Annotated in this window: 54 protein-coding genes and 2 pseudogenes (1 of these 56 cut by a window edge); 35 read left to right on the top strand and 21 right to left on the bottom strand. The window is 39.4% G+C overall.

All coding sequences use genetic code 11. The features are described 5' to 3' along the window. A protein-coding gene (locus MAE_RS17780; RefSeq protein ID WP_231859647.1) for a tetratricopeptide repeat protein crosses the window boundary here: on the bottom strand, positions 1-1,124 show its 5' portion. The gene continues 283 nt to the left of window position 1, outside the view; 1,124 of the gene's 1,407 nt are visible here — the first part of the coding sequence; the start codon lies at positions 1,122-1,124; the stop codon falls past the left edge of the window. A 206-nt stretch (positions 1,125-1,330) separates the two neighbouring features. On the opposite strand from MAE_RS17780, the gene MAE_RS17775 reads away from it, so the two are divergent. Beyond that, positions 1,331-4,114, top strand: a complete 2,784-nt coding sequence (locus MAE_RS17775; RefSeq protein WP_012266805.1) for a filamentous hemagglutinin N-terminal domain-containing protein — start codon at positions 1,331-1,333, stop codon at positions 4,112-4,114. Between the two features lie 6 nt (positions 4,115-4,120). Here MAE_RS17775 and MAE_RS17770 read toward each other — a convergent pair whose 3' ends face one another. The 3 genes from MAE_RS17770 to MAE_RS17760 all read right to left on the bottom strand — a co-directional run bounded on the left by MAE_RS17770 (position 4,121) and on the right by MAE_RS17760 (position 7,688). Continuing rightward, the gene (locus MAE_RS17770) at positions 4,121-4,768 is read right to left on the bottom strand and encodes a Uma2 family endonuclease (protein WP_012266804.1); all 648 of its coding nucleotides are present in this window, start codon (positions 4,766-4,768) and stop codon (positions 4,121-4,123) included. Positions 4,769-4,840: 72 nt separating this feature from the next. Then, positions 4,841-5,590, bottom strand: coding sequence for a DUF928 domain-containing protein (locus MAE_RS17765; protein ID WP_012266803.1), 750 nt, complete (start codon positions 5,588-5,590; stop codon positions 4,841-4,843). A gap of 124 nt (positions 5,591-5,714) precedes the next feature. Continuing rightward, positions 5,715-7,688: a CHASE2 domain-containing protein gene (locus tag MAE_RS17760; protein WP_231859646.1), complete on the bottom strand. Its 1,974-nt coding sequence runs from the start codon at positions 7,686-7,688 to the stop codon at positions 5,715-5,717. Positions 7,689-7,858: 170 nt separating this feature from the next. Here MAE_RS17760 and MAE_RS35815 point away from each other — a divergent pair, with 170 nt between their 5' ends. The 8 genes from MAE_RS35815 (at position 7,859) to MAE_RS17720 (ending at position 13,107) form a co-directional block, all read left to right on the top strand. After that, on the top strand, positions 7,859-8,368 hold the full coding sequence (locus tag MAE_RS35815) for a hypothetical protein (RefSeq protein WP_041804191.1): 510 nt from the start codon (positions 7,859-7,861) through the stop codon (positions 8,366-8,368). A 219-nt stretch (positions 8,369-8,587) separates the two neighbouring features. Continuing rightward, positions 8,588-8,947 (top strand): hypothetical protein, encoded by a 360-nt coding sequence (locus MAE_RS17750; protein WP_041804190.1) that lies wholly within the window; start codon positions 8,588-8,590, stop codon positions 8,945-8,947. A 190-nt stretch (positions 8,948-9,137) separates the two neighbouring features. Further along, a complete protein-coding gene (locus MAE_RS17745) occupies positions 9,138-9,317 on the top strand; it encodes a UPF0175 family protein (RefSeq protein WP_197533179.1) in 180 nt (59 codons plus the stop codon). A 64-nt stretch (positions 9,318-9,381) separates the two neighbouring features. After that, a complete protein-coding gene (locus tag MAE_RS17740; RefSeq protein WP_012266798.1) occupies positions 9,382-9,675 on the top strand; it encodes a DUF3368 domain-containing protein in 294 nt (97 codons plus the stop codon). Between the two features lie 232 nt (positions 9,676-9,907). After that, a complete protein-coding gene (locus tag MAE_RS17735) occupies positions 9,908-10,549 on the top strand; it encodes a response regulator (protein ID WP_002795777.1) in 642 nt (213 codons plus the stop codon). Further along, positions 10,542-11,057: a POTRA domain-containing protein gene (locus tag MAE_RS17730; RefSeq protein ID WP_223210629.1), complete on the top strand. Its 516-nt coding sequence runs from the start codon at positions 10,542-10,544 to the stop codon at positions 11,055-11,057. Before MAE_RS17735 ends, MAE_RS17730 begins: the two co-directional genes overlap by 8 nt. A gap of 36 nt (positions 11,058-11,093) precedes the next feature. After that, a complete protein-coding gene (locus tag MAE_RS17725; protein ID WP_002795779.1) occupies positions 11,094-12,344 on the top strand; it encodes a ShlB/FhaC/HecB family hemolysin secretion/activation protein in 1,251 nt (416 codons plus the stop codon). A 481-nt stretch (positions 12,345-12,825) separates the two neighbouring features. After that, a complete protein-coding gene (locus MAE_RS17720) occupies positions 12,826-13,107 on the top strand; it encodes a hypothetical protein (protein WP_002795780.1) in 282 nt (93 codons plus the stop codon). 23 nt (positions 13,108-13,130) lie between these two features. Here the strand turns inward: MAE_RS17720 and MAE_RS17715 are convergent, their stop codons facing one another. After that, a complete protein-coding gene (locus tag MAE_RS17715; protein WP_002795782.1) occupies positions 13,131-14,111 on the bottom strand; it encodes an aspartate carbamoyltransferase catalytic subunit in 981 nt (326 codons plus the stop codon). Positions 14,112-14,194: 83 nt separating this feature from the next. Between MAE_RS17715 and MAE_RS17710 the strand changes: the two genes are divergently transcribed. The 12 genes from MAE_RS17710 (at position 14,195) to MAE_RS17655 (ending at position 31,335) form a co-directional block, all read left to right on the top strand. Continuing rightward, a complete protein-coding gene (locus MAE_RS17710; RefSeq protein WP_002795784.1) occupies positions 14,195-14,797 on the top strand; it encodes a GUN4 domain-containing protein in 603 nt (200 codons plus the stop codon). A gap of 294 nt (positions 14,798-15,091) precedes the next feature. Beyond that, positions 15,092-16,549 carry an efflux RND transporter periplasmic adaptor subunit gene (locus MAE_RS17705; RefSeq protein WP_012266795.1) on the top strand — a complete coding sequence of 486 codons (1,458 nt, stop codon included), beginning with the start codon at positions 15,092-15,094 and terminating at the stop codon, positions 16,547-16,549. A 5-nt stretch (positions 16,550-16,554) separates the two neighbouring features. Next, the gene (locus MAE_RS17700) at positions 16,555-17,049 is read left to right on the top strand and encodes an ureidoglycolate lyase (protein WP_012266794.1); all 495 of its coding nucleotides are present in this window, start codon (positions 16,555-16,557) and stop codon (positions 17,047-17,049) included. An 849-nt stretch (positions 17,050-17,898) separates the two neighbouring features. After that, complete coding sequence (locus MAE_RS17695) at positions 17,899-20,091, top strand: dynamin family protein (RefSeq protein WP_231859645.1); 2,193 nt, start codon at positions 17,899-17,901, stop codon at positions 20,089-20,091. 105 nt (positions 20,092-20,196) lie between these two features. Further along, a complete protein-coding gene (locus tag MAE_RS27760; RefSeq protein ID WP_012266791.1) occupies positions 20,197-22,371 on the top strand; it encodes a VWA domain-containing protein in 2,175 nt (724 codons plus the stop codon). A gap of 19 nt (positions 22,372-22,390) precedes the next feature. Further along, complete coding sequence (locus tag MAE_RS17685) at positions 22,391-22,783, top strand: hypothetical protein (protein WP_012266790.1); 393 nt, start codon at positions 22,391-22,393, stop codon at positions 22,781-22,783. 23 nt (positions 22,784-22,806) lie between these two features. Continuing rightward, entirely contained in the window at positions 22,807-24,189 is a 1,383-nt protein-coding gene (locus MAE_RS17680; RefSeq protein WP_012266789.1) for a vWA domain-containing protein, read from the top strand. Between the two features lie 88 nt (positions 24,190-24,277). Beyond that, positions 24,278-24,841, top strand: a complete 564-nt coding sequence (locus MAE_RS17675) for an FHA domain-containing protein (RefSeq protein ID WP_012266788.1) — start codon at positions 24,278-24,280, stop codon at positions 24,839-24,841. A gap of 64 nt (positions 24,842-24,905) precedes the next feature. Beyond that, positions 24,906-26,729, top strand: coding sequence for a protein phosphatase 2C domain-containing protein (locus MAE_RS17670; RefSeq protein ID WP_012266787.1), 1,824 nt, complete (start codon positions 24,906-24,908; stop codon positions 26,727-26,729). Between the two features lie 111 nt (positions 26,730-26,840). Further along, positions 26,841-28,958 carry a serine/threonine-protein kinase gene (locus MAE_RS17665; protein WP_012266786.1) on the top strand — a complete coding sequence of 706 codons (2,118 nt, stop codon included), beginning with the start codon at positions 26,841-26,843 and terminating at the stop codon, positions 28,956-28,958. A gap of 334 nt (positions 28,959-29,292) precedes the next feature. Then, a complete protein-coding gene (locus MAE_RS17660; protein WP_012266785.1) occupies positions 29,293-29,646 on the top strand; it encodes a hypothetical protein in 354 nt (117 codons plus the stop codon). Between the two features lie 39 nt (positions 29,647-29,685). Then, on the top strand, positions 29,686-31,335 hold the full coding sequence (locus MAE_RS17655) for a hypothetical protein (protein WP_041804189.1): 1,650 nt from the start codon (positions 29,686-29,688) through the stop codon (positions 31,333-31,335). 5 nt (positions 31,336-31,340) lie between these two features. On the opposite strand, the gene MAE_RS17650 is transcribed toward MAE_RS17655, so the two are convergent. The 5 genes from MAE_RS17650 to MAE_RS17630 form a co-directional block, all read right to left on the bottom strand. Next, the gene (locus MAE_RS17650) at positions 31,341-31,817 is read right to left on the bottom strand and encodes a hypothetical protein (protein WP_012266783.1); all 477 of its coding nucleotides are present in this window, start codon (positions 31,815-31,817) and stop codon (positions 31,341-31,343) included. Further along, positions 31,808-32,269 carry a DUF6932 family protein gene (locus MAE_RS17645; protein WP_012266782.1) on the bottom strand — a complete coding sequence of 154 codons (462 nt, stop codon included), beginning with the start codon at positions 32,267-32,269 and terminating at the stop codon, positions 31,808-31,810. Before MAE_RS17645 ends, MAE_RS17650 begins: the two co-directional genes overlap by 10 nt. A 51-nt stretch (positions 32,270-32,320) precedes the next feature. Further along, a complete protein-coding gene (locus MAE_RS17640; protein ID WP_041804188.1) occupies positions 32,321-33,187 on the bottom strand; it encodes a hypothetical protein in 867 nt (288 codons plus the stop codon). Between the two features lie 93 nt (positions 33,188-33,280). Beyond that, on the bottom strand, positions 33,281-34,195 hold the full coding sequence (locus MAE_RS27755) for a DUF1822 family protein (RefSeq protein ID WP_080507016.1): 915 nt from the start codon (positions 34,193-34,195) through the stop codon (positions 33,281-33,283). Positions 34,196-34,213: 18 nt separating this feature from the next. Beyond that, the gene (locus MAE_RS17630) at positions 34,214-34,921 is read right to left on the bottom strand and encodes a sigma factor (protein ID WP_012266779.1); all 708 of its coding nucleotides are present in this window, start codon (positions 34,919-34,921) and stop codon (positions 34,214-34,216) included. A gap of 327 nt (positions 34,922-35,248) precedes the next feature. Between MAE_RS17630 and MAE_RS17625 the strand changes: the two genes are divergently transcribed. From MAE_RS17625 to MAE_RS35205, 9 genes are all read left to right on the top strand, one after another. Continuing rightward, positions 35,249-36,022, top strand: a complete 774-nt coding sequence (locus tag MAE_RS17625) for a hypothetical protein (RefSeq protein ID WP_012266778.1) — start codon at positions 35,249-35,251, stop codon at positions 36,020-36,022. Positions 36,023-36,041: 19 nt separating this feature from the next. Continuing rightward, positions 36,042-36,887, top strand: a complete 846-nt coding sequence (locus MAE_RS17620) for a hypothetical protein (protein WP_012266777.1) — start codon at positions 36,042-36,044, stop codon at positions 36,885-36,887. Further along, positions 36,874-37,788: a hypothetical protein gene (locus MAE_RS35210; protein ID WP_012266776.1), complete on the top strand. Its 915-nt coding sequence runs from the start codon at positions 36,874-36,876 to the stop codon at positions 37,786-37,788. The genes MAE_RS17620 and MAE_RS35210 overlap by 14 nt, the downstream gene beginning before the upstream one ends. A gap of 4 nt (positions 37,789-37,792) precedes the next feature. Continuing rightward, positions 37,793-40,393 (top strand): hypothetical protein, encoded by a 2,601-nt coding sequence (locus MAE_RS34385; protein WP_012266775.1) that lies wholly within the window; start codon positions 37,793-37,795, stop codon positions 40,391-40,393. A gap of 80 nt (positions 40,394-40,473) precedes the next feature. Continuing rightward, on the top strand, positions 40,474-42,783 hold the full coding sequence (locus MAE_RS17605; RefSeq protein ID WP_012266774.1) for a hypothetical protein: 2,310 nt from the start codon (positions 40,474-40,476) through the stop codon (positions 42,781-42,783). A gap of 11 nt (positions 42,784-42,794) precedes the next feature. Beyond that, on the top strand, positions 42,795-43,901 hold the full coding sequence (locus tag MAE_RS17600) for a hypothetical protein (RefSeq protein WP_012266773.1): 1,107 nt from the start codon (positions 42,795-42,797) through the stop codon (positions 43,899-43,901). Between the two features lie 13 nt (positions 43,902-43,914). Beyond that, positions 43,915-45,189 (top strand): vWA domain-containing protein, encoded by a 1,275-nt coding sequence (locus MAE_RS17595; RefSeq protein ID WP_041804872.1) that lies wholly within the window; start codon positions 43,915-43,917, stop codon positions 45,187-45,189. Next, a complete protein-coding gene (locus tag MAE_RS17590) occupies positions 45,165-46,073 on the top strand; it encodes an ARC6/PARC6 family protein (RefSeq protein WP_148204763.1) in 909 nt (302 codons plus the stop codon). Before MAE_RS17595 ends, MAE_RS17590 begins: the two co-directional genes overlap by 25 nt. A 173-nt stretch (positions 46,074-46,246) precedes the next feature. Continuing rightward, a complete protein-coding gene (locus tag MAE_RS35205; protein ID WP_158303540.1) occupies positions 46,247-47,545 on the top strand; it encodes a serine hydrolase in 1,299 nt (432 codons plus the stop codon). A 204-nt stretch (positions 47,546-47,749) separates the two neighbouring features. On the opposite strand, the gene MAE_RS34165 is transcribed toward MAE_RS35205, so the two are convergent. The 5 genes from MAE_RS34165 to MAE_RS17565 all read right to left on the bottom strand — a co-directional run bounded on the left by MAE_RS34165 (position 47,750) and on the right by MAE_RS17565 (position 51,096). Then, entirely contained in the window at positions 47,750-47,902 is a 153-nt protein-coding gene (locus MAE_RS34165; RefSeq protein WP_172970502.1) for a hypothetical protein, read from the bottom strand. Beyond that, entirely contained in the window at positions 47,889-48,767 is an 879-nt protein-coding gene (locus tag MAE_RS17580) for an SDR family oxidoreductase (RefSeq protein WP_012266769.1), read from the bottom strand. Before MAE_RS17580 ends, MAE_RS34165 begins: the two co-directional genes overlap by 14 nt. A 3-nt stretch (positions 48,768-48,770) precedes the next feature. Beyond that, positions 48,771-49,079 (bottom strand): hypothetical protein, encoded by a 309-nt coding sequence (locus tag MAE_RS17575; protein ID WP_002737657.1) that lies wholly within the window; start codon positions 49,077-49,079, stop codon positions 48,771-48,773. Between the two features lie 278 nt (positions 49,080-49,357). Further along, the gene (locus tag MAE_RS17570) at positions 49,358-50,419 is read right to left on the bottom strand and encodes an ABC transporter permease (protein WP_012266768.1); all 1,062 of its coding nucleotides are present in this window, start codon (positions 50,417-50,419) and stop codon (positions 49,358-49,360) included. A gap of 158 nt (positions 50,420-50,577) precedes the next feature. Then, positions 50,578-51,096 (bottom strand): adenine phosphoribosyltransferase, encoded by a 519-nt coding sequence (locus tag MAE_RS17565; RefSeq protein WP_012266767.1) that lies wholly within the window; start codon positions 51,094-51,096, stop codon positions 50,578-50,580. Between the two features lie 216 nt (positions 51,097-51,312). On the opposite strand from MAE_RS17565, the gene MAE_RS17560 reads away from it, so the two are divergent. Both MAE_RS17560 and MAE_RS17555 read left to right on the top strand, forming a co-directional pair. Further along, positions 51,313-51,939, top strand: coding sequence for a DUF3038 domain-containing protein (locus MAE_RS17560; RefSeq protein ID WP_002799452.1), 627 nt, complete (start codon positions 51,313-51,315; stop codon positions 51,937-51,939). Between the two features lie 2 nt (positions 51,940-51,941). Then, the gene (locus MAE_RS17555; protein ID WP_012266766.1) at positions 51,942-52,595 is read left to right on the top strand and encodes a DUF4335 domain-containing protein; all 654 of its coding nucleotides are present in this window, start codon (positions 51,942-51,944) and stop codon (positions 52,593-52,595) included. A 10-nt stretch (positions 52,596-52,605) separates the two neighbouring features. On the opposite strand, the gene MAE_RS17550 is transcribed toward MAE_RS17555, so the two are convergent. Beyond that, the gene (locus tag MAE_RS17550; RefSeq protein ID WP_012266765.1) at positions 52,606-52,959 is read right to left on the bottom strand and encodes a HigA family addiction module antitoxin; all 354 of its coding nucleotides are present in this window, start codon (positions 52,957-52,959) and stop codon (positions 52,606-52,608) included. A gap of 15 nt (positions 52,960-52,974) precedes the next feature. Then, positions 52,975-53,259 (bottom strand): type II toxin-antitoxin system RelE/ParE family toxin, encoded by a 285-nt coding sequence (locus MAE_RS17545; RefSeq protein WP_012266764.1) that lies wholly within the window; start codon positions 53,257-53,259, stop codon positions 52,975-52,977. Between the two features lie 238 nt (positions 53,260-53,497). Between MAE_RS17545 and speD the strand changes: the two genes are divergently transcribed. The 3 genes from speD to MAE_RS17530 all read left to right on the top strand — a co-directional run bounded on the left by speD (position 53,498) and on the right by MAE_RS17530 (position 54,861). Then, positions 53,498-53,905 carry an adenosylmethionine decarboxylase gene (gene speD, locus MAE_RS17540; protein WP_002795793.1) on the top strand — a complete coding sequence of 136 codons (408 nt, stop codon included), beginning with the start codon at positions 53,498-53,500 and terminating at the stop codon, positions 53,903-53,905. 59 nt (positions 53,906-53,964) lie between these two features. Further along, complete coding sequence (locus MAE_RS17535; RefSeq protein WP_012266763.1) at positions 53,965-54,270, top strand: DUF6464 family protein; 306 nt, start codon at positions 53,965-53,967, stop codon at positions 54,268-54,270. Between the two features lie 78 nt (positions 54,271-54,348). Then, a complete protein-coding gene (locus MAE_RS17530; protein WP_002735789.1) occupies positions 54,349-54,861 on the top strand; it encodes a L,D-transpeptidase in 513 nt (170 codons plus the stop codon). On the opposite strand, the gene MAE_RS17525 is transcribed toward MAE_RS17530, so the two are convergent. The 4 genes and pseudogenes from MAE_RS17525 to MAE_RS36510 form a co-directional block, all read right to left on the bottom strand. Beyond that, a complete protein-coding gene (locus MAE_RS17525) occupies positions 54,823-55,473 on the bottom strand; it encodes a TIGR04282 family arsenosugar biosynthesis glycosyltransferase (protein WP_012266760.1) in 651 nt (216 codons plus the stop codon). The genes MAE_RS17530 and MAE_RS17525 overlap by 39 nt on opposite strands. 236 nt (positions 55,474-55,709) lie before the next feature. Then, a pseudogene (locus MAE_RS17520) lies at positions 55,710-56,133 on the bottom strand (IS1 family transposase); the annotation flags it as partial. Positions 56,134-56,568: 435 nt separating this feature from the next. Continuing rightward, positions 56,569-56,775, bottom strand: a pseudogene (locus MAE_RS33475) (IS1 family transposase); the annotation flags it as partial. Positions 56,776-56,940: 165 nt separating this feature from the next. Beyond that, on the bottom strand, positions 56,941-57,045 hold the full coding sequence (locus MAE_RS36510) for a hypothetical protein (protein ID WP_422730600.1): 105 nt from the start codon (positions 57,043-57,045) through the stop codon (positions 56,941-56,943). Positions 57,046-57,671 lie beyond the last annotated feature (626 nt).

The raw sequence follows: 57,671 nt of genomic DNA, 5'->3' as shown, positions 1-57,671 counted from the left end.
AAGCCATCTTTTGTGTTTAAATCTTGATTAGCCACTAAAATCGCTTTCTGTGTTAGGGTTAAGGCTTCTTTTGTTCTGCCAAGACATTCATAAAAATGACCGATTGCGCCTAATGCAAAAGACTCTACACGAGGATTATTAAGATTTTTAGCAATTGTTAAAGCATTATCGAGAATGGATAATCTTTGATAGTCAGATAGTTGCCATTGCGTCGGACATTGGGTTAAAGGGGTACTTAAGGCTAAAGAAAAGGCGGGTAGACTCGCTAAGTCAATACTAGCGTAAACCGTTGTTACATTTTGAGGGACCATAGGGAGCAAGATTAACGCCTGTTGTAAATCATTTTGCCGTTGTTGGGGAGAAATTATCTGAAAATTTTGAGAATAATAGGATAAACGAATTAAATTTAATAAATTCTCTAGTTTTGTTAAAGGATCTTCTGATCCATTTAAGTTAGCATGGAAATTTTTGGTAGCTTGTTGATAGTCGGAGATCGCTTGTTTTTGAAAAGTATTGGAGCGGTTATGATCTTGTTTTTCAGCAGATTTTGCCCGTAATTGGGATAATTGACCTCTAGCTGTATAAGAATTGCCTAAGCTTTGTTTTAAGGATGTTTGAGCTTCTGTAGAGGGTAAAGATAGAGCGGTTTCTAGGGTTTGAATACTTTGGTCATATTTTCCGCTAAAACGGTAAGCTTCTGCTAAAATTCCTAATGCTGAACGTTCTATGCTTGTATCCTCTATCTGACGACTGATAGCTAAGGCGGTATTAGGTTGACAGGTTTTTTCATCGGTTGAAGCACATAAAAGAGCGATCGCTGTTTGTGGTTGACCAATATTAAGATAAATTTGCGCTTTTTGGGTTAATAATTGACTTAATTTCCCTTTATTTCCTGTTTCAATGGCATATTTTTCTAACTTTTCTAAGGTTTCAAAGACTTGCTCATTTTGATTTAATTTTTGATAAGCTGTTGCTAAGTTTTCAAGGATAATTTGCTTTTCTTGGGGTTCTGAGGAAGCAGATAAAGCTTTTTTCCAGATTTTTACCGCTTCTTGATAGTTTCCTGCTTGATAAGCGTCAATTCCCTCTTGTACCCATTGACGAGGACTCATCGATTGAGCCATCAAAGGAGCATGAAATAAGATAAAGTGAGAGGGTGTTATTTTGCCTAATCCTGAAAAAAAGACTAAGCTGGCGACAAATAGCCAGATCAAAAGACGCGAATAGGAGAAAAAGCGATGAAACACGGTTTACTCAGTCGATCATTGAATCAATGCTGTAATCCTACTATAAAAAGTTGAGGAGTGATGTAACAATGTTCAGGATAAAAATGTTAAAATTTCGTAACCTTGTCAGCTTATTAGTCTCCTTGAGTCTATTTTCAGTTAAAAGTCCAGCTATTGCTCAAATTATTCCAGATACTAGCTTAGGAATCGAAAGTGCTTTCGTTATCACTTTTAATCAACTGCTACAACTGATTCAAGGTGGTGCAAGAAGAGGTGAAAATCTGTTTCAAAGTTTTCAGGATTTTAACATTCGTGAAGGGCAGACGATTATTTTAACCAATCCCAATGGCGTGAATAATATTTTAATTCGGGTAACAGGGAATAATCCTTCGGATATCTTAGGCAATTTATCGCTTATTAAAGCAGAAACGATTAATAATTTACTGATTAATCTACGGAGTTTGTCCCTTTTACCGAATACTAACTTATCAAGTTTAATTCAACCCCAAGACTTAGGAACAGCAAGCTTATTTTTTCTCAACCCGAATGGGATTTTATTTGGACCCGATGCGAGGTTAAACTTAGGGGGGTCATTTATCGCCACAACCGCTAATCAGATAAAATTTGCAGATGGGACGGTTTTTAGTGCAAATTTAACCCAATCTTCCCCTATTTTAACCATTAGTACCCCTATTGGTTTAGGTTTCACCTCATCTTCTCCTAAACCGATTACCCTACAAGGCCCCGAACAATCCCTTACAGGTGTTCTTCAAAGTATCCCTAAAGTGACAGGAGGTCCGAATGAAGTTTTAGAAGGGACAAAAACCCTAATTGAGAATATTTTAACTCGCCCTGTCGGTTTACAGGTTTTTCCTAACCAAACCATTGCCCTAGTCGGGGGGGATGTGACTTTAAATAGTGGAAGTTTAACCGCTTTGGGGGGAAGAATAGAAGTCGGAAGCGTCAGAAATATGGGTAATGTCAGCTTAACTCCTGTTCCTAAGGGATGGAGGCTAGGATATGAAGGGATAGATAGTCAATCCCAAGGTCAAATTACCTTATCTCAACTGGCCTTGCTAAATAGTAGCGGGTTAGGAGGGGGCGAGATCAAGTTAACCGCTCAAAAGGTCGCTTTAATCAATGAATCTGCCATTTTATCAGTAACACTTTCTGACCAAGATGGGGGAGATATTTCAATTCAAGCGCAGGATATTCGTTTGAGCAATGGTTCGATTATTGGTACTGGAACGTTTATTGATACTCTTGGTGATAGTGGGAGTGTCATTATTAAAACCAATAATTTAACGGTACAGGGAGCATCTCTTATTGAAACCACTACCCTTGGACAAGGAAAGGGGGGAAATTTAATTATTAATGCCCAAAATGGCGTTAATGTGATTGATGATGGTTTTATTGCAGCGGGTTCTTTGGGTGCAAGTCAAGATCAAACTGGTTCAGCAGGAAACTTAATCATTGAAACACAAATTTTAAATATTAATGAAGGGGGAGAAATTCTCAATGCAACCAGTTCTGGTCAAGGGGGAAATTTAATCATTAATGCTTCAGAAAGCATTAATATAGATGATTTTGATAGTGCTATCTACACAGATACTTTCGGAAGAGGGAATGCAGGAAATCTTGAGATTAACACAAAAACTTTAAGAATAAGTAACGGGGCGCAAATTTCTGCGGCCACGTTTGATCAAGGAAAAGGGGGAGATATTCTGCTCAGAGCGAGCGATAGCCTTTACATTACAGGAATATCCTCTGATCTGAGATTTCCTAGTGGGATTTTTACCTCAACAGGGATCATTGGGTTTGATTTTCAATCTCAAGGAGAAGGGGGAAACCTTTTGATAGAAACAAGACGCTTAACCCTCACAGATGGCGCGGTGATTTCTACATCTACCATTAGTCCCAAAAATGCGGGAAACGCTGTGCTAAATATTAGCGATACCTTATCCTTAGAACGAAATGCTCGAATTACTGCTAGTACAAGTGCTGATGGCAATGCAGGTAATATTCGCTTGAATGTGGGGAATGAGCTATTAATGAATCAAAATAGTCAAATATCTACCGCAGTAACTAGAAATTCATTAGCTAGGGGTGGATTGATCGAAATCAACGCCAATTCTCTTAATCTACAAAATCAATCAGAAATTAGCGTTCGTTCAGAAGGAGAAGGCAACGCAGGTAATATTAATATTAATCTGACGGGTTTATTCAGTGCCACTAATAGTGATATTACCGCAAATGCCAATCAAGGCGCAGGGGGAGAAATTACCCTCACCGCAGATAACATCAGATTACAAGGAGATAGCGATATTCGGACGAATGTAAATAATGGAGCAGGAGGTGGCGGAAATATTACGGTAACAGCTAATTCTATCCTATTATTCAATGATAGCGATATTTTAGCTTTTTCTCGTGATGGACGAGGTGGCAACATTCAATTTAATACGCCTGTATTTTTTGGTAATGGTTATCAACGGATTTCGAGTGAAAGTGATCCTAATACCCTAGATGGTAACGATAGAGTCGATATTAACGCCAGTGGTGCAGTCTCAGGTGCAATTATTATTCCAGACTTGACCTTTATTCAAAATAGTATCGTTCAGTTGCCAGAATTCTTGATTAACCCTGAAAAACTCTTAGCTAATAGCTGTATTTCACCTAATCAGAACCGCGGGGGTAGTTTTATCATAAAAGGCTCAGGAGGTGTCCAAAATCGGCCAGGAGATATGAATACTCCCTCTTATTTCCCTGAAATCATTCAACCTATTCCTGAAACACCCGCTCAACCTTGGAAAAAGGGTGATCATATCATTGAACCGCAAGGGGTTTATACAACTCTCGACGGACGACTTTATCTTAGTCGAAAATGTTAGAATTTTTCAACTATTATCTATATTTTCCGTCAGCCAATTTTTAAAGTTTCTGATGGCTTTACTTCTCCCCAGTTGTTGACTTTGTTTAACAAATTGATTAATTAATTCAATAATCGGTATCTGAGGAAAATTGGGACTGCTTAAAGACTCAATATATTCTCCTTCTTGTAATAAATTAATCTGTAGGCCACTTTGAGTATAACGCCACAGTTCGGGAACACCTAACTGTCGATAATTATCTAAATAGGTACGGGAAGTAATATCAATTTCTAGGACTAAATCAGGGGGGGGATCACTTTCTAAATTAAGTCTATTTTTGCCAATAACGGCTTGATAGTTTTTAATATAAAAACAGGCATCAGGTTCAACCGCTTGATTCATCCGCTCGTTTTTAAATGTTGTTGATCCTAACGGTTCAAAATCAATATTGAGTACTTCTAACAAAAACTGAACCATATAACTAATGATTTCTTTATCTTTTTCATGTTCGGGTAAAGGTACCATAATTTCTAATATTCCGTTACTGTAGGATAACCGAGAAGCACGACTTTCTCCTAATTCTGATAATATTGTCTCAAATTTTTGCCAGTTAATATCTTTTAAAAGTAACTGTTGACCGGGATTGACGATAATTTGTTCTAAGGCTAATTGCATGGCTTTAGCTGAAAATGTTGATTTCTTAGTTTAATTATAGCCTTAATCATAGGATTTCCACAAAAATTAAGCCTATTTGTAATACTCTGCCAGTTTTATTAAAGTGTTATTTCGTCGAGTAATAATTTTGGCATCAACCCCTTCAGATGGCTCTAAATGTTCAGATTCTACGAGAGATTTAATAAAATTAGCAACTTGAGGGTTTAATTCTCCTTGATGGGTTGAAGATAAGCTCGTCATTAAAGCATCATACCATAACCCATTTTCGGCATAGCGTTCTGCTTGTTCAGTTTTTTGAAGTGAATTAGCCACTTGTTGACTTAAAAAAATGGGCATTTCAACCACTCTAAATTCTGCTCGTTGAATCATCCAAACGTCAGGACTTTGACGAATAGCGACTTGCCAAAGATACTTTTTACCCACTTCTAAAGGGGTTTGATTACTGGGAAAAGAAAAGTTATGAATTCCTCCTTTTTGTTGAAATCGTAACGTTTCTCCCCTTTGTTGAATTTTTCCTTGCTCATTAAATTCAAATAAGCGAAAATCTACCTCATAATCCGTATTTTGATTACCCACTATCCAGACAAAAGAAGGGGTAACAGATGCCGTTTGACCGACATAAACTTGCGGTGCAATAATCGTTAAAGGGTAATCCTCTTCGGTTAAATTAGAGCCTGTCCTTACTCCCATTGATTTAGAATGATCTCCTGCTCTTTCTTGTTGAGGTGGGGGAGAATATCCTGCATCAGCTATTAAAGGAAAAAGGGTTAATCCTAACGTGAGTAAAGAAAGAGTAATGGATTTTTTGTAAGTTTTAATCATAGCATTTCTCACTAAGTACAGGACAAAAAGCTTGAAAAGTAGGCGGGAGTAGGGTTTTATGAGAAATAGCACTAATCTCGAAACCCATATATAGCAATTCTTGGAGCTATACAGATAAAAAAGATTAATTTTTAAGATTGAGTTTAGAGTGAATTAATTTAAGCCATTGCGATAACTTAGATGTTTTTTGGGTAACAATTTGCCAACGTAATTCGCATAATACCCCTTTTGGGTGCAGTTTTTCTCGTCTGAACTGTCCTCCAAGTTTTTTAGCCAGTGCTTGCGCCTGTTTTGTGCCTAAATTTTCGGCAATTAAGTCTTTTCCTTGTCCATTATCTTTAATACTTAATATATACCATCCATCCGTATTAATGCCAACCGCATTAATACGGATGACCCCTTGAGCGTGTTTTCCAATATTACATAATGCTTCTTCAAGAAACTGGCAAAGTTCCCGTTTTTTGTCTAAAGATAAGGGAAGAGAAATCGGCGCAAAAGAGCGACTTTTAACCTTTAAAGTAGAAAAATAGGGTAAATCCCGATTTAAGGTACTATTATAAACTTGGTAAAATAGATCGTCAAGGGGTTGTTTTAAATCCAACATCAAACCACTACCTAAGCGTAAACGATCTGAAGTCTCTTTTGCAGGTTTTAAGGAATCTTGTTTAAGATATTCCCCAATTTCTCTAATTTCTTGATTTAAGTTTTCTAAATAAGTAATACTTTCTTGATCTCCCTTCTCTCGCATTTTTTTTAAAAAGATGGTTAAGGTTTGTAAGGGTCCATTGTGAATCACTGTAAAGGTTTCTTCGATAGTTTGTTGACGTTCTGCTAATTTTGACAATAAATTTTGATGAGAAAGATAAAAACTGGTTAAAATAACCCCATTAAATGCCAAAGCTAACACAGCGGGAACCATAGGCAACCACCATCCCCACCAGAGGAAAAGATAACAGATGATAATTAACATAAAACTCGAAAGAATAACCGCTAATAAATTCTTTAAAGGGGAAACGGTTAATTGACTCAGATAAATTCCTCCTAACCCCCAAACAATAATCCAGAGATATTCCCATCCTTCTGCTAAACTTTTGATTAAAGGGCGATTATCCAAGACTGCACTAATAATTTGACTAATGGCATGAGCTTGAAATTCTACCCCATAAATTTCGCCTTTGACGTGAGAAGAAGCGATCGCCGTTGTATGAGCAAGATCAGGCGCACTGGGTGTCGTCATGCCAATTAAAACAAGGCGATTTTGTATCCATTCGGGCTTAATTTTGCTGGATTTGACATCACTTAGGGAAAAAGTGCGAAAACTATCGATATTATTGCGATAATTGACCAGAATCTGTACGCCCCCTGCTTTAGTATTAATATAACCCCCTGTATAGGACGAAAAACGGGGTAATTCTACTGTACCAAAACGCATAGCATGGGGATCTTTGATGCCATTGTCTAAGGGAAAGCCTTTGGGGGTTAAATAGGCTTCTGCGAGGCGTAAGGCCAAGGAAAATTGATATTCTGGGTTATTTTCGACGTAAGTTCCCAATAAACTGCGCCGCATTCGTCCATCATCATCGGGAATACCATCGGAAAAACCAATTTGCTCAGAAGGTAAAGCCGGAGGGGGCGCAATGCCTAAGCCTAAAACTTGTTGAATACCGATTATATTAGGGCTATTTTGCAAAATTTGAACGAATTTATCATGTCCTGGTTCAACGGGGAGATCCCGAACAATGTCTAAACCGATGGCTCTGGGGTTGTATTGTTGTAAGATTTGGATTAAATTGGTAATTTCAGCATCAGGGATAGGATATTGTTTGATTTGTCTAATATCTGCTTCATTAATCCCGATAATTACGATTCTCTCATCTATCGCTTCAAGGGGACGAAGCCGCAAAAAGGTGTCAAACGTTGTCCATTCTGATTCTTCGGGTAATCCTAATCCTCGCGCAGTGATTATAACGGCAATGATGGTAATACCGGGGAACAGTCCTCCCCATTGATTGAATTGTTTAAGGATTGGCTTTTTCCACCAGCGATGCCACATGGGTTTGTTTGGGGTTAGGGCTTTTAGGTTGGTTCTATCATACAAAAATTTGACTCCTCCTTGCTTTGCACTTTTCTGCAATGGGCTTTGCACTTTTGTGCCATTTACTTGTCTGAAAACGGCAATGAAGTTGGCAGGAAATGACCTAGGTTTTCAGGGTTTAAGGGGTTAACTTAGAGACATCAAACAAATTTCAAAAAACGGAGCAAAAACAAATGGCTACTTACTATGGAACCAGTGCTTCAGATTACTACAACTATATGGGATCTGAGAGTCTCACTGCTTGTGGATATGGAGGCAATGATACACTTCTAGGTAATACAAATAATGATCGTTTATATGGAGGCACTGGTAATGATCGCCTCTTTGGTTGGAGTGGAAACGACTATCTTGATGGTTTTGGTTCCTATGCTTTTAATTCAGGAGAATATGACACCTTAACGGGGGGTAGTGGCTCTGATACTTTTGTGCTTGGTGATCGTGGGGGACGCGGTTATTTAGGTAATGGTTATGCAACTATTACCGATTATAATTCTGCTAACGACTATATTCAACTCACACGAGGTTTTTCCTACACTTTTGAGAGAACAGGATCTAGTAATAATTTTAGTGGAAATTCAACATCAGATCTGCTTATCAGAACCTCAGGTGGAGATATTTTAGGGGTTCTTCAAGACTACACAGGTAACTTTGCGCTGACGAGCTACTATTGTCAGTTTGTCTAAATCTGACTTTTCTCGTTATCTTGAAGGTCAAGCGTTTAAATATTGAAAGAAAGAAACTCTATTTTCTTTCTTTTTTTCTTTAAGTATAAGCTTGCACTTTTGTGCCATTTACTTGTCTGAAAACGGCAATGAAGTTGGCATAAACCAACCTATGCTTTCACGATTTAACGAATTAATCTAGACATATAAAGCAAAATAAACAACGAGGAAAAACAAAAAATGCTTACTTCTAATACCTACAAAAAACTGGCAATGACCGCTATTTCTTTAATGATTGCTTCTTACCCCACTGTGTCAACTGCTCAAAACTGGGATGTTAATGACAATCAATGGGGGAATAATTACGGTCAACGCTACAATAATGGCTATAACAGTGGGGGTTGGAATCAAACCAAAGAAGGTTATAACCGCACCATCAGAAATTATGATAACAACACCATAACCCATCAATCAGGAAATCGTAATTCCCATTCTAATAACCATCAATCAGGTAATTGTGAGACAGGAAACTGTTCTTATAGTAATTCTTATAACTCTAATAGCAGTAGTTCCTCTCGCACTTATACAACCCCTTGGTAATTGCGTGTTGATCAATTTAATTACAATGCGATCGCCATTCTCGTAGGGTGCATTAATGAAAGTGTAATGCACCTTGATTTTATGGCAAAACACCGCCCTATTTTGTAAAGTAAATTAAAGAGATGATTTTCCTTGGATTATAATTAATCTACCCTCTTAAATAAAAATCATGACTAAAATACTCTTATAAATTCCTGATGAAGTCGCAGATAATCTACGCATCCCACCTGATGAATGCGCCAACCGTGTTCGTATTGAATTGGCCATCAGACTCTATCAAAAACAAATTCTCTCATTAGGTAAAGCCCGTGAACTAACCCAATTAAGTAAATGGGATTTTCATGAATTATTAGCCCAAGAAAATATTTAATGTACCTACGATTTAGAAGAATTAGAAGCAGACTTAAATACTCTACAAGAACTTGATCAGTGATATGAAAGCTGTAACCAACGCATTAGTTTTAATTGCTTTAAGTAGCATTAGAAAATTAGAATTAGTTCATCAACGATTTCCTCTGAATTTACCCACACTCGGAACAGTCGTACTTTTAATTTGGGCAAAACAAAATCGCTTAATTCCCAACTTAAAAGAACAATTAGATAACTTGCAAACAGTGGGTAAATTTCGCTTAAGTTTGTCAGTTTATGAAAATGCACTTCAAAAAGTTGGGCTCTTCTCGTTTCTGTGTGGGAGTAAGAAGAATAGGGATAATTTTCCAGAAATATAGTCTTCAAAGCCTTGCCTAGCAAGACTCCTACGAATGATAAGCACTGATTATCACACCAAGTCGATAAGAGCCAAAGTTGGCGAATTATGAAAAATTTTTCTTGGATAGTGCGATTTGCTCCTCTTTAGTCTATAATGAATGGCTACGTCTTCTTATAGACCTGTTCCTTAACCTTAAGCCTGTAATTGATCATGTCTAATCTCAAAATTTATCCCCCTTAATCGCTAAAATCATGTCTCTTATCCTGATAATTGACGATCATCCCCTCCTTCTTGAAGGAACGCTCAAAGCTATTCAAGCAGAGCATCCCGAAGCCGACTTTTTAACCGCTTCTCATCTCCAAGAAGCCCAACACCTCCTAAGCAGTCATCAACCTGATATTCTGGTGATGGATCTTTCCCTCCCCCAAACCGAGGGAACAGTCGCTGAAGTCGAAAATGGGTTAAATTTTCTTAAAAAAATACTAAAAGACTATCCGAACCTAAATATTATCGTGCAAAGTAGTTATATCAAAGCCCTAATGCGTCTTAAGCCAAATATTGATAATCATCACGGAGGTTTTGCAGTTGCGGATAAAACCTTACCTCAGTCAGAAATGATTAACCGCGTTAATTGGGTGATGCGGGGATTAACCCATACCAAAGATTTAAAAGCAGGAATAGAGGTAAAATCTGAATGGTTAGAATTGCTTAGATTTGCGTTTGAAGAAGGTTTACAGGATAAAGCGATCGCCATAAAAATGAACATTGCAGAAAGAACGGTGCGTCACTATTGGACAAAATTACAAGATGTCTTAGAAATTTATCCAGAAGATAGTAAAAACTTGCGAATTTTAACTTTAAAACGCGCTAGAGAAGAAGGACTGATTGATTAATAAAGATCATATGTTTAAGGTATTCAAAAGATTATTTTGTGTGAGTTTAATCGCAGGTTGTATCGGCTTAGATAGCTCTACGGGACAAGCGCAATCGCTGGCTGATGGAGACCGTTTTCAAGAGACAAAAAACTGCCCCTCTGATCCTGAAAGTGAGGGGTTTTTTGTCAAGAAAATTGAGGTTTTGGGCAATAGTATTTTTAAAGCAGAAATTCGATCTTTAACTCAACCTTTAGAAAATCAAAAGATTACTATTGAAAAACTTATTTGTCTGCGAAGCACCATTACAGAACTTTATGTTAGCAGAGGCTATATTACTTCTGGGGCATTCTTACCAAATAACCAAGAGATTACTGAGGGAACGGTAAAAATTCAAGTTGTAGAGGGAGAAATTGAACGAATTGAGATACAAGGACTTAAGAGACTCAAAGATTATTGGCTCTACCGAACCTGTCATGCAAAACTATCAACAACTTATGCTTGTAAAGCTTGTACAATAGGGCTTTGAGTTTTTGTTAGATTGATATTTATCAACTTTAGAACATTGCTGGACAGAGAGGGAGCTTGGGGACTTTTCTACAGTGTAAGTTCGGAAGAACCAGATTATTATATTCGCTCTCGTTTAGAAAACGTCACCCGAACCCCTTTAAATCAGCAAACCTTACAAAACGGACTCGCTTTATTACAATTAGATCCCTTAATTAAAACGATTCAAGCTGAATTAACACCCGGAAGCACAGACGGAAAAAGTGTCTTATTGGTTAATTTAGAAGAAGCAAAAGCTTTAAGTGTAGAAGTTAGCACCGATAACTATCGTCCCCCAAATATCGGCTCTTATGAAGGAACTATCGCCTTATCTCATGGTAATGTCTTAGGATGGGGTGATAAATTTTCAGGGGAATATTCTATTACCGAAGGTTTAAATTTATACAATCTTCACTACAACTTGCCAATTAATCCGATGGATGGACGAATTGGACTACATTACTGGAATACAGACAGCAAAATTACCGAAACCTTATTCAATATCTTCGATATTCGTAACCAAACAGAGACATTAGGAGTTGAATATCGTCAACCGATTTATCGGACTCTACAAACCGAATGGACATTAGGGTTAAACTTAGATATTCGCAATAACCGTAGTTCCCTTGAAGGGGTGTCATTTTGTTTCTCTCAACCCTGTATTGATGGGAAAACCAACCTAACCGTCCTCAGATTTTCCCAAGAATGGCTCAATCGTACGCCTAACCAAGTTTTTGCTGCTCGTTCTCAATTGAACTTCGGTATCAATGCGTTTGATAGCACAGTTGTTAATATTGAGCCAAATCAGGAATTTTTTAGCTGGTTAGGTCAATTTCAGTTTGTTAATCGTTTTAGTAATAATTGGCTGTTATTAGGTCGTTTTTACGCTCAAATTGCTGGTGATCCCTTACCGATTATTGAGCAATTCAGCTTAGGAGGAATTGATACAGTGCGAGGCTATGCAAAAAACGAAATTGTTACCGATAATGCCTTATTAGGATCATTAGAGTTAAGAATTCCCCTCACTCAAGATCCCGAAGTCTTGCAAATTACCTCATTTGTTGAGGGGGGGACTGGATGGAATAATTTACTTCCTGATCCCGATCCTGCTACTTTAGGAGGGATAGGATTAGGTTTACGCTGGTTAGTGGCTAATGGTTTAACTGTTCGTTTAGATTACGGGATTCCGTTAGTTTCTGTCGATAATTCCGGAAATTCACTGCAAGAACAAGGGGTTTACTTTTCGGTGAGATATAGAAAAGCATTCTAGCATATTCTGAGAGAATTATAATAATAGTTCTCAATTAACTTAATCCGAATCTTTATCTTTTGTCGCTTCGTTAATTTCAGCGTTTTTCTCAAAGAGAGGTATAATCAATGTCGTTTGTGCTTCGAGGCGATCACTCTGTTCAAACCCTCATTCTGTAAGGCTTCTGGGGTTGGTGATCGCAGTCTTGGATTTCAAAAAAGCCTAAAGATATTATCCAACCAGGTTTTTAGATTTATTCAGCCAACCCTAGTTAAAAAAGAGAGGAGTAGGTCGCCATATCTAGTCCCTTGAGAACGGAATTCGGTATCGGTCAAAGTTCCTAGAAAAGCCCTAGGGATAGCTTGAGTATTTATACTTATTGCCATCCAGGTATGCTTCCCCTAAGATAAACTTGATCGGTAATCGTGCCGAACTAATTAGCGAAAATTTGGGTCTAAAGCCCTTGGAATGATGTTTTTATTGTATTCAGGAAGTTGAAAAAATGAAGACCAAATCGATCATAAGCTTACTATCTCTTAGCATTATAGGAATGTCAATCTATGCGGGTCAAGCTAATAGTAGTGATTACCGGGCTTTGACCCCTGAAGAAACATCACGGTTGACTGATGCTTTGCTAAAACAGGGTTGTAGGAATCCTAAAGAGATGAAATTTGATGTTGAGACTAACCTATTTGAAGCAGAAGATGCTGTGTGTGAGGGAGGAAGAAAGTATGATATTTACCTTGATAAAAACTTTAGGATTGTTTCAATGAAACCAGACTAAAAGATCAAATCCCTGAGAACCTTTTACTGGTCGCTGCGAAGATTACCGATCAGGTATAACAAAGCCATTCTGACAGCGACACCACTGGTAACTTGTTGGGAAATCAGACTAAAATCGGGATCGTCCATTAAATCGGAACTAATTTCCACTCCCCGATTCACAGGACCGGGATGAAGCACCTTCACCCCCGGTTGACAGGATTGCAAACGAGGACGAGTAATGCCAAAACTTTGATGATATTCCCGTAAACTGGGCAAAAGATTGGCAGTCATGCGTTCTTTTTGCAGTCGCAGGGTCATCACAAAATCGGCCTTTTCTAAAGCTGGTTCTAAATCCCAGTGGAGAAATAGGCGATCGCACAATTCCCCAAAATATTTCGGCAGCAGGGTGGGGGGTGCCGACAAATGTACTTCTGCTCCTGCCGTGGTTAAACTCCAGATATTGGAACGAGCGACACGAGAATGGAGTATATCCCCGACAATAGCGATTTTTTTGCCCTCTAACAGTTCTAAACGGGGATTTTCCTCGTCTAACAGACAACAGATCGTAAACAGGTCTAAAAGTCCCTGGGAGGGGTGTTCGTGTTGACCGTCCCCAGCATTAAGAATACTCACCCCCGATTCTAGACGGTCCATTTCCCCCGCAATCAAATCGGGAACCCCCGACTGTTGATGTCGAATGACAAAAATATCCGTACCCATGGCCACATAGGTTAAAGCGGTATCGAGAATCGTTTCCCCCTTAGTCAAACTGGAACTACCCGGGGCAAAATTAAGAACATCGGCCGAAAGACGTTTCGCCGCTAGTTCAAAACTACTACGGGTGCGGGTGGAGGGTTCAAAAAAAAGATTTGTCACCACTTGTCCCTGTAGGGCCGGCACTTTCTTGGTGCGTCGGGAAAGAACTTCACGAAAACTAGAGGCCGTTTGTAGCAGGGTTTGGTATTCTTCCGGTTGCCAGTCTTCTAATCCTAAAATATGGTGTCGGATCCAAGTGAAAGCCATAGGAGTTAAGGAGGCGGTAAAAACGGCAAATTTCGTCTATGCTATTGTAGGATTTCTTTGCATCAGGTTAATAAATAGGGTTTATGAGAATTAATTTTTCCTTGTGTCAGATCACTCTTGCGATCGCTTTATTTCTCAATCCCTTGCCGGCGATCGTTGCCCAGACTACCACCTCTGGGGAAATGGTATCACCGACCACGGGCATTAATTACACTCGCCTGAAAAATTTCCTCGCTCAACAAAATTGGCGGCAAGCTAACGATGAAACCCGTAATTTAATGCTGAAAGCAACCGGACGGGAATTACAGGGCTGGTTTACCATGGAAGACCTGCAAAAATTGGCCTGTTGGGATCTGCAAAAGATGGATCAACTCTGGAAAGAAGCTTCCGGGGGTCGTTTTAGTTTCAGTACCCAATTTCGCATTTTTATCGAGACGGGTAATCGACCGGGGCGCTTAGTGGCGATCGAAAATTTTCAAACTTTTGGCGATCGCATCGGTTGGCGTAAAGATGGTGATTGGATTATTTTTAAAGAAAATCTTAACTATACCCTCAATGCACCCGTCGGTCATCTGCCGGCGCCCCGGGACGAATATCAGATCGCCGGTGGTCGCCTAGAATACACCACCCTCGCCCAAAGATTAGTTACCTGTAATATTGTTAGCTTAGGGCAAAGCAAACAATAGACCTCTTGTAAAAATCAAAAATTGTTGTTAGGGTTAGGAGTCAGTAGTCAGTAGTCAGTAGTCAGGAGAATTAAGAATGAACAATAATCAATTAAATAGTCTATTTACGGATTTTAGGCAATTTAATCCTTATTTTTGCCGTTTTTGAACCCTCAAAAATTAATTATGCCAGAGGTTTAATAATCACGCTGATCAATTCTGTAGAGTAAAATTTAAGGAAAAGCTTCTCTCCTCATCTTCCCTTTTTTTCCGATTTACTAGCACTTTTTCTGCTAAAAACCCGTAAATTTAACAATGATTAAACGATCCGTTAACGTATCGAGAGCGATCGGTTCGTCGATCGCCGTTTCCCTAATTATCACTGGTTGCGCCCCCCAAACCCCCCAAGCCACTGGACCGGCGGCTGTTCCCGTCAAACTGCAAACCCTCGGCACCGACAAATTAGTGCAAAGTAGCGAATTTGTGGGTACTTTGATCGCCCAAGAGCGTGTTAGCGTCTCCCCTCAGATTACCGGTCGGATTCGGACTATTTTCGTTAAATCTGGCGATCAGGTAACTCAGGGACAAAAAATCGCCGAATTGGATCCCGAACAACAACAGCAACAGGTAAACGCCGGCATCGGCCAGGTAAATTCGGCCAAAGCGAACCTCAATGCGTCTGAGGCGGATTTAAGGCAAAGACAAGCGCAAGCGAGGGCAAATAAAGCCCAAATTGCCCAGAATCGGGCAAATGTGGCCAATGCGGAAGCTAATGTTAAAAGTCAGATCGCCACCTTGAGCGCCGCCGAAGCTGATTTACAGAGAGCGAGAGCTAATTTAGATTTAGCGGAAAAAAACCTAAAAAGAGCCGAATTTCTGGTCAAACAAGGCGCACAGCCCCAACAGGACTTAGATGATCGCCGCCGCGACATTCAGGCCGCCAAGGCAGAAGTAGAAGCCCGGTCTCAAAATCGTGATGCGGCCCGTCAACAGGTGACGGCGGCTAGAGCTACCTTACAGGCAAACCAAGAAGCATTAAATATCGCCATTCAAAACGAATTAGCCTCACGGCAACAGGTGGCGGCAGCAGCAGCAACAGTGAACAGTCGTCAAGCGGCGGTAGCCAGTGCCGAGGGGCAATTAGGGGCGACGCGCCAGAATTTAGTTTTTAACACCATTACCGCCCCGATTGATGGTTTTGTCGGCGATTTTAATCAAAGAAAAGTCGGCGATATTATCTCCCTGGGTGAAGAATTAACCTCGTTGACTAACAATAAAACTTTGGAACTAAATGTGCAGATTCCCGTGGAATTACAACCGCGTCTGCGCGTCGGTTTGCCCGTGGAAATTATTAATCCCGATGGCAGCCCGGGCGTTCGCGGTCAAGTAACTTTTATTTCCCCCACCGTTTCCCAAGCTACCCAATCGGTTTTAGTGAAATTTGCCTTTACTAATGATGGCAGTCTTCGCAATAACCAATATGTGCGGACGCGGTTAATTTGGGATCAAAAACCGGGGGTATTAGTTCCCACCACGGCAGTGACTAGCATCGGAGCGCAAAATTTTGTTTTTGTGGCCGAAAAAGAAAAGGCTAAAGAAGGTCAAGAAAATGCCAAGGAGCGTTTAGTGGTCAGACAAAAACCAATTCAAGTCGGCACAATTCAAGGGCAAGCTTATCAGGTTATTTCTGGAGTAAATGCCGGGGAAAGAATTGCTATTAATAATATTCTTTCTCTCCGAGATGGTACAGCTATAACTGTTAGTCAGCAGTAATTTTTATGAGTAATTCGATTACCGTTCGTCCCCTGTCAGCGCAACTAATTACCGCCGAGAGTTTCCGTCCCTACGGTCAATTAATAATCCCTAGTCATGATGGAAAACCGTTTGATGAAAGCGATGCACAACTGCATTTAAAAAACGGTGTGCCACGCTTTTATATTATGCGTTTACAGACTCGCGGACGTAAATTTAAGCGAATTACTCGTCATAGTCAATGTACCCAATGTCTTGGTTCTTTGGGGGGACAAGAGTGGTTTTTAGGAGTGGCCCCCCCTAGTCCTTATCCTCAACCGGATTTGGAAAAACTAAAGGTTTTTCGCATCCCCGGGGACTGTTTTATTAAATTAGAGGTGGGAACTTGGCACGCTGGCCCACTTTTTGATCAACCGGCGATCAATTTTTATAATCTCGAATTGAGCGATACTAATATTGTCGATCATTTTACCTATAATTTTGCCCAAGAGCAGTTAATAGAATTCGAGATTGTTGATTGAAAAAAATATTTTTTTTACCTAGTGGGACTTAGGCGTTTTCGGTCAGCAAAAAAGGCTCAAACCATTACGGGACAAAGGGTTAACCTCGATTTATGATTTTCCTTGATCTATCTGGGTTTCAGCGATTTTGGGCTTCTCGAAGTAAATCCCAAGCGGGGATTGGAGTTGAGGCTTTTATCGATTTGTTTTTTGTCTAAGTCCCACTAGGGTTTGCTGAATATCGGTGAAAGCTGACAGGGGGACAACGTGAGTTCGATGAAGTTAAAAAAGGGCAGAAGGTAGAGCAGGTAAGCCTTTTGTCGATGCCAAGTCAATGACCGATCTTACTTTTCCCGCTAAGTCTGAAAACGATGACATAATCAGGGTTTCAAGCTCTCCACAGTTTTCAATAAGCTAGTCTTAATGACAATAAGCGACGAGAGAAGAGGACTTCGAGATAGGGGGAAATCAAAGGATCGCTCAACTAAAAAGATAACGGGAAAAGTCAGAATGACTGATAACTTATTCCTATCGGAATTTTTAACACTTCTGCATAAATCACAGGTCTTCTAACGAAAATATAATATACACCTCCAAAACCAAAATGCAGAACTTATTGAGACAGCTAAGGCGAAACCGCAAAAAACCGCTAATCTTTGGATTATTTGGCGCAGCAGGATGTCTGGTGACAGAGATCGCACTGAGTGAAGTTTACAGCGTTTCTCGTAAAGGTGAAGTATACATTAAACCCTGCCGAAGTAAGGATTTCAGTTGCAAAAACTTACCTCATCTATCGGATAAACTCTGTATCTCAATGCCACAGTTTTGATGACTCCAATATAACAATTAATCATTCCGAGGACTGCCATTATGATCATGCACAATAACCACTCACAACAAATTCCGGATAATTCTCAAAAAATTCAATCCACTATTCAACAGTTTCAGGATTACTTCGCTATTTATGAGAGTGTTTTTCCTTATCTACCTATTAAAGACACGGAGAAATCCTCAATTGAAAAACGAAAAGACTGGATTAGTAAGTTGAAACAAACAGAATTTCATGTCGCTTTTCTCGGTTCTTATTCGGCGGGAAAATCAACAATAATTAATGGAATTTTAGGACGAGAAATTCTCCCTGAAGCCAATACATCAACCACTGCATTTCCCACTATCGTTAAAAAAGGAGAAAAAGATCAAGCCTTTATTTACTTTATGGATGACAAAGCGCAAAGGATACTTTACGATAGTTTTATAACTGAAATTGGTCACAAAATTGGTAAAAATTTGTCAAATGAATCTCATGAACCTCTGGGAAGACACTTTCAAAGCATTGAGGAAGCCATTAAACAATATGAAACAGAAACTGGAAGTTCTATCGATCAACAAGCTTTAGGCAAAAGTAGATTGCTTGTAAGAAATTTGACAAATCCAAATTCCAATTATCAAGGAAGAAAAGAAATTCAACTATCAGAACTTGGCAACTATGTAGAAGGCTATGAAGGAGCAATTTATGTTGATAAAATTGAAGTGTTTGTAGAAAATTTGAATATTGCGGACGGCATTGTATTGGTTGATTTACCAGGACTAGGGGTGGACAATAAACGCCATGAAGAATTTACTCAAGACTACATCAAAGAGAAAGCAAAAGCTTTTGTCGTTTGTATCAACCCTTTCAATGTTCTTCAAGGGAAAGAAATAGAATTTTTAGCTGAAATCAATAAGAAGAATCCAACGATTATTCAAAGGGCATTTTGGGTTATTAATCAATGGGATTTACCGGATAATACTCACAAACTAGAAGCTATTAATAGCTTTAATCAACGGGTTGGCGACTATAATTTTACCATTAAGGAAGAGCGGAAATTTCAGACTTCTGCCCTCAACTATTTATTGTTAAAGACAATTGCTCAAGGAACAATTAACCAAAGTCAAAAATTACGAGGACATCTTGACAATTTGAAAAAAATTGGCTTAGAAAACGAGCCTTCTAAGGATCAAGCTAAAGACTTGCTCCTTCATCATCCGGATATTGTTCTCTTTTCTCAATTCCTTGAATCTCTATATAAATATTTGAATAAAGAGGCAAAAGATGAGTTTATTGCAGATGCGAGAAAAGAACTTCTGGAGATTATCCGTAAATTAGAGCGATTGTTGAAAGAACCCTATCATCAATATAGTCAAATCTCCAATCCTCAAGATGACATGAAAATACGTGCTGTTAGTTCACAATCTCGGTTTTTTATAGATCAGTTGAAGAAAAAAGTTAAAGAATTTTCCCAACAAATTCGCACGCACGAAGATAGTCAATTTTGGAAAGAGTCTGACACCCATGAAGTGATTCGAGAACTTGACAAAAAAATAATGCAAATAGATAAAAAAGAACTGAAAAATTATCTGAGTGAAGGACTAGATATTAATGGTCATATATCTAGATTACCTAATTTTGTAACTGAAAAAATCAAACTGACTTCATCGATGAGAAAAAAATTAATATCGGTAGTCGATATTCCTTTTACCCAGCGATTAAGTACACTTCTCAGTGATTTACAAACCATTAACCTAAGTTATTTACCCGAAGAAGTGTTAAAAAAACTAGAAGATAACCTTTGTGAACGAGATATTTCGATGAGATTAAGTGGTCTAGCTGATGCTTTATTCTATCAGTATGGAGACGAGCTTGAGACGATTGGATTGAGTCTCAAAGACTGTAGTGGTCAGACATTTTCTGAGCGTTTAGATCAAGCCCTAAAAATGTATAAAGATAAACTGGAAGAATGCACAAAAAAACTTGTCAAAGAGTTGAACACAAATATTTGGTATAGCCTGAAAAATCATGCAGAATATTTGGAAGAAAAGTTACTGGAACTATTTAATGATTGCCAAGATGAAATATCCAGTCAAATTGCCCAAACTATCAAGCTTGATGAGGCTATTGCTTCTGAAGTTACTAAACAAACTACGATCACTAATAGTTACGAAAAACTGATTACTTTAAAAAGCTCAATTAAGAGTAGTTTAGAAACACAAATCCCTGTAGAGGTTGAACAATTTACTCGCTAATTGACTGTTTATTCAGCAATGCCTTTTTTTGTGTACTTTTGTGACAGCTTTGGCATAAATCACAGGTCTTCTGGCGAATAGATAATATAGTCCCCCGAAATTAAAATGCAGAACTTATTCGGCCAGATCAGGCGAAATCTCAGAAAACTCCTAATTTTTGGATTATGTGGTGCGGGAGGATGTTTGGTAGCGGCGATCGCACTAGGAGAGGTTTTTCTCACGGTGACTGAACGTCCGCCGATTGTCGAACAGAATCCTCAATCTGTCGTAATGTTGATTGATACCTCCGGCAGCATGAACGATGACAATAAATTACAAGAGGCGAAAAATGCCGCTAAAGCCTTTATCGAGCGACAGGACCCCTCGGTTAATCGCTTCGCGGTGGTCGGTTTCGGCAGTCAGGTTCAAATTGGCACAGGACTAACCTCCGATTTAGCCACCCTCAATCAAGCCATTGACAATTTATCTGATGGTGGGGGGACAAGAATGGATTTAGGACTGGCAACGGCGATTGAGCAACTAGAGTCTAGCAGCTCCGATCGTCATATCTTGCTGTTTACAGATGGACAACCCGCCCCGGCTCCTTCTCCAGAACAAATTGATATTATGATTGTTCTCGACGTTACTAGCAGTATGAATGAGGAGATCGCCGGAGTACAACAAGGCATCCAAAACTTTGCCCAAGAACTCAAAAAACGGAAACTTGATGCTCAAATAGGCCTAATCGCTTTTGGCGATCGCTTATTTGGCGAAGAGCCGCAAATTCTCAATTTTGATGGTTCTGTATTTACCCCTGATAGCGATCGCTTTAGTGAGCAAATCGGCAGCATTCAACAGGTTAACGGCAATGATCCGCCAGAAAGTAGCTTAGATGCTCTGGCATTAGCTGCCCGTCAGCCTTTCCGTTCCCATGCAACCAAAGTCATACTGCTGATTACTGATGCTCCTCCTTTAATACCCGATCGAGAAATTCCTTCTTTAGAAGCAACCACTAATGTTTTAAAGGAAAATCAAATTGCTCAACTGCACTTAGTCATTCAACCTGATGATCGCGCTACTTTTGAACAACTGCAACTCTCCGCACCTGGAGAAACCTTCTTACTCGGTGAAACCGCCGCAGGACGACAAGGATTTGAAAGTGTACTCCCCACCATCGGTAAAGCCATCGCTGAAACAACCCTGAAAGAAGAAGATCGCCAACCGATTGTAGAGGCGACCCTAAACATCGGTCAAACTGCTCTGAGCCAAAAAATCAATATTATTGCCGTCGGAACAGGAGATGCCGATCAAAACTTTCTGACTCAACTGACGGGAGAAGATAAAAAAGTCTTCTATGCTAATTCCGGAGAATTTGACCAAGCCTTTCAATCTGCGGCAAAACTCATCTATGATTCGCAGCTGATCGGAGAACAAAAGCAAAATCAAGGAATTTTATACACTTTACTGAGCCAATCTCTTCCTAAAAATCAACTGCAAACCCCTCAATTTAGATTTATCTATGATGCCTTGCGGACGGGTGGCTGGACGGCTATCCTGTCTGTGGGTGCTTCTTTAGCGTTAATTGTCGGGCAGAACCTCTATCAACGTCGCCGCCGCCTTCTTTCCCTGGGCGAGACAAGCATCGGTACAGTGGGGGGAATCGTTGCTGGATTGGTTGCCGGTAGCTCAGGACTCCTTGTCTCTCGTTTTCTCATTCAAAGCATTCCCACCCTTGCCCCAGGGGGGCCACTTCTGGGTTGGACGATTTTAGGGACAATGCTTGGCGGCGGCATGGCTCGTTTTGTCCCCAATCTGAAAATCGGCAGGGCGGTATTGGGCGGGTTTCTCGGTGGCGCGATGGGAGGAATGGGTTTTGTTTTGCAAGCTGGAGCGAGTAATGAGATGGCCGGACGTTTAGCGGGTTCAGCGATTTTGGGTTTTTGTATTGGCATGATGATCGCTCTTTTGGAACTGCTGACTCGACAAGCTAAACTGATCGTGCATTGGAGTCCTACGGAACAACGAGAATTTTTATTAGGCTCTCGCCCGATCATTTTGGGCAGTTCCTCGGAAGCCAATATTTACTTACCCAAAAAACAGGGTTATGCCCCGATCACGGCTCAGGTTTTTCAAAAAGGGGAAAACATTATCATGCAGTATAACTCGTCCTATGGACAAGCCAAGGGGATGAAAAAACTAGAGCATCAATTAAAGGATGGTGATCGCCGGAAATTTGGACAGATTACGCTGGAGGTAAAAACATCGCCCGAACCGTCCAATCGAATAATATCAACTCATTAATCTTATTTTGGTTGCCCAAATGGTAGTCTATAAATTCTTTCTTAACCTGAAAAATTCGCCAGAAAGATATGATTATCCTCTAGATCTAACCGCCGATCAGGAAAATAATCCTGAAACTATCTTCACCAAGGAAATTCGCCAAGCAATCCGAAAACATTTTCAAGCAAGAAGCTCATGCTCTATCAACGATCACCGTCTCAATCAAATTATCGCCGCTTGGGTCGAAGATATCCGAGAAGGCTATCGAGAAACTGTCCTGACCCTAGATTTACCCCTACTGAGCGAGTCGAACCTTGAAAACATCCAAGACGAAGGAAATCAAGAGTTACCCCCTGTTTTTACCCCCGATTTAGGGGCTATAGAACCCATGGAGGGAATGTTTCCCCCTTTAGAAGACATTTTCAACACTTAACCTATTCTCTGAAGGAAATTTTAATGCTTAACGTATCTATTACCCCCCATCGAGAATTTTTACCGGCCGATACTCCAGATCAGCGACTGTTTATTATGCTGAAGTTGCGACCAACCCAAGAAGTCGCTCAAACCCGTCCTTCTACTACCTTTGTCTTTCTAATTGACACCAGTGGCTCGATGTACGAAATTGTGGCCGGCGATTTTCAACCCACCGGTGAAACTTATATGCAAGATGGGAAGGAATACACGAGAGTGGTGGGCGGCATTGCCAAAATCGACATGGTTATTGAGTCGCTTCGCACCCTGATTAATTCAGGACGCTTCACCCCGGAAGATCGGATTGCTCTGATCCAATTTGACGATCAAGCCTCTACTCTGATTGGCTTAACACCAGTTACCCAAACCCGTCAACTGGAAGATGCGATCGCAAAACTGCGAAATTTTAGCGGTGGAACTTGTATGGGGAGAGGCATTAATCAAGCCCTTGCTCTCCTAGCTAATCAAAGCATGACTAGCCGCCATACCATGATTTTTACCGATGGCGACACCTTTGATGAAGATGATTGCCAAAACTTAGCCCAACAATTTGCCAGTCAAGGGATTTCGATTACGGCCCTGGGTGTGGGCGAGTTTAACGAAAACTTGCTCACAGACATAAGCGGCAAGACGGGAGGGCATTGCCGTCACATTGTTCCAGGAACGGCTAGTGGTAACGATGTTTCTATTACCGATCTTCCTAACCTTCTACTGGCAGACTATCAGCAAGCCCAGCAAGAAGTAATTAACAATCTTGTCCTCAGCTTAAAAACTGTTCAGGGAGTCAAACTGCTGCGCCTTACCCGTGTTTATCCCGATTTGGCAGAATTTTCCTTAAATCAAGCTCCCTATCCCATTGGTGCCGCCAAAGCAAAGGATGAAACCATCTTCATCTTAGAATTTGCTATCGATAGTCGTCCTAGTTCAAAAATTCGTCTGGCTCAACTGGGCTTGACTTATGACATTCCTGGCTTAAACCGACGGGGGGAATTACTACCGCAGAACGTTGTTGTCCAGTTTGTGCCTGGACAGGGGGGGACAGCGCAGGTCGATCAAGAAGTTATGGGATACGTTCAACAACGCAATATTTCCCAATTAGTTGACGACGCAACCCGCATGGCAGAGAGTAACCCCCAACAAGCTGAAAAACTCCTGGAAACTGCCCGTCGTATCACAGTTCAAATTGGCAATGATGCTATGCTCGAATCTCTCAATGAAGGGATTGAAGAATTGCGAAAAACTCGTCAGATTTCCTCTGGAACTCGCAAAACCGTGAAAATGGGATCGAGAGGAAAAACTGTCAAGATGGGCGATGACCTCAACGACGATCTCTCGGAAGAAACTATTCGGAAACTAACCGGTACTTGAGCAGACTTCTGGCACCGAGTCAGGCAACAGTAAGATTAATTTCAATCTAATTAATTCCTCTTATATCCCTCAAAAAGGAGAAAAACCAATGGCTATTGTTTGCAAAGTTTGTGGCTACGATCAAAACCCCCAGGGAGCAGAATACTGTGATGCTTGTGGTGCAGAATTGACCCCATCGACACCACCTACACCTCCCACACCTGTCATCCCCGATCCCATCCCAGAACCCACACCCATGCCAATTCCCCAACCGATTGCCGAGACGATAACACTCACGCCGGAACCGCTGCCCCAACCGATTACTCCGGCAATAACAACAACGGCCCGACTGATTGCCAAGCACCCTAACGCCCCGGTTGCTGAATTTTTCATTGATGGTTTTACCTTGATTGGCATCTTTGACTCGGACACCGGACCTGTGGATGTGGACTTAGAAAAATTCCCCGATAACGAAACCGTTTCCCGCAACCATGCGGAAATTTATCCCGATGGAGGAACTTGGAAAATTAAAGACCTCGGTTCTCTGAATGGGGTTTTTATTAAACCCATCGGTCAAACTCGCTTTAACGCCAGAATAACTGCTCCGACCCCTCTCAGTTCTGGTGATGAGATTGCGATCGCTAAAATTCGCTTTCTTTTCCAAACTCCTTAACATTTCTTGGGGTGGTTAGCCCCACCCCGATTGTGTTCGACTAAAGTTTTAATGGCTGCCTCTCATGACTTCACCATCGACAGAAAACTTCTCCCCCCTGCTTATTCAAGAAAAAGAATCTTTTTCTATGGCAGATTATCAGATAGAAATTATCGCCTATCTAGGGTTATTAACCGCAGATGTTTATTACTTCAAAGTCAAGTTTCAACCCATTGCCGATCTCGATGGGGAAAAGGGCGAAACATCTTCTCAATTGGGACTTTTGCGTGTCGGCTCTCTTAATAGTAGTCTCGATCGGGAACTGCAACTGAGAAAAATTCTTCAAAACTACAGCTTAATCGCTCCACTTATCGCTGATATTCAAGTAGATTCAGCTATTATTAATCCCCTATCAATCAAGGAAAAATCCCAGGAGGTAGATGAAAAACAAAATGAAGATATTGCCACTGAACAAATAGTCTCGGAAGATTCTGAATTTGTCAATATTACTTCAACAAAAGATGATGATTCTGGAGAAAATCAGTCCGCAGAAACAGACTATTTAGAAGAAGAATACTACCCAGAAACAGCAGTCGAAAACGAGACGAAACCAGAAAAACTTCTTCTGTTAACGCGATTTCCTCAAGAAAACTTGACTTTAGAAGCTTGGCTAAAAGCAGAACATTCTCAAGAAGAAGCACTAACGTTAGTGATTCAAGTTTGTCAGTTATTTTCTTATATAGCTAAACAAAACTGGTATTTAATCAACCTGCTTCCCCAGTTTATAGAAATAGACAAACCCCTCAAAATCTTTGACTTAACCTGCGCTTACTCAATTGAAGAAAGCCTGACTTCTGGTGTTATCGGAGATTATTGCGCTCCTGAACTTGCGGCAAGTCGCTCTATCAATGAATCAATGAGCAGTTATACTATCGCCGCTTTATTGTATCAAACTACCCATAAAAAATTACCTCAATCTGACCAGATTATTAGTTTAGAAATTGCTCCGATTCCGCGTCTTTATCAACTGCTGAAAATTGCCTTGTCCTCTCTTCCAGAAGAACGCTTTCCCCTGGCTCAATTTCTCAGCTTATTAATCGAAACTCGCCATTCACTACGAAGTCTGAAAGTGCAGTGGAATATTGCCAGTTATTCAACCGTTGGACTTTCAACAGAACGCCTACAAAATGAAGATAACTACGGTGTAAGACAACAACACCTCAGTAATTCAGAAACCCTTATTTTAGGCGTTGTAGCTGACGGTATGGGAGGAATGTCCCAAGGAGAAGTAGCTAGTCAAATTGCTGTTAAAACTATATTACAAGACTCCCTTCCTCCAGAATTTAAAACAGGAGAACAGCGTAATGAATGGCTACTTAATTTATTTCAAAAAGCCAACATATCTATTGCTGATACTGTTCGTAATGGCGGAACAACTTTAAGTGTTGTATTAGCGATCAATGATAGCTTAATGATAGCCCATGTGGGAGATAGTCGAATTTATTTAATACGACAAGGAAAAATTAAACAACTAAGTGAAGATCATTCACTGGTAGCTATGTTAGTGGCTAACGGTGAAATAACAGAAGAGGAAAGTTTAACCCATCCAGATCGAAATGTCTTACTCAAATCTATCGGTTCAAAAAAACATTTAAGTGAAGGCTATGTGCAGAATTTAACTCGCACCACTGGCAATTTATCAATGACTTTAGAAAATGAAGATATTTTACTTCTCTGTTCTGACGGAGTTTGGGATTTAGTACCGACTCAGGAACTGGCAGAAATTTTTAGTCAATTTGAATCTTTACAAATGGCAGTTGATCAAACCATTCAAAGAGTTATTAATCAAGGAGCAACCGATAATGCAACGCTTTTAGCTATGCAATGTTTTATGACTTCTGGCACTTAAAGTAAATCATTCAGAAGATGAACAAAAATCTCAAAATAGAGAAGCAAGAGAAAATGATGAGAGTAACTTCCCTAACCAACAATAATTATAAGTCTCAAAGACAATAAAAATATGTCTATCCTCTGTCCAAGCTGTCTAACTGATAACCCTGATGGAACACAACAATGTATTAGTTGTGGTTTTAATCTCACCCCTGTATCCCCTAACAAAACTACCATATCACTCCATCATCTCAGCATCGGAACTTTACTCAAACAGGGACAATATCAGATCGAACAAGTTTTAGGTGAAGGGGGATTTGGCATTACCTATAAAGGAATTTATCGAGCGAATAATGCTCCTGTGGCTATCAAAGAACTTTGGCCAGAAAAATCCGCTAGACAAGGAAATAAAGTTATTTGGCCTGCCTCTATTTCTCCTCAAATAAAACGACAACAAACCAGTAAATTTAAGCTAGAAGCCAGCCATCAACAAAAATGTCATCATGCCAATATCCCTAAAATTTATGATTGGTTTGACGAAAACGATACAGTTTATATTGTCATGGAATTTATTGCGGGAAAATCTCTTTTTAAAATCCTGACCCAAGAAAAAAAGCTAACTGAAGAGCGAGTTAAACGCTATTTTATGCAAATTGCTGATGCCTTAAAAACCGTCCACAATAATAATTTTTTACACCGGGATATTAAACCTGACAATATTTTAATTGATCCTCAAGATAAAGCGATTTTAATTGACTTTGGTGCAGCGAGAGAATTTATCGCCGGTCAAACAGGAGACATGACCAGAACCTTAACCCCGGGTTATGCTCCTTATGAACAATATAGTCAAAGGAGTAAACGTTTTCCTGCCACGGATTTTTATGCTTTTTGTGCTTCAATCTATGAACTTTTAACCGGACAATTACCAATTGAAGCACCGGATAGAGCTAGTGCATTATTGCAGCAACGTTCATCAGATCCTCTCATTCCACCCCGACAACTCAATCCAGATATTTCTAATTTAATGGAAACTGTTATCCTAACTGGAATGAGAATTAATGTTGAGGATCGTTTCCAAACTGCTGACGAACTGATTGATGCGCTCAAAGGTCAATTTGTTTCTCCTTTACAAAAAAAAGCAAGAGAGTTAGTTAAACAAGGAAAACTTGTCGAAGCAGTTCAAAGTTACGAGAAATGTTTAAGCAACGAACCCAATAATGGTGCAGCTGCTGTTGAACAAGCGTTATTGCAAATCCATCTTAATGATACTCAAGCTGAAATTGCTGCCCAAAAAGCAATTCAACTAAACCCTAATGATGGTAGAGGGTACGGAGTTTTAGGCTTGGTATATTGCCATCAAAATAACTGGGAATCCGCCGTACAACAACTACAAAAAGGGGCTAAACTTTCACCTCAAGCTCTTTGGATACAAGTGAATTTAGCCTGGTCATTCGGTAAAATTGGTCATTGGCAAGAAGCAGAATCCGCTATCAACACAGCCCTAAAACTTGATAGTAACAATCTCTTTGCTCTCGGAATTCAAGCTTGGATTACCTTCAATCAAAATCAATTTAAAGCCACTATTGGTGCTGCTAGTAAAGCAATTACTAAATCCAAACAAAACCCCTCCCAAAAGAATCAACAAATTCAATATTGGGTTTATCCCTACCTGCTTGCCGCTCTTGACAAAGCCACCACTAGCCAACAAAGCCAAGATTTAGACCGGCGCATTCAAGACTGTCTGACTCAAATTCAAGACCATCCCTTTGCTTGGGGTTTCAAAGGTTGGAAACAAGCTCAACAAGGGTTATGGAGTCAGGCTCTTCCTTGCTTTCAACAAGCTAGTCGTCACCCCAACGCAGCCCCCTGGGTGCTTATCAATACGGCTATTTGCCATGAGCATCTCAACAATCCCTCGGAGGCCCTTCAAATTTATCAAGCTTACCTACAGAAAAATGGTGAGGAGCATTTTATTGCCTATCGACTAGGAACATTACTCGCTCAATTGGGACAATGGAAGCAAGCGAAAACTCATCTGGAGCAGGCGATTCAACTCAAACCTGACTACCCTGAAGCCTACCACAATTTAGGCTGGGTATTACTTAATCTAAAAACTGCCGATGGACAAATCCAATATGCCCGCGAACTCTTATCCTACTATCGTCAAGCCATTACTCTCTACAATCAACAAGATAAATCCCATCTAGCCAGAATGCTCGCTCAAGCTTTAACAGAGGCTGACGTTTAAAGGCTAAGAAATGTAAAATTTACTTGCTTTTGCAAAGTTAACCTGCTATAGTCGCAAAAAAACTGTTTTACAGTTTCCTCCCAAGAGCTATTTTTCTACTTCCCTAACCGCCACGACTTCGTTGATTGTTATTCGTAGCTCATTTTCAGGAAATTGGCCTACTTCTGTGCCTGATTTTCAGCTTAGTAAGCTGAAGGAGATTATCTATTATCCTGTTTATTTGGGATTTTTAGTTTTTCCTGACAGGATTTTGCCAAAAGCATTGACGTAGGGATTTCTAGGTTGTTGTTTTTTTATGTTAGTAGTTTTCGAGTTTAGCTAGTTAATTTGAACCATGATTAAATACGTTATTCTCAATTTAGAACCGAGCAATGATAAAATTCAATGTTCTCTACAAATAAAATATTTATCAACTAATCGATTGCGAGCGTTAATCTTTGATTGGAGTATTCAACGATTTTATAATTTTTTATACGGCGAAAAATTTAAACTCGATTATCCTAATGAACTGATTAATAAATATAATAATTGGAACAGTAAATATAAGCAATTTCAACAATTAGGACTGAATCCTGGCTCGGCAAATGAGGATTTAGATAGATGTGCAAAACAATTAGATCGTAACCTAGAACAATTTAACCAAGAATTAAATAACTGGTTAGAATCTGTTCCTAATAAAGTTGAATAAAAAATAGAGAAAAATTTCTTAAGTAGTCTTGAAAAATTTTTGGACTCTGATATCAAAGTAATCTTTGTCATTGAAACTGAAATTCTGGAAATTAAAAAGCTGTTTTGGCATCATTGGAAATTACTCAAAAAGCATCCTCAAATTAGCCTTGTATTTGGGATAACACGACCAAAAAATAAAGTTAAACAAGAATTATATGTTCGGCCGTTTAATGAGGCGTTGAAAGTTTTGATTATTTTCGGAAATATCCCAGAAGGAAATATTCAAAAGCAAAAAAATATCTGGGAAAAATCAATTTCGATATGTCATAATTTGGGTATTAAGTTAGAGTTGCATTATTTGGAAAAAATTAGTTCTCAAAAGATAAGATCACTTGTCGATAATGGGCATCAATTTGAAGTTATTTACTTCTTGGGACATAATCCAGACGACGAAGAAGGCAATGGGCAAGAAGACAACAATATACAAATTAGTGAATATGAATATTGGACAAATAGTAAATTTTGCGAATGTATTAAGATTCAAAGAATAAAAACTTTAAAGCTAGTTATTTTAGACTCTTGCTATTCCCTAAAGTTAGCAAAAGCTCTCATTAACGAGGCAGAAATTCCTCAAGTTATTGCGATGAGAGAGTCTATCTTTCTGGATTTTTCTCGAGAATTTTTAGTGGTTTTGTTGATCGATTTACTTCGATATAAATTTTTACCTTTTGCTATTAAAGAAGCTCAAGAAAAGATAGAAGATAATGAGGATGATAAAAAATGGCAAAGTTCTGCTTCAGTCGTTGCTCTTTTACAAAATCTCAACAAAACTCCTTGGACATGGCCTAATAATAAAGAATCTCGCTTCAAAAAGAATATATTTCTATATTGCTCAGGTTTTTTGTCTTGTTTATTCATATTAGCAATAATTCCTACTTTGAGCAAGAATAGATTACTTAATCTTCCTGGACAGATTAATAAAATATTTCCTCCGTCAAAAGCTGAAGTAGAAAATGTATTACAAGAAAGTACAGTAACTATTAAGGTTTATGACCCCAAAACAAATAGCTCTAGTTTTTTTGCGGGTATTATTTTTGCTTATGACAAGAAAGCAGACAAATCTCATTCTCAACAAGATACAACTTATTATATTCTAACCACCGCAAAATCATTAGAAAACAGAGAAAATCGTCAAATTGTTATATTAACTAATCAAGGATCAAAAGATTTCATAAACTACAGACCTATTACAGAGGTGAGTCAGCACTTAGCTATAATGACTTTTAACAGCAATAAAACATACAAAATCGCTCAACTGAGCAAAGCTAAGGCTGCATTAGAAGAAAAAGTTTATATGGCCGCTCGACAGTCTCCAGAAGACTCTCATTCAAATCTCAATTTAATTGATGGTAAAATTACCGATCTAAATCCAATGCAACAAAATCAAACTTATAAATTTTTCTACGACAGCTTCGATGGTACAATTAAACCAAAAGCGGATGGAAATTCTATTATCAATCAATATGGCTGCTTAATTGGAATTGATTTAGGTAGTCCTAATTTGCCTAATCAGAATTTGGGAATTGGTATTCCTGAAAATACTCTTTTAGAGGTAAAAAAGCTTAAAAATCCCCAGGACACATCGATAAATAACATAAAAGAATCAAAGTTTGCAGATTTATATACTGAGTCTTGTCAGTATGAATAATAAACCTATAAAGACTCTTTTTCCAGCTTACGATATTGAAGCTTGAACAGCGATAAAAACCACTGCGATACCGTTTCTTTATTAGGATTATATTGGTCGATTTTGTCAAATACTTGCTTCAAGGTTTGCTGCCATGCTATTCCAGAAATATCCAGGGAAGAACTATATATATTTTGATTTTGTACTTGATTAGATTCTTGAATTTTATTAGTTAATTTAGTTAAGCTTTTATATCTTTGCTGACTAATTTTTGGATAATTTTTAGCAGCCAAAGCTAAACTTTCTAGCTGTTTGTCTTCATATTCTGCCAGTTCTGTGTTGATTCTCGCTAACAAAGTCCGTAAAGAATTTTCCCTTGCTTTCAAGATTCTTGAATCGATTTCAGGATGTTGAATTGCATAGTCAGAAAATTCTACTATTGCTTTCTCAAACTCTTGAGCTTGAGCTTTTCTAAGTTCATATCCCTTTTCGTTCAAAACCATAGCTGTAAATCCACTAACTGTAACTCAACGCAAACAATACCTTTAGTAATTCCTCTTTCTACATCTATTGTATAATAACCATAAATCGTTTGACCATTTACGGCTCTCGTATCTGCGGTTAATAATTCTCCTCCATACTTTTTCTTTTGCTCTCGACATCCTTCTAAGGAAGTATCCAGCAGGATACTATCAAGCTTTTCTGGATTTACTTTCTCACTTTCCCAAAAACCATCATAATCATTGGGTTTTCCCTTTTTAGTCACAAAACTACCATCAAGATAGACTTTTTGGCAACCTGCTTGTTGAAGATTTAGCAATACTCTTTTTAGTCCGACTAGAAGACGTTGTCTTCTTCGAGTGGTTCCAAATCTTTCTACAAGCTCTTCCCAGCTATCTAATTTATGTTCTCCCGGCGGCAAAAAGCCGTGCTGATTAAAAGGAGGAATTCCCATGTTTTTAATATTAGATAATTTGTGAGCAAGCTGGGCATTGCCCAAGAAAAACTAGGGTTGATTAGAACTAATTGAATGACTATCTTGATAAGATTGATTCAAGGGATCTCTGTAGGTTAGGTAAAGTTTTAGAGGAATCGGTGGACTCTGAATCAACGCTAGATGATAGTCCTCAACAACCTGCATAGCTTCAGAAATAGATAAGGATTTATCGTAACGAAGTTCGGCGCATTTTTGAAAAGTACTTTGAGCAGATAATTTCAGATCTGAATACTTTTTCCAAAGCAGTAATATATCCCCAGATAGAATAAAAGAAATAGCTGTTAATGCTGCCTTAACTGCCCACTTTACCCCACTCATATCTTGATTTTCTTGGCTAATTGTAGCCGTAGAGGTTGCGAAGTCTGCAAAATAAATAATTCCTGATAAAATTAAAATTGAAATAACTAAAAATACCAGTAAATAATTGACCGTTTTTGCCGCTAAAAACTCAGTAAAGTAAGCAGATTCTGTTGTAATATCCATTAATCTTTGTGGACTATTAGATAGAGAAGATGAATAATAAGGAGAAGTAAAAGGAGCTTGTTGCAATTTAATTCCCGTTGTCCAAGCTCTAACCATAGCTAACTCATGGCTGGGAATATCTTCTCCTAAGCTATCAGCATATAAAATCATTCTTCTACATTTATCAGCTTTTTGTGTCAAGTTATTAGCCCATTCTCGCAACCATGCTACTGCTATTGGAGTGATTAAGGCAAGAAAACCGGCAATAGCTAAAAGCCACAATTTATTGTTGACTGTCGCAATTAATGCTAAAACTTGAGCGCATAAAGATAACCACAAGCTGTACCACCATCTCACTTCAGCTTGATCGTAGAGATAATTGCGAATATCCGATAAATCTTTTTGGTTTGGCATAGCTTACTTTAGCATCGATATAATATCAAATTTTGAACAATTTATCTAAACTTTAATCAGAAATTTAGATAAATTATCCCGTTCAAATAGAGTTTAGTCAAAAGAAAATTGTTCTGTGTGACTTTCATCTGCTCGCTTCACTTGTATTTGAAAACTCTCTCCCAATTGAAGCTTATAGTTCAAAGAGATATAATTACCTCTTTTTGTTTGACTTGCATTCAAAGTTTGGTCGGATAAAGATAATAGCTTCAAATTCAAATCAGATGGAATTTTTTCTCCTCTATCGGATTCAACTTCCACAAGAAGTTGAAACTTTCCCTCTTTTGTAGGGGTTATCCTAACAAATAGGATAAATGTCCGTCTTTTCAGAGTAATGTATTTAGCTTTATAGAGAGGAGAGGTGATAGATTTATCAATTGTAGGTAAAGCGGGATCATTCAGGCAAACAAAATTTTGCTGTTTAGCATCAAGGATTCTCTTTGAAATATTATTATCCCAATTCTTGGCAAAAGTTCTTTCGAGAAGTTGTTTGTTTTTAGCCAGAAGAAGTAAATCAACTAAATTGTCAATATCTGGTAATTGAGCTAATGGTAATTCGTTAGTTTCTATCTGCTCGACAAATCCAAATAAAATAGCTTTCTTCGCTTCTTCATCAATTTCTACCACAACATAACCCACTCGATCTGACCATACCTCGGACGGGACATAACAGATATTTTCATTTGGCAAAACCGGACGACATTCTAATTTACCGAGAACATCGATCTTTAAATCAGCACTATCCATTAAAATTCGCCGATTATAATGTCCGATAGTGCTTTCCTCTAAATTTGTTTCTACTTTCAAACACTGGCAGTAAAAGTTAACAGCAAGCACAGCTAAAGTATTTAGAAAAACCTGTTTACTTTTATCGGCATCTTTCTGCTCGCAACTAAACTTTTGAGCTAATTTAAAATCAGCACCGCTCAGGGGGACTGTAAAAGTTAAACGTTCAGCTAGTGGCATCATGGTTTTTGTCTCCTATTTCTAAAGATATTCTTGAAAAATTGGTTGCAATTTATCAACGCTGCGTTGATAAAAGCTGCTTAAAGTTGCTAGGGAGATTCCCCATTCTGTTGACATTTCCTTCCAAGATTGTCCATTAAATCGCCTTATACAGATTGCTTGAAAATTAGCCTCCGGATGCTTTTCGATGTGAGTCTGCCGAAAACAATCTCTAGGATCTTTTTGGATAAAATCCCATAATCTCTCCCAATCTTTTTGGGGGGAGAGAGATTCAGTTTGCTCGATTATATCAAGCAAGGAAGTATCTGGGGCATGGTTCCAGCTTGATTGCTCCGACTGGAGAGGAACATCCAAAGATTGCTCATAAATTCTGATTCGCTTGCCATTATCTTGTCTATGTCGCAGTTTTAAATGTTCCCTGACAGCATCGATAAATCGCTTATCGAGCAAAAAACTTACCCATGCCAAGACATTACCTTTACTTGGGTCGTACAGGTCAATTTTTTCAAAAATCTCTAAAAAAGTCTGCTGTAGAGCTTCGTGAAAAATATCCTGATAGACAGACTTAGGAAAATTATAGATATTTTTACAGTACACTTTATTAGAGTTTTGAATCTCATTGGTTAGTTTTGTTAGCCATTTTTGTCTCTCCTTGCTGTTTGCAGGGGAGCTTTTAGCCAAAAGTGCCATTTCTTCAAGAAGCTTAAGTTTGCTGTCTGGGTTACTCATCGGAGAACTCTCCTTGCATTTTCTAGATCACTACCCCTTTTATCTACTCGTCAGGTTACTGGCATTTTATGCAAAAACCGATAATTAAAATTCTTTTTTGTGAGGAATTGTCGAGGGAATTGCGATCTCGCTCCCGGACTGCCTTCGGTATCGCAGCCAGAGTGGATGTGGCGCGGGGTACTATCGAGAATGTAAATTTATGTTAAGATAAACCCAAATTTTGCATAAAAAGCAGCCATCGCTACGAGAAAGTAATGTAAAACCAAAACTAAACACGATCGCTGTTTGGTTGCTATCAATTATCAATAAGGACTCATTGATCAGGAGGTGGAGTGCTTGGGAGTTATTTATATTGGCGATCGCGAAACAGGTAAAACTCACCTAGTCTTGGAATTAGCTAACCCCAAGGGAAATTATGTCAAAGTTACTTATCCCGATTATCAGTTTCTTAGAGGACTCTTTTTAGATCTAGAACTTGGCTCTCCAAAAGCAACTGGTAGTATCGCCCCCGAAGGAATTAATGAGCAGTACATAGAAGTTAATGTCACCCTTCCCACAGGGGAGAAAATGATTGCCTTGGATTGGTTGGACACCCCCGGTGAAATCTGGCGACAATACTGGCAAAAAAATCAACCTGATGAGTGGCAAAGATTTCTCGAAACGATCAGAAAAGCTGAAGGAATTATGTTGATTTTACCGCCCTATCGGGACATCATTAAACCGACCGGTCAAGTCAACAAAGATGACTTTATCACCAGACAACAATGGTGTAATCGTTTTGACCGTTGGCTTGAATTTTTCCAGCAAGATTGTCCGAAAATTCGACATCTTCTCCTCTGTTTAAATAAAGCCGATTTACTCCGAGTCGATCTCGAAGAAGAAGCCAGAAAACTCGCTTTTAATCCTGATTTCCAACCTATGACATGGCAAGAGAGAGATAACTATGTTTTTCAGCGTTATTTTCGACCGATTCACCCTCAAATCAATCAACTTAACCGTAGTATTCAAGGGTTAACAATTAGATGTTTCATTACGAGCATATATAATCGAAAATTATTAGAACTCCCTTGGATTTATTTGGGCAGTCATCTCGCAAAATAAAGTTAAAATAGGAGTAAAAATGACCAGTGGAAATATTGTTGTAATTGGACCGACAGCAGCAGGAAAAACCACCTATTTAGCGGCTTTATCCTACTTTAAAGAACACAAACAAGGCAAAAAACTATTTACTGTCAACCCCCAAAATCCTGCCACAAGAATACTTGCTGAAAAAGCTGAAAATATTCTCAAACAAGCGGCCGATCTAGATAGAACCGTCATCGGACAAGAGATTGAGTCAGTAGATGACTTACCCTTTTATTCCTTTGGTATCACAGCCAAACCCTATTGGTATAGTTCCACGGAGACTTTTCAATTAACCGCTAGAGATTATCCCGGAGAAGTCTTTGAGGCAATTGCCAGTCCCAGTGCAAGAAAGCCTATCCATGAAGATTTTATTAATGAATGTTTTACCGATGTCATCGGCTGTCTAATTATGCTAACAGGATGGGAACCAGGAACTGATAACTTTTATAACAGAATCATGAAACAATTCCTTAAATTAATGGATGAGCGGGGTCGTTCTCAGAATTTGAAGTTAGCAATAGTTATGAGTAAATGTGAAAGAGGAGAAATTTGGCCCGGTAGGCTTGACCCAGAAATTGATTTGTTCGCTGTCCATTTACGAGAAACTACTAAAACCTTGCGAGAAAAAGTTATTCCCCAAAATCTGCGTTTTTTTGCCCTTTCTACCTTTGGCGTTTTAGGCAGAGATAATCCCCGTCCTAACCGAGAAGATCGGATGAAAGGAGAAGAACCGGCTTCGGTGATTAGACAACCAAACTCATGGCAACCTTATAATCTAATTGAACCTCTCTATTGGCTCAGTAAAAAACCAAATCAAGGAGCCAAAAATGAAAGCGTTTGACTGGTTAAAACCAAAAGCTCCTGAATTAAAAGATGCCAATGCCGAAATACGGGTTATTGGCGATCGCAATGCTGGTAAAACCGCCTATATGGCTTCCCTCGCCTATTGGCCAAATGCTAAGGCCGATAGTCCAGTTCAATCGGTGACTCCAGTGGGGAACCAAGAAGCCAGCGCACAACTGATGAACATGGCACAGAACATCTTGGAACAGGGACTAGAATTAGAACCAACTCCCCTAGAAGCCACCGTTGATGAAGTCAAAGATTATGGATTAAGTATTGTTCTCAAAGAACAATTTTCTTTGAAAAATCTGCAAAGAGGCCTATCTTCTAGCGCAATACGTCTCAATGTTAACTGTAAAGATTATTCCGGCGAGTTTCTTCGGGATCTCATTAACAAAACCGGCGATCCGCGCTTAGTTGACTATCTCGAAGACTGTGTGGTGGCTACAGGTCTTTTATTGTTAGTGGATGGAACCTCTCACCGCAAAGATAAAGACTATGCTATTGGACTAGAAAAATTTTTAGCGGCTTTAGACAGGGTGGATATTAATCCCAAACAGCGCCGCGTTGCTTTTGCGGTTAGTAAGTGCGAACTGAGTCAACTGTGGGTGAGTCGTCATGAACCGAGAAAATTGACACAAAGACGCTTTCCTCTGATGCAAAATAAATTAGAAAACTGGGTAGATAGGGGAGGAGGTGAAGTGGACTATTTTGCCACTTCTGCCTTTGGTACGTTGGGAACCAATTATCCCGAACCCAACTCGATCGAAAAACAACGCGATCGCCAAGGAACAACTTCTATTATCCGCGATCCGAAGCGGTGGCGACCCTTTGGTTTAGTTTCCCCGATTTACTGGCTTTGTACCGGTCAACATCACAAAGAATTAGATAAGGATTAAAACAATGACTATTATTCACATTCATGAATTTAGCACGGGTATTTTAGTCGATGCCACTGGCGGTGCTGGTGAGTGGAAGTCGCGGGGTTTTTCGGGAGAGTACATGAACAAAACCCTTGCTAAAATTCCTACACCTGTACAGTTAGCGATCACAAATCGGGAATTTGCCGTTTCTGAAGGCGCATCTAGCCAAAATCCCGCCATTATTGGACGGGAAGTGGAATATGATGGAGAGGCTTGGTCAGTCATTGCCGTCGTCACACGGGGGATAGATGAACGGGGACGGGGTGCATCTCTCTATCGCTATTTCTTGTGTCAGGGAAGGGGTAAGCTGCCTGATCTTTTATGTTGGTATACGAGAAATGGAAAGCCAACTTTTAACCCCTCTGATTATAAACAAGTCGGTCAGTTTACAGAATATGACGATACTGGGACTCAAATTAATGACTATATTCCGCCTGAGTTGGATGAGATTTGGGAAGGAAAAACACCGATAATTATTACTCAGAAGCAGACACCATATCCTGCTTTAATCATTCATAAAATTGCCTTTAAAACTGACCCAGCAACATATAATGAATTGATTTCTTGGGCCTGTAATGTGGAGGCTCTAGAGAAACCAAATCGCTTTTTAGTCATTCATCCCGCCAGCAAAAAAGCAGAGGAGACCATAAGAGCCACAATAAACAGTATTCCTCAACTTCCCCCGGCTATACCCGAAGAACCCCTAATCAGAACTGCTATTAAGAATTCCTGCCGGACAGGAAACTTTCAAGAAAATTTAGCCCCTATCGAAGATGCTTTGAACAATCCTAAAATTCAACAGGATTATAAAACCTTTTGGAATTCCATATTTGAAGGACAAGGCTCCAAAGATGCTTATCAACAGGGAATTTATAATGAATCTAATGTACGTCTTTTGACGCTACAAGCCATCATTTGCCCTGAAAAGCTGCCAGATTTTGTCGCTTGGATAATGAACAAAGATAAGGATTCTTATCCAATATCTCAGAGTTTTCAAGGGGAGATTGTAAACGCAATCAACCCACAAGGTGATTACCCCCTTGCACCTACTATATTTAGTAAAATCACCCAAGGTATTGATAGACTTATTCTTAATGTCATTGAGCAGCCAGAATTGATAGATGCTACAGCTAAACTCTTATCAGATAAAAAAGGACTCTGGGGCAGAATATACAAAGATGATACCAGTAAAAAACTGAAAAAAAGTTTAAAAGAAAGAAAACTAGATGATGCACCTTGGCAAGAAATTAAAGATGACTTAAGTAAAGTTTGGGATTCTCTTTTTTATCCCAGTGAAAAAACTCAAAAATACATCCATCTTGCTCACCTATTTGATAAACTAGAAGAAAAAGTTCCATCAGATCAAGGATATAGTTTAACCGTTTTCTTTTATCATCTCGCCCAGGAAAAGATTCCTAGTGACGTATATAAACGCCATAAATTGAAGGGGGATGAAGTTTATAATTTTGATATTAAAGTTAAAAGAGATATACCTTGGTATGAACCAGTATTTAGAGAAATAAAAGAAACAGCAATATTTCTCCTATCTTCCGTGTTTAGAGGAGGTGGAGCATCTGGCTGTTTTATTGCTATTATTTATTTTTTGCTTATATTCACTTTAGGAGGATTTTTCCTTCAAAGATTATTGAATTTAGCTAATTTATCTGTACCCGGTTTACCCGGAGGATCAAACAATTCAGAATCGCCGATTATTAAAAAAGCGATCAAAAGCTTTCCAAAGACTAAAGGGTCATTACTACAAATTCAACAAGATTTGAAGCAAACTACTAGAGCAGATGCTTCTAAACCTAACAAGAATGAGATTGATGAAGCTATTTCAAAAATTCTCGATTCCAATAACTCTTTTGAGCTTAAGACTCTAAATAAACCAGAAGATAATAAAGATAAAGAAAAGTGGATTTTATCTATATTGTCTTATCAATTATATAAAGTTACACCATCTAATTCTGATGATTTCGATGGCATTATTGATAAAGATGGAAAAACTTATCAAGCTCTCAAATGTAATCTGCTTCAAAATATGCAACTGCAAGCAACTCAAGCAACTGCTGACAATTGTAAAAAGCTAGGGTTTTCTCAAGTTAAAGTGGCTAAAACTCCCGCTTCATCTTCAACTCCCGCTCCAACTCCAACTCCAACTCCAACTACAACAGAAGAGGAAGCAATCAGAAAGGCAGTCCCAGAATTTGATAAACCAGAAAAGACAAAATATAGTTTACAAACTTTAGTAAAAGAATTAGATGAGGCTTTTTCTGTTTCATCTTCATATAATGTAATTAATGTTCTTGATCCCAATAATGAATTTGGGATTTCCCTTAGTCGTATGACTGAACCAGCAGATAAAGAAGCTTGGGTTAAAGCTATTTTACAATACCAAGAAAGTCTTAAATCTAGACTTAAAAAGGAGCAATCTATTAAGATTGATGTTGATGGAGTGATTAACTATGGAAAGAATACCTATAACCTTTTGAAGTGTGATGTAGCTGCTCAACTGGGTAAAACATTAAGTAAGGAGACATCAGAAATTTGCGATAAAGTAAAACCAATTGATCCATCCTAGTCATCAACTAATCCATCAGGAGAATAATAATTTTTAAACCTATGCTCAACATCACAAAGAATTAGATAAGGATTAAAATAATGACTATTATTCACATTCATGAATTTAGCACGGGTATTTTAGTCGATGGCACTGACGATAATGGTGAGTGGAGGTCGCGGGGTTTTTCGGGAGAGTACATGAACTCAACCCTTGCTAAAATTCCTAGACCTGTACAGTTAGCGATCAAAAATCGGGAATTTGCCGTTTCTGAAGGCGCATCTAGCCAAAATCCCGCCATTATTGGACGGGAAGTGGAATATCATGGAGAGGCTTGGTCAGTCATTGCCGTCGTCACACGGGGGATAGATGAACGGGGACGGTGTGTATCTCTCTATCGCTATTTCTTGTGTCAGGAAAGGGGTAAGCTGCCTGATCTTGTATCTTGGTACATGAAAAATGGAATGCCAACTTTTAACCCCTCCGATCATAAACAAGTCGGTTATCCTACAGAATATGACGATACTGAAACTCAAATTAATGACTATATTCCGCATGAGTTGGATGGGATTTGGGAAGGAAAAACACCGATAATTATTCCTCAGAAGCAGACACCATATCCTGCTTTAATCATTCATAAAATTGCCTCTAAAACTGACCCAGCAAGATATAATGAATTGATTTCTTGGGCCTGGAATGTAGAAGATTTAGAGAAACCAAATCGCTTTTTAGTCATTCATCCTGCGAATCAAAAAGCAGAGGGCAGAATAAAATCACAAATAGCGAGTATTCCTCAGCTTACTACACCATTAAAAGAAACTTCTGTTAAAATTGCCGTCAGAAATTCCTGCCGTACAGGAAACTTTCAAAACAATTTAGTAACTATAGAAAAGGCTTTGAACAATCCTAAAATTCAACAGGATTATACAACCTTTTGGGGGGATATTTTTGAAAATGAAGGCTCTGAATATGCTTATCAACAGGGAATTTATGATAAATATAAAGTACGCCTCTTGACGCTACAAGCCATCATTTGCCCTGAAAAGCTGCCAGATTTTGTCGCTTGGATAATGAAAAAAGAGAAGGATTATTATCCAATATCTCAGAGTTTTCAACAGGAAATTTTAAGGGTTATTCTCAATCAAGATTCAGTTATATCTGATAAAATTACCAAAGGCATTAATATCCTCATTCTTAATGTGATTGATCGACCAAAACTAACAGAGGTAGCCGCCAAATTTTTATCAGATGAAACCGGTCTTTGGGGAAAAATATATAAAACTTATATAAGTCTGGGATTAAAAAATGAAACTTCTATTTTTGGACTTCCAGTTAAAAGAGAAATACCTAAGCAACAATGGACAGGTAGAGAAATAAAAGAAACAGCAATATTTCTCCTATCTTCCGTGTTTAGAGGTGGAGCATCTGGCTGTTTTATTGCTATTATTTATTTTTTGCTTATATTCACTTTAGGAGGATTTTTCCTTCAAAGATTATTGAATTTAGCTAATTTATCTGTACCCGGTTTACCCGGAGGATCAAACAATTCAGAATCGCCGATTATTAAAAAAGCGATCAAAAGCTTTCCAAAGACTAAAGGGTCATTACTACAAATTCAACAAGATTTGAAGCAAACTACTAGAGCAGATGCTTCTAAACATAACAAGAATGAGATTGATGAAGCTATTTCAAAAATTCTCGATCCCAATAACTCTTTTGAGCTTAAGACTCTAAATAAAACAGAAGATAATAAAGATAAAGAAAAGTGGATTTTGTCTATATTGTATTATCAATTATATAAAGTTACACCATCTAATTCTGATGATTTCGATGGCATTATTGATAAAGATGGAAAAACTTATCAAGCTCTAAAATGTAATCTGCTTCAAAATATGCAACTGCAAGCAACTCAAGCAACTGCTGACAATTGTAAAAAGCTAGGGTTTTCTCAAGTTAAAGTGGCTACCCCATCTCCGACAAGAGACCAAAAAATTGAAAAGGCAGTCTCGGAATTTGATAAATCACAAAAGACCAAATTGAGTTTAGAAACTTTAGTAAAAGAATTGGACCAAGCTTTTGGTCTTGATACTTCATCTTCATCTTCATCTAGTGTAATTAAGGTTCTTGATCCCAATAATGAATTTGAAATTTACCTTAGTCCTATGACTGAAGTAGAAGATAAAGAAGCTTGGGTTAAAGCTATTTTACAATACCAAGAAAGTCTTAAATCTAGACTTAAAAAGGAGCCATCTATTAAGATTGATGTTGATGGAGTGATTAACTATGGAAAGAATACCTATAACCTTTTGAAGTGTGATGTAGCTGCTCAACTAGGTCAAACATTAAGTAATACACCAATTTGCGGTAAAGTAAAACCAATTATCGATTCGTCAACTCCCCCAAGAGGATAATTTTTAAACCTATGAGAATTTGGCTTTACATACTAGCAGGAATAACCTCGGCTTTAATTGGCTGGAATATCGGTCAGATTTTCTTGACTGATTTAAAAATCCTGTCTCGGTTTCCAGAGGTGGTTCTTTTCCCCTGCGTCGCTATATCCTTAGGGATTGGGATGGTAATGAATGAAATATTTATTAGTAATCCCACCCGTCCTAAACTCAACTTTCGGATTGCTTTAGTTCCCCTATTAATTGCCACCTTAATCGGATTGATTGCTGGATTAGCTGCGGGTGGAATCTTTCAGCTATTAATTCAATCTGGAGTTGCTGAATTTCCAGGCAGACTTTTAGGTTGGCTTTTTGTCGGTGCAGCCGTTGGATTAGCCGAAGGACTTACTTGGCAATTTTACAGCATGGAAGCGGGGGATCGCGATCGCTTTCGACAACGGTTATATACTAGCATCATCGGTGCGGGTGTTGCCAGTTTAGTAGCGGTGGGAATCTTTGAATTTATTCGTCAATGGTTAGGCACTTCAGAAGCGTTTAGAAAAGCAGAAGATCCCCTCGGATTTGCCATTTTAGGCTTATTGCTCGGCCTAACCTTTACAATTACTAATTCTCCTAGCTACATGGCGGCACTGAGAGCCGGTAAAGGATTCGAGTACAGAAAAATCATTCCCGAACTCGAAAGCATCGATCCTCAATTTACATCCATTAATTCAGTCTTTCCTAACATCCATAAAACGCTCAAATTTGTCAGTGAATCGGATGCGGAAAAAATCGAAGAGGGACTGTCGATTCAACTTCCCGCCAAAGGAATCATCAAAATTGGTTCTGTCCCCAAAACTAAAGGTTCTGATGGTGTAGAAAGAGGATCGGATATTTATCTCCCCGGACTCCCCCCCCATATTGCTGACATCAAAATTACCCGCCGTGATGCCATTTTAGATCCTAACCCAACATTTTACAACCTTATCGAACTCAACGGCATACCTTTAACTAGCACCAAAGAAATTCCCCTTAAACACAACAACCTACTCACCTTCCATGTTAAAGATAACCACAACCCCGATGAACCCAAAATCTATCGTTTCGTCTTCTACAATCGCTTCCTTGACCCACAAGCTTAGTTTATCAATGATTATGTTAACCGCTCTTATTACCCCAGCTTGGGGAATTAAACCTGAAATCACAGATATTGAGGACATCGACGATAAAGTGACTCTTCAAATTCAAGTGACAGGAGAAGAAAGTAAACCGATTATGGGTTTAGCTGAAAGCGATTTTCAGCTGAAAGTTCTTGATAAAAAAAACAACAAAACTTATCAAGGAAAACAACTACCTTTTGACTGGAAGTCTCCCCGAGAAACGACTCCTCCTGATGCTTGGATTGTCGTTCTCATCGACTTTAGTGGTAGTATGAATTGTTCTCAGGATCTCAACACAAAATGTGATGCCAAAGCGGTTGCTAAAGGAAAGCGAAAATTAGATGCAGCAATTAACGCGCTGGGAACATTTATTAAATTAGCCTCAGAGCGTAAAGGCAACACCTATTTATCTATTGTTCCCTTTGGGGTAGAAGGTAAAAATGACAAGCCTGGAGCCTGTGATTATTACCCAAAAGTTACTTCAGAAACTCTCGATAATTTTAATTTAGTGCAAGATGTTAAACTAACTAATTTTCTAGGTAGTCTTGCGGATAAAACTCCTTGTGCAACGACCAACTTCTATCAAGCTCTCAAAGAAACCGTCAAATTTTTTAAAAACGATAAAGAAGGTCGTTTCTATCCTAAAGATAAAGAAGGAAAACCTTTAAAACCTCAACCACGACTCTCAATTATTCTCCTTTCTGATGGCTTTGATAATAATAGTAATTATCAAGAAGTTCAGAAAACTTTAGCCAATCTTCAGAACAATAAAGATATTGTTGTTCATACCCTAGGATATGGCTTAACCCCACAACAATTAGGCAAAAAATATTCCTTAGGTAAACCTGCTGTTCGTGGAGATATTAATAACCCAAAATTATCCCAAGCAACTAGAGAGCAACTAGAAAAAGAATTTGTAGATCAAAAACAGTTAGCGGAAATTGCGAAGTTAACAGGAGGAGTTACTGAATTTGCTGGTGATGCTGATGAAATTGCCGAGAAATTAGAAATTTTCCTTGATGCGATTCAAGGACGATACGAAATCAGTTATATCCAACCCAACGTTCGACGAGGAGGCGAATATGTAGCCACAGTTTTTACTCAGAAAGTAGCATCAAAATCTAAACCTTATACCCTTGATTTTTTTGGGCGTACACTTCCCTTAGAAACCAGAATATTAATGCTTATTTGTATTTTTCTTGCTCTTGGTTTGGGAGGAGTTATTCCTTTTTATTATTGGGGAAAATGGTTAAAGGAAAAACAAAACTAATCCTAAATATTTTCGGCACTTGTAAAGTCATGAAACAGATCCTTATTTATTCATCTCTCTTTTTTCTCAGTAGTTGTAATTTTCAGTTTAATCAACCTCAAACAACTTCAGAATGTCCTCAAAAACCCACAGCTATTCTCATTGCAGAAAATCTAGAAAATGTTAACCTAACAACTGAAACTATCACAAAATCTAATCAGGTTAGTGCCACTAAAGCTGTCGGATACACTTTTACAGGAAAGTCAGGACAAAACCTTAGCTATAACACAGATGATGATATCTGTGTGTGGCTTTATAGTCCAGACAATCAAATTTTACAAGGAACAAAATTGCCAGAAGACGGAAAGTATTTGCTGCAAATTGCTGCCCCCAAAGGTTCTAAAACTTTTAAGATAGATATAAGTTTAGGAACGCTCGCTTCTTCCCCGACACCGACACCAAGACTCTCTCCATCTCCCTCATCTTCCCATGATCTCACACAAGATGAAGCAGCAAAACTTGTTAAACGTTGGTATGAAGTTAAAAGACAGGCTTTCGGTTCTTCTTTTGACGACAGCTTAGTGAAGCAATACGCCACCGGAGAACTTTATTCTAATACCTTAGAAAAATGTAATGATGGAATCTGTGGGGGGACAGTGGGTTGGCTGCGCTCTAAAGGCTGTTATTATACTTATGATTTTTCCAATATTAATCGGATAGTCTCTTTTGATCCTTCAGGTTCGTCACCTTCAATAACAGTCAATGTAACGGAACAACTTACACTCCATGGTCCCAGAAGTGCTGGATGTGGAACCCCAACCCAGACTTATCAAAAAAATGTTACCTATTGGTTTAAAAAAGAGAGTGAAAATTGGAAAATTATTAACTATAAGGTAGGAACTTAATCATGGAAAGAAAAAGAAGAAAGTCAATAAAAGTCAGAACACAATCGAAGACTTACCATATCCAATGGTCTAGGTTTTTGCCCATCTTAATTTCTTTTTTTGTAACATCTGCAATCGCTCTGTATCTCATCTTAAACTCCTCCAAAAACGAATCCTGTAGGATAACTAAATTATTGTTAATTAACGGTGTTCCTAAGTCCATTGGAGGTAAAGTTGATCACAATAAAACCCTATGTTATGAATTTCAGGGCATTCAAGGACAGCAATTGCAATTAACAACTAATCAAAAAATAAGCCTAGTTTTTCCAAGTAATAAATACCAAAATCTTCAAGGAGATTATAAAACGATTCTGTCGGAAACAGGCGACTATTCGCTAGTCATAGAGACGCAAGAAGATAACTTAGATTATCAAATTAACCTGATAGTAAGCTCGCAAAATACAACTAATCTGCCCAGAAAAACGCCCGTTAATGATTTGTCCCTAACACCTTTAACACCTCAACTTCCTAGTCAGTCTAATCAGCTAACTTATAACGTTAAACAGTCGCCTACTTTTTATCAAGATAAAGAATTGCAAAAAATCGTTGACAATATTGTAAGTTTAGCTCGATCTAGAAAGTTACCAATAGATAAATTATCTATCAGTTTAGTTGACTTAAATCAATCCGAATGTTGCGCTTATGCTGCTTATCAAGATAGTGAATTGAGATATCCGGCTAGTATTGTCAAGCTTTTCTGGCTAGTAGTTCTCTATAGTCAATATTATTATCAAGGAATTGAGCCGAATCAAATTCCTCCAGAAAAACTCAAAGTTATTTCTAAAATGATTAAAGATTCCGATAATGAATCGGCTAGTATTATTGTTGATAACATTACTCAAACCAAATCGAGTCAAAAAGACCTCACACCAGAAAAACTCAACGAATGGAGGAGAAAACGTTATGCTCTTAATGATTTTTTTGCATCCTATTTTGTTGATTCTGTTAATTACCCCCTTAATATTAGTCAGAAAACTTTTCCTATCCCCAATCTACTCGAGGATCCAGCCGGACCAGACCAACAAATTCGTCAGCTTAACGGCAAAAGCTCACCACCGAGACGAAATTATTTAAATACCTATAGCGTTGCTAGATTGCTTCTCGAAATTGAGCAAGAACAAGCCATTTCGCCAGCTTATAGCCAAGCGATTAAACAATTAATTAAACGAGATTTACATCCTCAAGCGTGGAAAGAAAAACCTTTTAATCCTATCCAAAACTTTTTAGGTCAATCTCTCCCGGTTAACACTCAATTTTATGCTAAGATGGGCTGGACATTTAATAATCGAAATGATGCGGCTATTATCGTCAGTCCTGATAACAAAGCTCATTATATTTTAGTTGTCTTTGGAGAGGAAAAAAAGTTTTATCAAGATAAAGAGTTTTTCCCAATTCTTTCACGACAAGTTTATAACCAAATGCTTAAAAAATGACTTAATAAAAGACTAAAATAGGAGAGAAGTCGGGAAAATAAGCAGGTAAATACGCCAATTAAATTGCAAAGGGTAATTCAAATGATTCTGGTTCTGATGGAGTTGCCGCCGAGATTCTATACATATGTACTGAATAAAAAAGTGCAGGACTTTTAGGATATTTTACCTTTTTCCTATCGGCATTTCAGGCTTTTTCAGCATACCCTACTTAACTTTTCGCATTCCTTTAGAAAGATAGGCAACGAAAAAAGCTAACACTCCTGTCATCCCTACCTCAAAATAATTGGCCATGAGAATAGCGGTAAAAAAAAGGAGCAAGATAATTAATATAGTCCGCTTTTGTTCAGATAATTTCATCTCTAATTGCCTCTAATTCGGTTTTAATACTTAATGGTTGATAACCTAAAGAAAAAGCAAGAGAACTATCAAGAGAAACATCCTGCGGACGCGGCGCAATCATGGGAACATCGCACTGTAAACAGGGTTTTATTTGTTCTATGGAAATGTTAAAAACTGCCGCCATTAGTAAACCAAATTGATAACGAGAAACTCTTTCTTTACCCCCCAGATGAATAATCCCTTGCACTTTTTCTAATGCCAAAAGTAAACCATTCACCGCACTATTAACCCCAACAGCCGTCCGATATTCATCGGTAAATAGAGATAATTCTTTTCCCTCTTGGAGGGTTTTTAAAAAGGGTTGCAGAAAACTATTAGCGGTGGGAGAAGGGGAACCAAACATCAAAGGCATTCGACAAATAGCCGCCCGAGGATATATTGCTAAAATACCCTTTTCTGCCGCTACTTTTTGCTCACCATAGACACTGACGGGAGAAACGGTATCATTTTCGGAATAGGGGGCATTTTTACCATCAAAAACTAAATCGGTAGAGGTAAAAACTAGCGGTATTTGATATTGACTACATAAACGGGCAATTTCTAGAGAAGCTGTCAGATTAATTGCCTCGGATGCTTGGGGAAATTCTTGACAGAGATTCGGTTTTGATTGGGCAGCCCCATGAATTACCGCGTCGGGTTTAATCTGTTGAAAAAGTTCTCTAACTGCGGCTAAGTCTGTTAAGTTAATTTTAATTAAATTCGGGTCATTACTATTGACATTGTGATTAAAATATGTACCAAAACTTGCCCAAGATGAGCGCGTTTTTTGGTAAATATGCCAACCTAAAAACCCACTAACTCCAGTGATTAACAGCGTTTTCATAGTTTAGAGATTAAATCCTTTTTCGTAGGCTAAAAACTGCACCTGTGGTTCCAAAGGTTCACTAACTAAACCAATTCCTGCAAATCCCCATCGCTGCATCAGTCCCTTTAATTGTGTTCCTGAGAGAGTTTCCACAGAAAAATTATTGGCTAAATCCTGAGCATGGGTGTTGATATAACTTAAAGCATCGTAGGATTCTTTAAACAGAAGCAGATAACTAGCTGGAGTTTCGCTTTCACCTTTTCTCAGACGCGCTACTAGGTATTGTCCGTCTTGTTTTGACCTGAGTAAATAATGTGTAGTTGCTAACATAGTTTGTTAAGTGGGTGGGTGGAATTAAATATAAGATGAACGTAGGTTGGGTTGAAGCATGAAACCCAACGCCTGCATGGGTTACGCTACCGCTAACCCATCCTACAAATAATTGTGCCTCCCTACTTAAGTAAAAAGTGAAAAGGAAAAAAGGGGTTGGGGGTTAGGGGTTGGGTTTTGGGGTTTTAGGGTTTTAGTGGAATTTCCCCCATCTCCCCATCTCCCCACTGATAACTGATTACTGTTTACTGATAACTGATAAAATTTCCCCATTTCCCCTACTTTAAATCCTCCAATTTAATTCTAGGATCTACAGCTTTGAGAAGTAAATCAGCCAGAAGATTACCGATAATCAACATAGTAGCACCCATCATTAAACTGCCCATAACTAAATATAAATCTTTAGCAGTCACAGCTTGCAGAATTAAACGACCTAATCCGGGCCAGTTAAAGAAAAATTCGGCGATAAATGCCCCACTTAACAAACTAGAAAATTCAAAGCCCAAAAGAGTTATCAGGGGATTAATAGCATTGCGTAAAGCGTGGACATAGATAACTTTATTTTCCGGTAAACCTTTCGCCCTCGCGGTTTGAATATAATCCTGTCGCAGAACATCTAACAATTGTCCCCGCATCAATCTTTGTAATCCTGCAAAACTGGTAACTGTCAGGGCAATAGTTGGTAAAATCATGTGCCAAGCGATATCTAAAACTTTACCGATAGGGGAATATTCCGAATAGTTAATACTGGTCATATCACCCACCGGTAAAAGCGGCGAGACATTTTGGGCGAGAATTAGCAGTAAAAGGGCAGTGATAAAACTGGGGAAACCTTGACCAAGATAACTGATAACTCGGAAAAATTTATCGATAAATTGGTTTTGTTTGACGGCGCTGAGAATGCCCAAGGGAATCGCGATCGCCCAGGTTAAAATGATGGAAGTCAAAGACATTAATAACGTCGCTGGAATTCTCTCTAATAATAGGGAAGACACGGGACGAAAATAGGTAAAACTCAGACCAAAATTAAACTGAGTTACCACTTGCCACAACCATTTAAAATACTGGACAATCGGCGGGTCTTTTAAACCAAAAAGGGCAATATATTGTTCTTTAGTTTCCTGACTAATCTTGGGATTAAGGTCAAGCAAAGCCAGAAAACCGCCGGGGGTTAATTGGATAATAGCGAAACTCAAAGCCGAGGCCAACAACAGAGTTAATAAACCCTGGAGAACACGCTTGACAATATATAAAAAAGTTTCGCTAGTTAGGAGAGATTGTAACCCATTAGCACTCGATCGAGCGGTTGCAGCCTTATAATTATCATCGGTCGCCGTCATAAGTAATCGTGCCAAGTTAATTTCCTAGTGGGGACTCCAATTCAGGAGTCAGGAGATAAATAGTCGCGCAGAATTAATTGCCATTTTTGAGATAGGCACTCTTGCCAGAGTGTTAGCGAAATGTGTAATTAATTCTGCTTAGGTACTTAAAAAAAAACCTAATAATCGATGAGGGTAATAATCGGTAAATCGGGTAATTTTTCCCGACCACCAAGGTCGATTAACTCGATGATAAAGGCAAATCCTAACACCTCGCAACCAATTTTTTCTAATAAACCGGCCGTCGCTTTCGCCGTCCCTCCCGTCGCGATTAAATCATCGACAATTAAGACTTTATGATGGGATGCCACCGCGTCCTGATGAATTTCCAGGCTATCGCTTCCGTATTCCAAATCATACTCGATACTATGAACGGCGGCGGGTAATTTGCCCGGTTTCCGGACAGGAATAAATCCCGCTTCTAATTGGTATGCTAAAGGAACACCAAAGAGAAAACCCCTGGATTCCATACCGACAATGTAATCGGGGGATAAACCGTAATCGCGACACTTTGCCGTTAGGGTATCGATCGTGTAACGTAATCCTTGGGGATGATTGAGTAGGGTAGTAATATCGCGGAAGACAATACCCGGTTTGGGAAAGTCAGGAATATCGCGAATCAGTGATTTCAGATCCATTCGGTTTCCGTGTCTCGTAAAATGGGGGACAGCTAAGTAAGTAGTTATAATTAAATTGAAGATAGATTTTGCCTCTGATCCCCCCTGCCCCCCTTGATAAGGGGGGTGCCGATAGGCGGGGGGATCTGAGAACTTTTAACACCTACCTACTTATATATACAATACAATTTACAACACCCTGACTCGATCGCCCTTGTGTTTTAGTTCTCCTATATCATGACCTCTACTAGCCTAACGCCCGAATCTACAGCATCAGCCCCAGAAAAACCAGTTATTTTAAGCGTTTTACCCGATTTTCCGATTGCCAGTCAGCAATGCGCCCTACATCTCCAACAGCATATCGATTTAATGCTGTTAGCGTTGGAATCCTTAGAAGTCGGTGCCGGGGAGGCCCTGTTAGCCCTCTGTAAAGAACTAGGACTCGATAAAATTGTCAAAAACCGGATTATTTTCTGGCGCTTACGCTGTACTAATCCGTGGCGAATTTCCTACACCCTCGACCGTCTCACCCTTGACCAAGCAAAAGCTTTAGTTATCATTGCCAGTTACCGGGCCAAACCCCTAGCTATATCCATCCGACAATTACTGTTAGCGCGGCAACAGATGGAATCAAAGGGTTTACCCGTGGATAATAATTTTCTTTTATCAGAATACCTAGAAAGATTTCGCTCCAATTTTCGCAGTCGCATGAACCCCCGCCGGGCCAAAGTATCGGTTTATCTAGCCGATGAAAATGCTTTAAATGAACTGGCTTTATCCCTCCTCGATCAGTTATTATTTTGTACTGGTACGACGGGAATGCAGCGGTTTTGGATTAGTTTATTTGATGGGGAGATAGTGTAAAAATGAGAAGACAGTATAGCCTGCCCAATTGTACCCTGATTCTCGATGGTTTCGGCGATGATTTCGCCCCAGCTAACCCCGGTGATAGCCGACCTTTACTCTCAATTTTGACTAACGTAGAATGTCGGTTAATCGGGGCCAATAAAGTCCTGCAAGGTGGTCGGGTTTTCTTGGAAAATTTGGTACAAGCGGTCAGTCAGTATGCCCAAGAATTTTTGAGTGGTGTTCGTCATCCCCAAGACCCCGTCCATGAACCAGATCATGTGTACCTAGAAAAGATTGACCATAATCTCCATCGTCTGGTCTGGTATCCATCAACGGACTTGAATATCCCGGAAAGTCCGGTCAAGATAGAAATCAGTACCGTGCAGTTATTCGATTTGATAGAAGCGATTGACCAATTTTTTGCTGATACTCGCACTTTACCTGACCTAACCCTGAAATTACAGCCAGTTTCCCGTCGCTACCATAAGGTCAATGAATCGGTGGCCGGTCGAACAGTACCTTTTTTGGCAGGATTAGGCAGTCTTGTCGCTTGCGCCCTACTTTTCTATCTGTTACCCGTCCCCCAAGTCCGTAAACCCGAAAATCCACCCATTCCCGCCGCTTCTCCCAGTCCCACCGTCCCCACTAATCCCGTCCCCCCTCCTAGATAAAATTAGTCCCCTAAGCTAAATCTGTAAATGGAGTAATAGGAATTTGGTTATAAACTTCGGCATTCTTTGTCTGAGCTTGACGGAGATCGTAGTCTGTTTGAAGATTCAGCCAAAACTGAGGACTGTTACCAAAATATCGTGACAGACGCAAAGCTGTGTCCGCAGTGATACTACGCTTACCAGCTAAAATCTCACCGATACGAGTTTGAGCTACGCTTAAATCTTTGCTCAGTCTGTAGGGGGTAATATTGAGCGGTTCCAGAAAATCTAACTTGAGGATTTCACCGGGATGGATATTTGGCAAACGGTGGAACTGAGCTTTTACATTGAGCCTGTCGAAATGTGTCGAAGTGTTGCTGTTCATTGCATTTAGCTAATTTTAGTGGTAGTCCACTATCTCTACCTGATCAGCATTGCCTTCATCAGTCCAAATGAAGCAAATTCTCCATTGGTCATTAATACGGATGCTGTACTGGCCCTGACGATCGCCCTGCAACTTCTCCAACCGATTACCCGGTGGGACACGCAGATCATTGATCGATAACGCCGCTGCAAGGATTAGCAGTTTTCGTAGAGCGACCGATTGAATATCAGGGGGATAGTGACGAGACTGAAACCCCTCGAAAATGAGCTTAGTCTCTTCGGACTTGAATTTGACTATCATAATTGATCACTGGTGCACTGATGATCAAATTCTAACGCCTAACGATACTATTGTCAAGCAGACGTAAGCCTTCGCCCCACACCCCACACCCCACACCCCACACCCTTCTCCCCTGCTCTGTCTCAGCTTTTTAGGGAAAGTACCCGAGAAAAACCTGATTTTTTTTTCACAAGTTAGAAAAATTGTGTTATACTGGTGAATCTGTGAAGGTTTTTCGATAGGGAGTATTGAAAAAAAAATGACCAAACTGGGAACCCATTTGATTGTCGATGCTTGGCAAGTACCTGCTGACCTCCTCAACGATCCCGAGCGCATTCGTCGCGCTATCCTCGATGGAATTACGGCAGGAGAAGCAACGCTGATCGATTTGTGTGTCCACCAGTTCAGTCCCCACGGAGTTACCGCGACGGCGACTTTAGCTGAATCTCATATCGCGATCCACACCTGGCCTGAACACGGCTATTTCGCCGCCGATTTATTCTTCTGTGGTGCGGGTAAACCCGTGGTTGCCATGGAAATTTTGACCAAATCCCTGCAAGCAGGTGAGATTAAAGTGCGGGAACTAACCAGAGGATTCCCCAGTACTGCGGGAGTTTATGAAAGCAAAAAGGAAGAACCCCTTAAGTCTTCCCTGGTTATGGCCTAATTTCTAGCGCCGGCCTCAATAATAAGTTAGCAGCACTGGCGATCGCCTAAACTGAAATCGTGATCAGGATAACCTTTGTTTTTATCCTCGCCCTCTTTCCCTCTCTCGTTAGTCTCTGGTTGATTAACCGATCCCAACAGAGATTAAGCAACCGTTTGAGAGGGATTCGCTATCGTCACGAATACAGCACGGTGATTGCCAGTGATTTTTTGTCAATCCCTGTAGAGACAGAAAATAAACCGGCCTTGATCGGTGATCTTAGTTGTCGTTTTAATGCCTATTCCCCCCACTTGCGTTGTGCGGTTAATCCCACAGGTCCCTGTGAAGGTTGTCGGCAGTACGAAGCTAAAACCGGCACAGTGTAAGCGGCTTGAGCTTCCAAAAAGTTCCCTATTTGCTATCCTTAAAAATTATCGCTATCGCAATTGAGGAGTGTGGGAACAATGGCGTTCAAACGAAATTTGACCCTCTTAATCATCGGATTAGGATTAACTTGTTTACCCGTATATCCGGCCCAAGCTAACCAAATCAGCACCGTCACCCCGAATACGGCGGCCAATCAAACTCTCGCCACCCATCTGGTCTTAAAATTGAAAGAGAGAAAAGTTTACGTTTATCAAGATAAGCAAGTTTTAGCACAATTTACCGTCGCCGTCGGCAAAAAAGGCTGGGAAACCCCCACCGGTAAATTTGAAGTGCGGGAATTAGTTCGCAATCCCGTCTGGAAAAGTCCCTGGACGGGAAAAGTCAGCACCCCCGGTCCCAATAGTCCCCTAGGGGAAAGATGGATCGGTTTTTGGAGTGACGGCAAAAATTCCATCGGTTTTCATGGCACCCCCGCAGAAAATTCCCTCGGTAGTGCCGCTTCCCATGGTTGTGTGCGGATGCGGAATCGGGATGTGAAAGTGTTGTTTGATTTAGTCCGCATGGGAACCCCCGTCATCGTTCAACCTTAATTCCGGCAGATAATTTTTTAAGATGGGCAGGTCTTCCGGACGATCAATATCGGCTAATTTAGGCAGATAAGCGGTTTTTAAAGCCAGTTTAGCGGCGATTGTCTGAGTTTTTTCCAAGACTTCCCCCGTTCCCCAGGGAATACCGTCAAAAAGCTCTGGAAAGACCTGTTTTAAAGCAATTAGGTAGTATCCCCCATCTAACGCCGGCCCTAAAACCATATCGTGGGTTTTTAAGGCCTCAAAGGCTGATAAAATCTCTTTTTCCCCGATTTCTGGGCAATCTGTGCCAATAATAGCGATCGCTGTTATCCCTTGAGCAAAACCATCGGCAAAAGCATTTTGCATCTTTTCTCCTAAGTCTTTTCCCCGTTGAGAATGATAGGAATAATGCACACCTAACCAAGTACGCATTTTTTCCTCGCTGCCGCCATGGTAGTAAATGATCAGGGAGAGAAAATTCCTCAAACCCGCTAATTTACCGAGAGTATATTCGGCCAGTTTTCGGTGTAATTCTTCGGCTCCCTCGGCTGCCAAAGCTGGAATCATACGGGTTTTTACTTTCCCCAATTCCGGATAACGGGTAAAAATAATCAGTTGTTGTCTCCAGTCCACGAGTGATTGCGACGATGATATTAATTATTAGTTTTAGCATACTGTTAATAGGATGCAAGAAACCCAATAAAACAGGCTTTATTGGCTTAGTATAGATTATTTTAGTTGGTTATCTAATTCTGTGTTGGGTTTCATTCCTCAACCCAACCTACAAGAGGGGCGATCGCTTTATTGAGTCGAAACCTTTTTCCTAGCGGCATTTCAGACTTTTTCAGCCAACCCTGATTAGCTAGGGACTAGGCTTTGGTGGTGATTCGGTAGTAGTGATGGCGGCTTAATCCTTTGCTTTGCTGTGCATTGTAGTCATGGATAAAATACCAAAGGACTCCCCAACGTGATTCTCCATTTTTTTAGAGAAAGATAGACTCTCTCTCACCAGCCGAGAAATCCTTTGTCGAAAGGTATTATTTAATCTTTCAATATGATTAGTTTGACCAGTTTCTTTACCTACTGCCCGATGACGTTTACTAGGAATTACTGTCTTATAGGACTCCCAAAAGTCTGTGTAAGCAACCGCGCATTGTCGGTAAACACCTGGTAAACTGGCCCCAAAGTTTTTTAGCTGATTGACGACTCCTATCTCCGCGCATAGCAACCAATAATTTCTCTTGTCTTTCTATCAATTAACCGCCAAATATAAACCTTTATCGTCTTAGAACTGGACTTCCCCCGTATAAACATACTAGCTATGGCTAAAAGTCTTATAGAGCCTGAGTTAAAGCCATATAATACTAATGGACTACTGGACACAAACTCCTGAAGTCCTTACGCTGATAGGGTTTGAGGCAAAAATTTTCAAATTTGACCTTTCGACCATTATAGCTTGTTTCGGGGCAGAAAACCAGCAAAAACATGGCTACAGAGGGAATCGCTGACTCTAGAGATTAATGACACCATCTGTTACAATGAGGTTAGCGATCACTATACAGCCAACTCTACGGAATCGCTCTACTCCAGATACAGTCAACGGTACAGCCATTTTCAAGCGAAAAATGTACCCAGTAGCGGCTTGTCAATTTTTTCTGAGAAGCTCCATGCAGTAAGGGTTTTGTTGATTTTTTAGTATTTCTGTATGGGGGAAGTCCAGTTAGAAAAAACCCAAGACCACATCTCATCACATTCTCTAACCAATTTACCTTTTGGTTTGTCCGAAACCTTTATTTGACGGGGGACAGCCGCCAGTTTATTGTTGACATAGTTTTGTAACCATGACCAACTTACCCCTGTTACTCTAGCAATTCCTCGCAAGGAAATTCGTTCGAGCAAGAGTTTATCAATTAATTGTTTGGTTTCGTCAGAGACGGTTTTATGGCTCTTCGGTAATTGTTATGCAATGGACGGGGGTTATAAGGGATGGAACCCTTATATAGAAAGGCATTTAGCGATTTTTGTCAATTATTTTTGATCTAGAGCGAACTAATCAATTAAGTCTCTTACCAGATAAGGATTTAGTCGATTTATGACCCCCTATCGAACCATACCAAGTAACGAAGAACCGGTTTTATTAGTGGGATTGATCACCAACTGACGACCACACTCTTTACCTTGACGTTTGGGTTTTCCATTATGAATAGAACCATTCTTGATAGTATGGTGAGAACCACAATTAGGACAGGGGAATAGAGGTGAAGGGGGTACTTTGTTCGGTGCTAGACTGATATTTGAGTAAGCCAGACAGGAGCCAGAAAAAGATATTTATCAGAAAAGTCATGATCAAGCTAGAGGTTTAAAGACTGAGCGGGTTCCAATTATTTTTATTCATAAATATTTTACACAATTCATACCAGATAAGCAAGAGGGCTACGCCACTACTACCAAATCATTACCAGAAATCATAACAATTATTGTGTGTTGGGTTTCCTTACTACTACTACCGGCTAATGGCGATAATTCCGCTAGAAAGTATGAGAATGTGTCTGACATTCAGCAGGGGGTGAGTATTGGTATCATGATTAAAAGTAAGGATATAGATAAGTACCTAAGCAAAATTAATTACACATCTAAGCCACTACTCCGTCAGACTTCTGGTGTGAGGAAACAGTGAACTGAAAACTCAAATCCGATCCCTAATAGCTGTCTCCCGACTCCCGACTCCTGACTCCTGACTCCTGACTCCTGACTCCTAACCCCACCAACAAACTTTTTCAGCAAACCCTATTTAAAAGAGGATTATTTGATATTTGCTTCTTTTTAACGGA

The organism is Microcystis aeruginosa NIES-843, assembly GCF_000010625.1.
Classification (GTDB): domain Bacteria; phylum Cyanobacteriota; class Cyanobacteriia; order Cyanobacteriales; family Microcystaceae; genus Microcystis; species Microcystis aeruginosa.
The sequence above is the reverse complement of the archived record's forward strand: the minus strand, read 5'-3'. Positions and strand labels throughout refer to the sequence as shown.

What these genes read in the sequence shown, in the direction of transcription:
- MAE_RS17590 (WP_148204763.1), top strand. Translation starts at nt 45,165, where the DNA reads ATGGTTAAAGGAAAAACAAAACTAATCCTAAATATTTTCGGCACTTGT.
- MAE_RS17715 (WP_002795782.1), bottom strand. Translation starts at nt 14,111, where the DNA reads ATGGCTTTCACTTGGATCCGACACCATATTTTAGGATTAGAAGACTGG.
- MAE_RS17660 (WP_012266785.1), top strand. Translation starts at nt 29,293, where the DNA reads ATGATTAAATACGTTATTCTCAATTTAGAACCGAGCAATGATAAAATT.
- MAE_RS17750 (WP_041804190.1), top strand. Translation starts at nt 8,588, where the DNA reads ATGCTTACTTCTAATACCTACAAAAAACTGGCAATGACCGCTATTTCT.
- MAE_RS17600 (WP_012266773.1), top strand. Translation starts at nt 42,795, where the DNA reads ATGAGAATTTGGCTTTACATACTAGCAGGAATAACCTCGGCTTTAATT.
- MAE_RS27755 (WP_080507016.1), bottom strand. Translation starts at nt 34,195, where the DNA reads ATGATGCCACTAGCTGAACGTTTAACTTTTACAGTCCCCCTGAGCGGT.
- MAE_RS17685 (WP_012266790.1), top strand. Translation starts at nt 22,391, where the DNA reads ATGGTAGTCTATAAATTCTTTCTTAACCTGAAAAATTCGCCAGAAAGA.
- MAE_RS17770 (WP_012266804.1), bottom strand. Translation starts at nt 4,768, where the DNA reads ATGCAATTAGCCTTAGAACAAATTATCGTCAATCCCGGTCAACAGTTA.
- MAE_RS17670 (WP_012266787.1), top strand. Translation starts at nt 24,906, where the DNA reads ATGACTTCACCATCGACAGAAAACTTCTCCCCCCTGCTTATTCAAGAA.
- MAE_RS35210 (WP_012266776.1), top strand. Translation starts at nt 36,874, where the DNA reads ATGAAAGCGTTTGACTGGTTAAAACCAAAAGCTCCTGAATTAAAAGAT.
- MAE_RS17645 (WP_012266782.1), bottom strand. Translation starts at nt 32,269, where the DNA reads ATGGGAATTCCTCCTTTTAATCAGCACGGCTTTTTGCCGCCGGGAGAA.
- MAE_RS17530 (WP_002735789.1), top strand. Translation starts at nt 54,349, where the DNA reads ATGGCGTTCAAACGAAATTTGACCCTCTTAATCATCGGATTAGGATTA.
- MAE_RS17680 (WP_012266789.1), top strand. Translation starts at nt 22,807, where the DNA reads ATGCTTAACGTATCTATTACCCCCCATCGAGAATTTTTACCGGCCGAT.
- MAE_RS17605 (WP_012266774.1), top strand. Translation starts at nt 40,474, where the DNA reads ATGACTATTATTCACATTCATGAATTTAGCACGGGTATTTTAGTCGAT.
- MAE_RS17570 (WP_012266768.1), bottom strand. Translation starts at nt 50,419, where the DNA reads ATGACGGCGACCGATGATAATTATAAGGCTGCAACCGCTCGATCGAGT.
- MAE_RS17720 (WP_002795780.1), top strand. Translation starts at nt 12,826, where the DNA reads ATGAAGACCAAATCGATCATAAGCTTACTATCTCTTAGCATTATAGGA.
- MAE_RS17595 (WP_041804872.1), top strand. Translation starts at nt 43,915, where the DNA reads ATGTTAACCGCTCTTATTACCCCAGCTTGGGGAATTAAACCTGAAATC.
- MAE_RS17555 (WP_012266766.1), top strand. Translation starts at nt 51,942, where the DNA reads ATGAGAAGACAGTATAGCCTGCCCAATTGTACCCTGATTCTCGATGGT.
- MAE_RS17545 (WP_012266764.1), bottom strand. Translation starts at nt 53,259, where the DNA reads ATGATAGTCAAATTCAAGTCCGAAGAGACTAAGCTCATTTTCGAGGGG.
- MAE_RS17565 (WP_012266767.1), bottom strand. Translation starts at nt 51,096, where the DNA reads ATGGATCTGAAATCACTGATTCGCGATATTCCTGACTTTCCCAAACCG.
- MAE_RS17710 (WP_002795784.1), top strand. Translation starts at nt 14,195, where the DNA reads ATGAGAATTAATTTTTCCTTGTGTCAGATCACTCTTGCGATCGCTTTA.
- MAE_RS17620 (WP_012266777.1), top strand. Translation starts at nt 36,042, where the DNA reads ATGACCAGTGGAAATATTGTTGTAATTGGACCGACAGCAGCAGGAAAA.
- MAE_RS17650 (WP_012266783.1), bottom strand. Translation starts at nt 31,817, where the DNA reads ATGGTTTTGAACGAAAAGGGATATGAACTTAGAAAAGCTCAAGCTCAA.
- MAE_RS17735 (WP_002795777.1), top strand. Translation starts at nt 9,908, where the DNA reads ATGTCTCTTATCCTGATAATTGACGATCATCCCCTCCTTCTTGAAGGA.
- MAE_RS34385 (WP_012266775.1), top strand. Translation starts at nt 37,793, where the DNA reads ATGACTATTATTCACATTCATGAATTTAGCACGGGTATTTTAGTCGAT.
- MAE_RS17700 (WP_012266794.1), top strand. Translation starts at nt 16,555, where the DNA reads ATGAGTAATTCGATTACCGTTCGTCCCCTGTCAGCGCAACTAATTACC.
- MAE_RS17560 (WP_002799452.1), top strand. Translation starts at nt 51,313, where the DNA reads ATGACCTCTACTAGCCTAACGCCCGAATCTACAGCATCAGCCCCAGAA.
- MAE_RS17580 (WP_012266769.1), bottom strand. Translation starts at nt 48,767, where the DNA reads ATGAAAACGCTGTTAATCACTGGAGTTAGTGGGTTTTTAGGTTGGCAT.
- MAE_RS17695 (WP_231859645.1), top strand. Translation starts at nt 17,899, where the DNA reads ATGATCATGCACAATAACCACTCACAACAAATTCCGGATAATTCTCAA.
- MAE_RS17575 (WP_002737657.1), bottom strand. Translation starts at nt 49,079, where the DNA reads ATGTTAGCAACTACACATTATTTACTCAGGTCAAAACAAGACGGACAA.
- MAE_RS17550 (WP_012266765.1), bottom strand. Translation starts at nt 52,959, where the DNA reads ATGAACAGCAACACTTCGACACATTTCGACAGGCTCAATGTAAAAGCT.
- MAE_RS27760 (WP_012266791.1), top strand. Translation starts at nt 20,197, where the DNA reads ATGCAGAACTTATTCGGCCAGATCAGGCGAAATCTCAGAAAACTCCTA.
- MAE_RS17775 (WP_012266805.1), top strand. Translation starts at nt 1,331, where the DNA reads ATGTTAAAATTTCGTAACCTTGTCAGCTTATTAGTCTCCTTGAGTCTA.
- MAE_RS17705 (WP_012266795.1), top strand. Translation starts at nt 15,092, where the DNA reads ATGATTAAACGATCCGTTAACGTATCGAGAGCGATCGGTTCGTCGATC.
- MAE_RS17740 (WP_012266798.1), top strand. Translation starts at nt 9,382, where the DNA reads ATGAAAGCTGTAACCAACGCATTAGTTTTAATTGCTTTAAGTAGCATT.
- speD (WP_002795793.1), top strand. Translation starts at nt 53,498, where the DNA reads ATGACCAAACTGGGAACCCATTTGATTGTCGATGCTTGGCAAGTACCT.
- MAE_RS17640 (WP_041804188.1), bottom strand. Translation starts at nt 33,187, where the DNA reads ATGCCAAACCAAAAAGATTTATCGGATATTCGCAATTATCTCTACGAT.
- MAE_RS17665 (WP_012266786.1), top strand. Translation starts at nt 26,841, where the DNA reads ATGTCTATCCTCTGTCCAAGCTGTCTAACTGATAACCCTGATGGAACA.
- MAE_RS34165 (WP_172970502.1), bottom strand. Translation starts at nt 47,902, where the DNA reads ATGAAATTATCTGAACAAAAGCGGACTATATTAATTATCTTGCTCCTT.
- MAE_RS17765 (WP_012266803.1), bottom strand. Translation starts at nt 5,590, where the DNA reads ATGATTAAAACTTACAAAAAATCCATTACTCTTTCTTTACTCACGTTA.
- MAE_RS35815 (WP_041804191.1), top strand. Translation starts at nt 7,859, where the DNA reads ATGGCTACTTACTATGGAACCAGTGCTTCAGATTACTACAACTATATG.
- MAE_RS17630 (WP_012266779.1), bottom strand. Translation starts at nt 34,921, where the DNA reads ATGAGTAACCCAGACAGCAAACTTAAGCTTCTTGAAGAAATGGCACTT.
- MAE_RS17675 (WP_012266788.1), top strand. Translation starts at nt 24,278, where the DNA reads ATGGCTATTGTTTGCAAAGTTTGTGGCTACGATCAAAACCCCCAGGGA.